Origin of the sequence: Ectobacillus polymachus (assembly GCF_048159605.1) — a bacterium.
GTDB lineage: Bacteria > Bacillota > Bacilli > Bacillales > Bacillaceae_G > Ectobacillus > Ectobacillus polymachus.
The window spans coordinates 1382089-1439759 of record NZ_JBLREB010000001.1; the positions used below are offsets into that span (position 1 = coordinate 1382089).

A 57671-nucleotide genomic window follows, 5' to 3' on the forward strand; every position below is an offset into this window, starting at 1 on the left:
ATAGAGCCTTTTTTTAATCCATTAGATTTCGCAGTACCTACACCAATAATATTAAGTGTTTCATTTACCATTTCGCCAATGATAACTTTAACATGGGATGTACCGATGTCAAGACTAACATACATTTCATTGCTGTTCATACCCTGGCACCTCCTTCTTCATTTCTATCACTAATAGAGTTCTACCTGAACAACAATCGTTGCTTGTATATATAAGAAAAATATTCAACGTTATCATACGTATCCCTTTTTTTGCAAGGATATTTTTCTTATTTTTGTTCGAAAGTATCCGTTTTGCCAAAAATAACTGCCTTATGACCGTAATATTTTGGAACAATTTAACTCTACAAGTGAAAATCATTACTAAATATTAGTCTACACCAAGATGTACTCCTAGAAAAGCGAAACTTACAGTAAAGATTATATTAAAAAAAGAAACCGAAACGATAAGGTGAAACATCCCTTTCATGTTGGAAGCAATCTTATCATACTAGTTTTTAGATGGACGCATATCTCCTTCGCAATCGTTTAGGGCACACATAAGGGTACAAAGCGAAGCGTAAGAAAAGCGGTACATTTCCTAGTTAATATGTTCAATGTATGCTCCTACTTCTAAGTGAATCAGTACTTTATCACCTGGTTTTAACTGTTTAATAATGAGCGGATATGTACTCATTTTTTGCGCAAAATCTTGAATCGTTACACTTACTACATAGCCTTGTCCCATAAATAATGTAATATGATCCTTAATTACGTCGTCTGGTGTAAAATGAATTTCAGAGATAGATCGAACTATACTTGAATCTAATTTGGCGAGCTCGTTCGATAATTGTTGTACAGTATTATCGTCTTTAAAATCTATAAATATAGGTGCCGCCACAGGAAGAGTATTTCCTTTCAATGCTCCTATGGATTTACCGTTTTCTAATATAGGATACAGCGTATTATCTTTTTTTAAATAACCTGTCGTTTTATATTCTTCAATCGATATATGTATCTTGTTTGGAAATACTTTTTTCACAACTGCTTTTTTTATTTCGTTTTGCTTCATTAATTTCTCTGCTGCTTGATTTGCGTTGATACGAAAGTAGCTCATATCATAAGTAACACCTGATAAGGCCATGACTTCATCTTTATTTAAGTAATGATTTCCATCTACAGAAATATCGGCAATTTTACTAATAGGTGAGCGAAAGTATATACCAAATAGAACGAGCAAAAATAAAATAGAAAGATAGAGTATAAGTCGTCGGTTCGTTTTTTTTCTCTTTTGCTTTTTGAGCTTTGGAACACGGTCCTCTAGCTGTATAACCTTTTTATCCATAATCGTCCTCCACGCGCGCGCATTGATAACATAAAGAACGGCATGATTTAGCATGCCGCTCTAATCTCTCTTCATTATAGCATAAATTGGAAATTCAAAAACTATCATCTACCAATGATTTCGACTTCCGTATGCATCTCTACACCAAATTTCTCTCGAATCGTCTTTTTTACAAATTCTATTAACTGTAAAACATCTGTAGCCGTTGCATTTCCTGTATTTACAATAAAGTTACCATGCATTGGAGAAATTTGTGCGCCCCCAATTTGGAATCCCTTTAAACCAGCATTTTCTATCAAGTTTCCTGCATAGTTTGGTAGAGGATTTCGGAAAATACTACCTGCACAAGGAAAGTTCCATGGCTGCGTTTCTTTTCGATAGTCTTTATTTTTTTGCATAGTAGCAACTACATGCTCACGATTTCCATTAGATAGATCCAATTCCGCTTCCAATACAAATCCAGGTCTTACTTTTTGCAGAATAGAAGTTCGATATGAAAACATAAGCTCTTCATTTGTCAGCCATTCCACTGTACCATCTGAAAATATTACATGGGCCCTTGATACAATTTGTGACATATCAGATTTATGAGCACCAGCATTCATATATATGGCACCTCCGACACTTCCCGGAATACCGGATGCAAACTCAAGACCTGATAGCCCTTGTCTGCTCATAAAAGTAGCAAGCTTCACTAATGGATATCCTGCGCCAACACGAACTTTCATATCCTGCAGTTCAAAGTGATCGAGTCCTTCCCCAAACTTTAAAACTACTCCTTCTATACCTTTATCAGACACGAGCAAATTGGATCCGCGACCAATTACCGTACACTTTGCTCCATGTTGTTTTACCAACTTTATCGTTTCTTCAACGCTTTCTATCTTATTAGGTATTATCATTATGTCAGCGGGTCCACCAATTTTCATAGTTGTGTGTCTTGCAAGTGGCTCATTTACAAGTACAGCTCCGACATCTGATTGATTAAGTTCTTTCACTAATTGTTGCATGTTTATCTCCCCCATAAAAATCCTCCATACTATTATCGTATGCAAGATATTCACCTAACGTTATTTGCATATGCATGTCGTTTCTATTTTTTATATTATGCTCTTTATATGTAACAGGAGTACTAAAATAGAACATATCTATTCTTTCCTTTAAATTCATCATTGAAAAGGAATGGCTCGGAATTAAGATACTCGGTTTCGCCGGCTCTGTCAACTATCAAATCATGCAAAATTATTTCCTTATCCATAGAAAAACCCTGTCTTTATCAACAGGGATTTTAAAAACGTGCATGGCGACTAATATTTAACAAGACACCAACTGCCATTAGCATTAATGTTAAACTAGATCCTCCGTAGCTTATAAACGGCAATGTAATGCCTGTAACAGGAATAAGCCCGGTTACCACTCCAATATTAATCATAACTTGAATTGCAATCATAGATACGATTCCTACAGCTAAAAAGGTTCCATATAAATCAGGTGCTCCTAATGCTACTCGTACACCTCTCCATAATAACAGGCAAAATAGCAATAATATAAATGATCCTCCGATAAAACCGAGTTCTTCAGATATAATTGCGAAAATAAAATCTGTTTGCGGCTCAGGTAAATAGTAAAATTTTTGTCTGCTCTGTCCAAGGCCAAGACCGAACAATCCACCAGGTCCAATCGCAAAAAGCGACTGAATAATTTGAAACCCGCTTCCGAGTGGATCTGACCATGGATCTAAATAAGAGGTAATTCGTCTCATTCGGTATGGTGCTGACAAAACAAGTCCAGCAAAACCAGCTACTCCTAATAGTCCTAACATAACGAAGTGCATAATTCGCGCACCTGCGATAAAGATCATGATAATACAAGTACCTACCATAACCGTACCCGTACCCAAATCCGGTTGCAGCATGATCATTCCAAAAGCTAGAAACACAAGTCCTAGAGAGGGAACTAACCCCCGGGTGAAGGACGTAATCGTTTTCTGACGCTCAGAAAGGAATTTGGATAAAAATATAATCATAGCAAATTTCATAAATTCAGAAGGCTGAATCGAAAATGCTCCAATCCCAATCCAGCTTCGCGCTCCTCCACGTTCCATTCCAATACCTGGAATAAGCACAACGATAAGTAGAATGAAACACAGAAGTAAAATCACTTTCGAATATTTTCGCCATATCCAATAGTCAATATTCATAATACTAAACATTGCAATAATTCCTATACCTGCAAACAATAGCTGTCTCTTTGCAAAAAAGAAAGGATCGTCAAACTTGTAGGATGCCCATATGCTGCTAGCACTGTAAACCATAATCATACCAACTATTAGAAGCAACAACGTAACTGCAACAAGAATAAAATCAGGAGCCTTTTTTGCCTGCAATACGAACCACCTCTTTGATGTAAGTATCTTCTACAGTAGAATTACTTACCAATAATGCGAGGCTTTTGTGCTGTAACTGCTATATATGTGTGCAATTCAATCATCTCGCTTTATACTAGCTTATGCACAGCTTGTATGAATATGTCTCCTCTTTGTTCAAAAGTTTTAAATTGGTCCCAGCTAGCGCATGCTGGAGAAAGAAGAATCACGTCTCCTTCTTCTGAAAGAGCATAAGCTTCTTGTACTGCCACTTCTAGATTTTCAACACGTTTTATGATCTTCATTTTTGCTTCCTGTGCCGTTTTAATGAGTTTTGGTGCTGTTTGACCAAATGTGAGTAACGCCTTTACATTTCGAAAATAAGGTAATAAAGCATCAAAATCATTACCACGGTCAAGTCCACCAGCAAGTAAAATAACAGGTTTTTCAAAGGCCGAAATCGCCTTTTGTGTCGCTAAAATATTGGTAGCTTTTGAATCGTTATAAAATTTACGATTATGTATTGTCGTTATATATTGAAGCCGATGCTTCACTCCTGTAAATGTTTGCAGTACATGGACAATCGCTTCATTCTTAACGCCGACAAGCTTTGCAACACTCATGGCAGCTAAAATATTTTCTACATTGTGCTTACCAGGAAGAGCAATATCTGATAGCGAAATCACTCTTTCATTGCGGAAATATAGTGCATGATCCTTTACATAAGCACCGTTTTCAATAACTTTCGTTGTGGAAAAATACACCTTTTGCCCCTTGCTTCTTTCCGACAATTTCAGTACATCTTCGTCATCCGCATTAACGACGCAATAATCATCCGCCGTTTGATTTTTAAAAATATTTGATTTTGCATGGCCATATGCTTCCTTCGTACCATGATAATCTAAATGAGCATCAAATAAGTTTAAAAGTACAGCAATTTTCGGTTGAAACGTTTGAATTCCCATTAATTGAAAGGAAGATAATTCCGTTACAATGATGTTATCTTCTTTTGCGGTAGAAGCAACTTCACATGCTACTGTACCAATGTTTCCAGCAATTAACGGATGCTTGTCCCCTTCATTCAGCATTTCATATACTAATGTTGTTGTTGTTGTTTTTCCATTTGAACCTGTAATTCCGATAAATGGTGCATCTGAAATGAGATAAGCAAGCTCTACCTCTGTAATAATTGGGATTCCTTTTTCTGTTGCAGCTTGAATAAGGGGATTATGATACGGAATCCCTGGATTTTTCACAATTAATTCTACATTTGTAAGCAATTCAAGTGGATGACTTCCACATACAACATGAAATCCTTCACGTTGTAGGTTTTGGGCCATTACGTTTTCTTCTAATGGCTTTTTATCATTCACAATTACATTTGCGCCTATATTCTTCAACAATTTCGCAGCGGCGTAACCACTTTTTGCCATTCCCAAAACTAATACATGTTTATTTTTATAATCCTCTACGGTTTTCAATTACATCCACACCTCGATATAGATTCCTAACATAGCAAACAATAATCCTACTGTCCAAAACGTAACGACAACTCGCCACTCTGACCATCCGCTAAGTTCATAGTGATGATGAAGAGGACTCATTTTAAATACACGTTTTCCAGTCGTTTTAAATGATATAACTTGAATAATAACTGATAATGTTTCAATAGCAAATATACCACCAATAATTGCAAGAAGCAGTTCTTGCTTAATTAAGATTGCAGCAGCAGCAATGGCTCCTCCTAATGCTAATGAACCTGTATCACCCATGAATACTTTAGCAGGGTGTGCATTAAATACAAGAAATCCTAGAACAGCCCCAACTACCGCCATACAAAACAAAGAAACTTCATATTGCCCTTGATGAAAGGCTAGTATGGCATAGGCACCAAAAGCTACAGCAGCTGTTCCTGCTAATAATCCATCAAGTCCATCTGTTAAATTGACTGCATTTGATCCACCGACTAATAAAAATAGGATAAGAAGAAAATAGCCAAAACCTAGTTCAATACTCACATCAGTGCCTGGTATATGTAAATCTGTCGGATAGCCACATGCTTTATAGACTACAAAAAACACAATTGCAATTAGAACTTGACCAAGTAGCTTTTGCTTCGAGGTTAATCCTAAATTACGTTTCATTACGACTTTAATAAAATCATCTAGAAACCCAAGCAATCCGTAACCAAATGTAACAAAAAGAAGCAAGTATGTGGTTGTATTTAGTTTTCCAAATTTCGCTACCATAAGAACCGTAGTCAGCATAATCGAGATGAAAATAACGATTCCGCCCATCGTTGGTGTTCCCGATTTTTTCTGATGGGACTTAGGTCCTTCTTCACGAATGCTTTGTCCAAACTTTAATCTTCGTAAAAAAGGGATAAAGATTGGAGAAATAGCAACTGCAATAAGAAAGGCAACTGCAATTGTTACGAATAATCCTTGCTGTATCACGAAAAGTTCCTCCTTTCTCTAGTTGTTCAAGCGATTGGAAATAGCAGATTTTGCAACGATTCGATCATCAAAATCAAATATTTCTTTCCCAATGATTTGATACGTTTCATGACCTTTTCCTGCGATTAAAATCACATCATCCTTTGAAGCAGAAGCAATGGCATGCTCGATAGCTTGATGACGATCTACGATTACCTCATAGTTTCTTGCATGAAGTCCGTCTGTCATATCTCGTAAAATATCTTCTGGTTTTTCACTTCTCGGGTTATCAGAAGTCAAGATGGCAAAGTCTGCATATTGTGATGCAATTTGCGCCATAATCGGTCGTTTTGTTCGATCGCGATCTCCTCCGCATCCTACAATACAATAGATTTTAGATTTTGCAAACTGTCCAATTGTTTCAAGAGCATTTTGCAAGCTATCAGGTGTATGAGAATAGTCCACAATCACTGCAAAATCTTGCCCATTATCAACTATTTCAAATCGTCCAGGTACACCCTCTATTGTTTGAATGACTTCCACAATTGTATCGATGGATACCCCAGATACAAGTGCAGCCGAAGTTGCAGCTAACACATTATACACATTAAACTTCCCAACTAGCTTCATGGAAACTGTTTTCGTATCTTGAGGAGTTATAAGTGTAAAGCTCGTTCCACTATTACTCATTGTGATATCTTTAGCCATAATATCACTGTTTTCCTCAATTCCATATGTAATAATAGTTGCTTGTGTCATCATTTTATACTCTTGCGATACCGAATCATCATTATTTAAAATGGCAAATTTAGGGGAGGTATGATGAAATGAATTACCTAGCTGGGAAAACAACAAACCTTTTGCGTGTTTGTATTCTTCTATCGTTCCATGATAATCCAAATGATCTTGCGTTAAATTTGTAAATACTGCAACATCATAATCGCAGCCGTGTACACGTCCTAAATGAAGAGCATGAGAGGAAACTTCCATTACAGCACTATCCACATCACAATTCACCATTTCATGAAATGCACGCTGCAATGTCAAAGAATCTGGTGTTGTATTTTTCACTTCAAACGTTTTATCAATAATTCTCATATTTATCGTTCCGATTAATCCTGTTTTATGACCATGATGACGCATCATTTCATTAATAATATGTGATGTGGTCGTCTTCCCGTTTGTACCGGTTACACCAATTAGATGCAGCTTCTGAGTAGGTTGGCCGTAGAATGTATCAGCCAGTATAGCTAACGCTCTTGAAGAGTCTTTCACAAGAATAACGGGTATATCAACCTCTACAGGTCTTTCTGCCACAATAGCAGCCGCACCAAGTGCGGCTGCTTGCTTAGCAAAGTTATGACTATCTACTGTATATCCTTTTATACAAATGAATAAGCTTCCTTGTTTCACTTGACGTGAGTCATTTTCAATCGATGTTATGTCTGGATTTTCATCCGGAATAGTTGGAAAATCATGTAAACATGATACAAGTGTGTGCAACTTCATCTTACTATATCCTCTCTACCAATAAAATTTAGCAATACTTTAAACAGAATTGTACTGTTTATTTGATTTGATTTTTTAACCATTTATATTTTCATCCATACAAATAAAAATTGTACATGATATAACGGAAAACGTCTAGTTTCCCATATAAATCCGAATTTTCGAACCTTGCTTTAGTTTAACGCCAGACTTAGGTGATTGATCAATAACCTTATCACCACTTCCGCTTACATCTAGCTGTAGATCAACGAGCTGTTCTTGAAGCTGCTTTTTATCCAAACCAATTAGATCAGGTACTTCAACAGAAGGAATATCCAACCAATTTAATTGCTTATCTATACCGCCTGAACGAGGCTGTACCCCAAGTACAGGGAGCATATCACGAAGCATATTTCCTACTATAGGTGCTGCAACAACTCCACCAAATTGGACAGTCCCCTTTGGATTGTCAACGGCTGTATAAACAATGATTTGCGGATCATCCGCCGGTGCAAATCCGATAAAGGAGACAATGTAGTTGCCATCCATGTAACGCCCATCCTTTACCTTTTGTGCAGTTCCTGTTTTTCCTCCAACGCGATACCCATCAATGTATGCTCCTTTACCTGAGCCCTTCGCAACTACATTTTCAAGTGCATAGCGAACCTGCTTCGAAGTTTCCTCGGAAATAACATGAGATTTTGCTACCGGTGTTTTTTTACTAACAGATTGGTTTGTTTTTGGATCAATAAATTCTTTTGCTATATATGGTTGATATAATATTCCACCGTTTATTGCTGCTGCTACTGCCGCAACCTGTTGGATAGGTGTGACAGAGACCCCTTGACCGAAGGAAGTGGTAGCTTGCTCAACAGGACCGACTTTGTTTACATTAAATAAAATCCCTTTCCCCTCACCTTGTAAATCAATTCCTGTTTTTTGACCGAATCCAAAATTTTGAATGTACTGAAAGAGCTTATCTTTACCTAATCGTTGGCCCAGTTCAACAAAACCAGGGTTACATGAGTTCTGAACTACTTCAAGAAAGGTTTCCTGGCCATGACCGCCTCGTTTCCAGCAATGAAGGGTTGCTCCCCCCACCTCTACTGAACCACTATCAAAGAACGTATCTTTTTCCAAATTCACAAGATTTTCATTTAATGCAGCTGCTAATGTAATAATTTTAAAAGTAGATCCTGGTTCATAGGTGCTCCATACCGGTAAGTTTCGATTGTATACTTCAGGTGGAACTTGCTGATAATTGGCAGGATCAAAATTCGGTCGGCTTGACATAGCTAATATTTCACCCGTATTTGGATTCATCGCAATTGATATAATGGCATCTGGATTATACGTTGCTTGTGCAATATCAAGTTCACGATCCATAATCGTTTGAATACGAGAATCAATCGTTAAAGCTAAATTCAATCCACTCTCTGGCGCCTGATAATCATCCCCTATATTTGGCATTTTTTGTCCTTTCGCATCTGCGTAAAATCGAACGTAGCCATCATCACCCTTAAGCTGTTTATCATAGCTCAGCTCGAGTCCCATTAATCCTTGATTATCAATACCTACAAATCCAAGAACGTGAGCTAAATCATTTCCGAACGGATAGTATCGAATAGAATCCTCAGCTATATACACTCCCTTTAAACCAAGAGCACGTATATCCTTTGCTTTGTCATGAGATATTTTTCGTCCTTCTGGCCTGATCCACACACTGCTATTCTTTTGCGTTATTTGCTTATAAATTGCATCTTTAGATGCACCAAGTACAGAAGCAAGCTTATCTGCTGTTTCTCCCGGATTATCAACCTGGCGAGGAACTACAAGTACCGAAGGAGCACTTTTATTTGTAGCAAGCTCGACTCCATTTCTGTCAACAATCTTCCCACGCTCTGGTTCGAACGGAATATTTCGGCTCCATAAATCTTTAGCTCCATCAGTCAACATATTCCCTAAAGCAAATTGTACATATCCGAGACGTACGTCTATGATGGTAAAAATAAGCAATCCACAACATAATACAAATATAAGACGTTTTCTCACTGTTACGGCAGATACACGCATATAGAACCTCCCTTATGCTTGGGCTCGTTCCAATGTATATGCTTGTACCTTATCGTTTAGAACTCGATCTCCTTAATGGTTAGAAGGTGGATTAGGACTTGTTCCAGGCGAAATCTCCAAAGGAGGAGCAAGCTTTAATTCTAAGGAATCACCATTTTTCACAGGAGTACCTTCCTTTATGCTTTGATCTGTTACATATCCTTGACCATCCGTCTTTAAATTGAGTCCAAGAACATTTGCTAGATTCATTGCATCCCTCATCGACCAACCTACAATATTAGGCATTTTATTATCATTTCCTGCAAGAATAACACGATCTCCTTTTAACGCTGTATCACCAGCATGCAACATTTGGCTCGTTACATTTCCTTGTCCGAGAACAACAGCCTGCAGGCCTACTTTTTCCAACATAGCTTTGGCATTATCCATGTTCTGTCCAACAACATTCGGAGTAGAAACATTTTCCTGCTTAGCTAAGCTTTGCGGATCTGCAACAGCAGACTCTTTAATCTTCAAATATTGCAAACTATTTTTCATAACCGATGTAAAAATAGTAGCAAGCGGTGTCGAACCATAGTCCGTATCCTTTAATTTTGGTTGTTTGATTGCTAAATAGCAAAGCAGCTTCGGATCAGATGCAGGAGCCATACCCATAAAGGAGAAAATATAATTTTCTTTTCCAACCATATAATGTCCATCGGGTCCTGGTATTTGTGCAGTTCCTGTTTTTCCTGCTACTGGATAACCATCAATTTTATACATCGTTCCTGTTCCTTTTGGCGATGTTATGACTGTTTCTAACAATGCTCGTTCCTTTTGTGCTGTTTCCTTTGTAATTGGTTTATCCACAATTTCGGGATTGTGCTGCTCAATGATTTGATTCGTATCCGGGTCAACAATATGATCAATTACATAAGGCTTCATCATTTGTCCATCATTGGCAATTGCTGTTGCAGCTTGAACCTGCTGAATTGGTGTTACCGTTGAACCTTGACCAAAGGCTGTTGTTGCTTTCTGAATCGGTTTATCAAATAAAATCGTATTTTTTCCCTCACCAGGCAAGTCAATGCCTGTTGGCTGATCTAAATGGAATTTGTGAATATAATCTCGAAAACGATCATAACCAAGCTTCTGCTCAGCTAGAATAGAAAAGGCTACGTTTGAAGAACGCTGTACGCCTTCGTCAAAGGTAATGCTTCCCCAACCAGCACCATCATTATGGTCTTTTATAATAGAATTTCCTACCTTATATGTACCAGATTGATAATATTCTTGCCCATTATACACACCCTCATTAATAGCTGCTGCTAATGTAAACATTTTAAAAGTAGAACCCGGTTCATAAGCGTATGCAATCGGATCATTTAAAAAGTAGGAGATATCTCGATTATTCGGATCAAAGCTTGGCTTACTGGACATAGCTAATGTTTTTCCGGTTTTTGGATCAACAATTATACCTACGAGCATAGAAGGCTTATATTGGTCATAGGCTTTCTTCATTTCATCTTCTAAAAAGCTTTGGATATGTTGATCAATCGTTAAGTATACATTATCTCCGTTTTTAGGCGGGGTAATTTTTTGATTGGAAAAACCACTTGCATTTTTATCAAAGGATACCGTGCCATTTTGTGCATGCAAATAGGAATCCAAACTTTTTTCAAGGCCAAATTGCCCTTCTAACACATTTAAATCGTTAGGCTTTGCATATCCTAGTACATATGAAGCAAAGTCTCCATTTGGATAAATTCGAGCTGTCCCATCCACAAACTGAATACCAGGCAGATTCATATCCATAATTTGATCTCGTTGTTTCTGTGTTATATTGTTACCCGCAGGACCAAATTCTGTTTGAACAGCATCCTTATTAAGCTTTTGTAAAATTGAATCTTTGCTTTGGTTTAAAACTGGGGCAAGCTTTTCTGCAGTCATTTCTTTATCTTTTACACTTTTATCTCCCTTTAAGATTGCAACAAGCTTATAAGCTGGAACATCTTGTGCCAATACTTCACCGCGAGAATCATAAATAGTACCTCGCATGGCTTCAAGTACCCCGTTTTGATTATACTTTGCAGTTCCCCATTTTTTTAACGATTCCCCGTGCACCGTACCAATCACTTGTAAATATAAAAAACGACTCAGCAATATAAAAAAGAGCAGGGCAAAACCTATCATTAAGCATCCTGCTCCCTTATTCATATTAAGTTTTTTTATCTCCATTACGAATTCACGCTCTCTTACGGATGTAGGGATTTTACGTTATTTTCATTTATACTAAGCCCCATGCTTTTTGCTTTTTCAGAAATGCGCTCATAACTGCTTAATTGTTCCACATTTGCTTTTAAATCATTATTGACTTTCTTTTGCTTTTCGATATTATTACGTAAATCAACCGTCTTGGTATTTGCCTCAAACATCTTTGCTTTATTGCCTACAACAACAACTGCAGCGTATAACAAAAATAGGATAAAGGCTACATAAAGTATCTTTTCAAAAAGAGTTACTTTCGCTCGTCGTCCTGCCTGCGAGACCGGTGCCTGTGCCTCTACCTCATCTTGTGATTGCAACTGTTGTTTTCTATATTTAATCGCTACATTCGACATTTCGTTTTCCTCCTTTTTGTGTAGGCAATGTAATCTTACTGTTTTTCAGCGATACGCAATTTAGCTGATCGTGCACGATTATTCTCTTCTAATTCAGCAGGGGATGGTAAGATAGGCTTTCTTGTAATAAGCTTAAGCTTTGGTTTGTATTCATCTGGTATAACAGGCAATCCTCGTGGCAAATCTGGAATACTGCTATAAGTTTTGAATGTCGTTTTACATATTCGATCTTCTAATGAATGAAAGGTTATGACACTAATTCTTCCACCAGGCTTTAACATAGAAATTGCAGCCTCTAAAGCCTCCTCAAACACCTTTAATTCATCATTTACTGCAATACGAATTGCTTGAAATACTCGCTTAGCAGGATGACCACCTGTTCGTCTTGCAGCTGCTGGTATTCCTTCTTTTATGAGTTCTACAAGCTGATATGTAGTTTCGATTGGTCTGTCTTCTCTGTACGCCTCAATTTTTCTAGCAATTTGTTTTGAAAATTTTTCTTCTCCATATTGAAAAAAGATTTTCACCAGCTGTTCATATGACCACTTATTTACAATGTCATAGGCAGTTAACGTGGCGTTCTGGTCCATTCTCATATCAAGCGGAGCATCAAAGTGATAGCTAAATCCTCGTTCCGGAGTATCTAGCTGAGGCGAAGATACACCAAGATCAAACAGGACACCATCTACTTCCGTAATACCAATCTTAAGAAGCTCTTCCTTTATGTAACGGAAATTGCTACGTATAGGGATAAATTGATCTCCATAGGTGTGGAATTTTTCTTTGGCATGCGCAATGGCGATATCGTCTTGGTCAAAGGCAATAAGGTGTCCATCCTTAGACAATTGTGACAAAAGATATGCGCTATGCCCACCCCCACCCATTGTACAGTCTACATATGTACCATTAGGTTTAATATTCAGGCCATTTACAGTTTCTTCTAACAGCACCGTTTTATGATTAAACATCGTTGCACCCACTTCATAACATAATTCAAATGTCAATTTTCTTCTTATTTTTTCATTATATACTATATTTTATCATGATTTGTATAAGGAAAGTAGAAACTTGTCAAAATATGATATCGTAATAAAATACTCCCTAGTTTTGTATTATCCAAAAAGATAAACATCTAAAATAGATAATCTTACTATTTTCAAAAAATTCTACATTGCCAAGAAAAATCCTGCAATAAAACTTGCAGGATTTTACATAATCACAATTTTATGCTTTCCATTCCAAACGAACGTTTCCTCTAATACTTCATGTACAAATGAAAATCCATATTTATTTAAATAGTATAATATGTTCCATGTTCGTTCTTGTAATAGTCCAAGTGGCTGCAGAGAGCTTTCAATTCTGCGGAATTTAGCAAGTTCAACTTCATGCTTACACTGAATATCCTTTTGTAACGTACGCTCTAATAGCTGTAATTGCTCATCTATTTTACGTTTATTTTTTTCGGTAAATGATGTAAGACTTGGGTTGATTCCTATTATAGCTTCCCGCAATTTACGATGAGACATTTCAATCTCTAAGCGTGCCTGTGAAAATAGCTCGTCAAGCGGTTCATCCACTTGAGCACGTAGCCAAGCATCTTTTATTTCACCTATCTTGTTTGTAAATACGTCTTCGATTTGTAACGACAGATCCTGTATATTACGTTCTATCTGGCGTTCCACATAGCTTATCATTTGACGCGGAACTACCAGTGGCATCTTCCATCCCATTTCGTGAAAAACGAGTTGAAGTTCAGCCCAATAGGCAATTTCCCCTGGTCCTCCTATAAATGCAAGCGTTGGAAACAAATATTCCTGCATTAATGGTCTTGTAACCACATTGTTACTTACTCTTTCAGGTGTTTGGTGTATAATTTGCAACAGTTCATCTAGAGTAAATCGAATTTTCCCTTCTTTGCAAACAAAGAAATCATCTTCTTTTTCAAGTAGCCATCTTTCTCCATCAACCTTTAAAAATAAATGGATTGCATTTTGCTTTGTTGTAATTAGCGGCGTATAATGATTTCTTCTTATTTTATTTTGTTGAACGGATAACGATTCGCGAATACCTTGTTCATGCTTAACAAGCTTCTCAAAGAAGGAAGCTTCTAACTCCCGTAAATGCGGATTGCCTGAATCTACTAAAATAAGTCCTTCTTCCTTAAATAGCTCGGTTATCATGTAAGCAAAAAAATCCGTATAGGTCAACGACTGCTCTAAGCAATGCATGACAAAACGCAGCATGTCCGATGTAAAATTTGTTTCTTGAAAGGAGGAAAACACACTTTTTATCCATTCGATGCACTGCGTTTGATTTAATTTTGTTTCAGATGCACTAATTTTCTGCTTTGTATCATTATGAAAAACTGATTTCTTTACTTCTCCATTTTTCATAATATGCACATGATTAATTTCATCTATATCATGATCTTCGCCCGCAATCCAAAATACTGGGACAACACGTACTCCAAGTTTTTGTTCCTGCTTCTTAGCAAGCTGAATAATAGAAATAATTTTATGAATCGTGTACAGAGGGCCTGTCAAAATACCCGCTTGTTGTCCGCCGATTACAACAACTGTTTGCGAGTCTTCTAATGCCTTAATATTGTCAATTGTTCTAGCACTTGCTCCGTATTGTTCATTATAGCTTAGCAAATGACGCACTAGCTCACTTCGCATATACGTCCGCTCTTGTAAATCTCTTATTCTCTCCTCGTATACTTGCTCTTGCAAAGAGTAATCAAAACACGATGACGCATCATTGTCTCCTTGTAAATAGTCTCCTGTTAACCCTTTCGGAAAAACGGGAATATCTCTAATTTCCATTATCTTCTTCCTTTCATATCCGTACTTTCACTAACAAAATTGTAGACAATGTCATAGGCAAAAGCAAAAATTTTATCTTTTATGCTCCAGCCCTTTCATCGAATGGTACAAAAATGAGAGGATTGGTACAGTTTGACCTTTCTCATCGGCTTTAGCAAGAATATAACCTAAAATAGCATCTACCTCGGTTTGGCGATGATGAATTACATCTGTCAGCATAGAAGACTGATTATCTGCAGTTTTCTCACAAACATGACATACCCGTATCCAATGCTCTTCCAAGTTAGATTCACCTAGTATGCAAAGAACTTCTTTACATACCGATTTCATCACTTGATTAAAATGCTCATTCTTCAGCATTTCACCATTTTTCACTCTATACAGAGCAGTAAGGGGGTTCACACATGCATTAATTACTAGTTTATTCACTACTATCTCTTTCCAATTTTTCTCAATTACAAGAGGAAAGACCTCTGTAAATAAAGAAAAAAGAGATTGAAACATATCTTCATGACCACTAATAATACCGAGTCTTGTTATACCCGCTCCTGTATGTACAACGGTAGTATCATTTTCCTTTTTCGCACCATGTTCTACAATGCCTACTGCGGTTGCTTGATCAAAATCTTGCAGCATTGATAGATGAGCCATTCCATTTTGCAAAAAGATAAGTTTACCAGATGCACGATGTAAATGCGATAGAACGGAAGGCAACTGATACTGTTTTACGGCTACTAATATATAGTCATCCTGTAAACTTGCACCATCTAAAGGCAACGCATGAGGAAAAACAGTGTATTTGGCATGATTTATTATGCATGTAATCCCTTTCTTCCGTATGTTTTGTGCCTGCTCTTCTGTACGCGTGTATATTGTAACAGCATTACTTTCTTTTTGTAAGTAGTATGTAAATAGAAGACCAATTGCTCCTGGACCGACAATTCCTACTTTCATCCTCATATCTCCTTATCATATAACTAATATAAGTGTAACAAATTTTATAATAAATTTCTGAGAGAATATACTTTTCTTCATAAAAGGAATGGTTTACGTTATAATGAAAGCGTAACCATTTTATGGTTGCATAATATTTTGATTTATAAAGGGGTGGGTAGATGTACATTCCGAAGGTAGAACGGTTGTGCATTAACTTTAAAACATTGGAGAATTTCAAACAATTTAAGGGTAGCGGCGCGCTAGAGCTTTCTATGCTAGAAGACTTGCAAGCAAATATAATCGAGAATGACAGTGAATCTCCATTTTACGGAATCTACTTTGGGGAATCTCTTGTTGCTAGAATGAGTTTATATAAGCAGCATTCATTTGTAGAAGGAACGTATTTAGAGCTATTTAAGCTAGAGGTATTACCAGAATTTAAACGAAGAGGTTTCGGCACTGCCTTAGTCGATTATGCCAAGAGTATAAAGCTTCCCATTAAAACAGTTGCAAGAGCACATTCGAAAGAATTTTGGGAAAAACAAGGATTTTACCAAGAAGAAAATAATCAAGTGGATATGTTTCTTTGGAATCCAAATACAGCTGTCGATACAAAAGAAGAATCCGCATAAGCATCTTTCCTAGCTGATTCCATCTCCTTACATAAAAAAACTCCCTCGCCCCTCAAATAGGGGTGGGAGCTAGACAATATACCGATATTTTCCCATAATGGCTGGAATCAGCTTTTTTATTTTTCAATTTTTCAAATACATTTCATAATAAAGGTAGTTTTTTATCGCGTTCGGTCGAAACGACGCTTCGTTTCTTTTCAATAAAATCAAACAGTATTTCATATTCCTGTTCATATATAGATAATTTTTCAAGTAAATATTGTTTTTCTTGCTGCAATTGCTCTGTTTGCTGTTGCAGTTCTAGCACACGCTCATAATAATTTTCTCTATTTTTTTCTTTATATTCTTGTAAAAGTCTAATCATGTGATCAATGGTAAGGTCCCTGCTATCTTCTAAATGCGAATAGTTATGGACATGAACTGCATTCGTTTTTCTTTCGTGCTTTGCCCCTTCAATTTGATTCCGATATTGTTTACGTACATAGGAGTTCCACCGAAACCCACATGCAGCAGGAGTTCGCGATAAATGTCGGCCTACTTCCTGAAAAGCCGACAATTGTGTACCGCCTTCCTTAATGTGACGTAATACAATTTCTGCCAGAAGCAAATCTTCCTCATCTGTCCATGCATCTTGTCTTGTCGTAGCCATTCCGATCCCTCCTTGTGCATTTTTTACTATTCATATGCAACTGATAGGAGTGATAGAATGAAAATACGAATTATAACTAGCGATTCAAAAAGGAATTGACTGCCTCATGATGATGGTCGCTTTCCCACAAACGAGCACAATTTTTTATTTCTTCATCCATACGTTCCTTTACATTACTATCCTTCCACTTTCGAACCGCCGCTTGCTTATAGGCAGTTAAAACGCTTTCATGCGTGACGAAATTTCTATCAATCCATTCCTCGCAAAACTCTCGTTCATCACCGCTAATTACCTCGTGCAAAAATCCGATGTTCTTTGCTTCCTCTGCAGTAAAACGACGAGCTGAGCTTACCATTTGCATCGCATTATGATAGGCTAACTTTTCAAATAGCATTGTCGCACCGCCCCAGCCAGTGGTGATAGCCAGTGTTCCTTGAACAAAGCCTACATGAGCCCTTTCTGTAGCAAAACGATAGTCGCATGCAGACGCAATTTCACACCCTCCACCAACAGCAGTACCATTTAGAAGAGCAATGGTAGGCTTAGGAAGCATCATGAGCCTATATAGAATATCACCCATCTTTTTTAACATAGAATATGCTTCATCTGCAGTTCGTAAGGAATGAAACACACTTAAATCACCGCCAGAGCAAAATGCTTTTCCATTTCCCGTTACTACTAACGCTCTCGCATTCGAATGCTCTACTTCATCTACAATCTGTAATAACTCCTCCATTGTAGTATAGTCAATAGCATTCCGACGTTCAGGACGATTCAATGTAACCCAAACTACTTCGTTTTCATCTCGTTCAACTAATATATTCTCCATTTCTCGATTCACTCCTACTTTTTTCTACATTTAGTAATTTCGAGAAAAGTATGTATTTTTCCTTTCATATAAAAAAATAAGCTTAGAAGAATATCTTCTAAGCTTATTTTTACATTATTTGCTGATTACTTCTTTACCTTTGTACGTACCGCATGCTTTACAAACATGGTGAGCTAACTTTAATTCACCACAATTTGGGCATTCTACCATACCAGGTACTGCTAATTTAAAGTGCGTGCGACGCTTTCTTTTTACTGTTTTAGATGTTCTTCTAAAAGGTACAGCCATTATTCCCACCTCCTTAAAAGAGCGAGTTCACATAACGCGAAGGCAAAAATTCATCGTTTGTCAAAAAACTTAGCAAGGTTTGCCAATCTAGGATCAACATCTTCTGTTTTTACTTTCTTGGTAATAACTTGCCAATCTTGACCTTTTGACAGCGCTTCTTCTAATGCCTTCTCACTGAAAACTTGCATAGGAATTTCTAAGATTATATTTTCCTTAATTACAGGGAGTAAGTCAAGAACTTCTCCTTGCAAATAATGAACATCAACATATGCAACGTATTCTTCCTGTGAAGCTACAAACACTTCTGTTGTTATAATATCAAAAGGGTATAAAACATCTTCTAATGTTCTCGAACAAGGCAATATCATCGTACCTTGTACGCGTAGATGAAAGGTATACTTATTTGCACTGAATTCTGCTTTTCCAGTAACATGCACAGGAAAAACATTGCGAATGTCAGTATTCCAATCTGAAACATCAAATGTAACCATTTCATCAATTTCTAACCCTTTAGAACGGTACTTATTTAACTGATGGATAGACCATTTCACAAAATCACCCCTAAGGCAACAATGAAAATTATATAGAGCGTTTCATTATTTGTCAATATTTTTTCTTTACACTATAATGTATTTCATAATAGACATTATTAACAGCTTACCATGATTTCATTACATTTGCTACTATACGCAAAAAATATGGTTCTATTCCCCATTGATAATGGAGAACAACAACAATTTTCTTATGAAAGGACAAGGTTAGCATGAAAGCTGTCGGCATTGTAGTTGAATATAATCCGTTTCATAATGGCCATGCATATCATGTACAGATGGCAAAACAACTTACAGGGGCAGATGTCATTGTTGCAGTTATGAGCGGCTCATTTTTACAGCGCGGTGAGCCTGCCATTGTATCCAAATGGAGCAGAACAAAAATGGCATTGGAAAACGGGGTCGATCTCATAATTGAGCTCCCCTATGCATTTTCTACTCAGCAAGCTTCCATATTTGCAAGTGGAGCGGTTTCTATTCTAGAACAACTTGGTGTACATTATATATGTTTCGGAAGTGAAAATGGAAATATTCACCTTTTTTTAGAAGCAGTGAAACAAAAACAAATGTATCAGACTCAAATAGGGGAAGAAGTGCGGAAACGAATCAAAATGGGGGCTAGCTATCCAAAAGCAATGGCAGAAACGTGGAACCTTATAGGCAAGTCACAGAGTGTGGATTTATCACAACCTAACAATATTCTCGGTTTTCACTACATAGAAGCAATTATGAATCAAAAAAGTAGCATCGTCCCTATAACCGTTCCAAGAATTAAAAGCAATTACCACGATGAAGAAATCTCCTCTGAAACCATTGCAAGTGCGACCAGTATTCGTAAGTACATTCTTGCAGGTGATATGGAAGCTGCTTTTTCAGTCATGCCGGAAGCTACCTGTTATCACTTACAGTGCTATTATGAGACATACCATGTATTCCATGATTGGGAACATTATTTTCCATTTTTAAAATATAGACTTCTCACTATGAATCCTGCTGATTTAGAACAAATATATGAAGTAGAAGAGGGATTAGAATATAGGTTGCTGTCTTATATACAAGCTAGTACTTCATTTTCTCAATTTATGCAACAAATAAAATCAAAGCGATATACTTGGACAAGGCTACAACGACTATGTACACATATCCTAACCGGCACAACAAAAAAATATATGAAACAAGTTATGGAATCTCCTAATACTCCGTATATGCGTATACTTGGCATGTCACAAATGGGGCAAGCCTATCTTTCTTCGGTTAAGAAGAATGTAGAAGTTCCGATACTTTCAAACGGTAAGCAGACCGTACATCCACTATTCGAATTGGATATGAGAGCAGGTGCAATTTTCGCTAGCATACTTCCTGAGCCATTTCGTTCGGACGCCATTCGTACAGAAAAACTTCAGCACCCACTGCGGTATAATGAATCGAAAGCTATTTATTTATAAAGTGAAACTTTCCTCAAGATAGGAGACTTGCTTTCATCCCTTGCTAAGTCTCCGGCCTTGTAGCGGGTCTTGCTATCCTTAAAAAGCAATCAAAAAACGAGCATACTTGGTAAACCAAACATGCTCGTTTTGAAAAAGAATACCTTTTATTTTTGAACAGGTAAAGGCGGCAGCGATTGTAAATAATGGAGCGCATCTTCTAATGTGTCCACCGGAACGATTTTCATCTTTGAATGTATATCCTGTGCTGCTGCGACCGCATCATGATAATTGGAATGAGCATTTCCACCCTCATTTGGAGCGAAAAATATTTGTGCACCAGCCTTGTCTGCCGCTACGATTTTCTGCTGAATTCCACCGATCGGTCCTATTTCTCCTTTACTATTAATCGTCCCCGTTCCAGCAACTTCATATCCCTTCGTTAAGTCTTCATTCGAAAGCTGGTTATAGATTTCAAGAGTAAACATTAATCCAGCCGACGGGCCTCCAATACGATTTGTATCTATCTTTACATTCGGATCAACTTGCAAAGCTTGATCCGTAGCTATTTCAATACCAATTCCCGCTCGATTCGAACCATCCTTAAGCGGCTGTAGAGTGAACGTTTCCGTATGCTTTACTCCGTCTCGAACAAATTCGATTTTCACTTGATCTCCGCTTTTTTTTGTTTTCATATATGCAATAAATTCTTCAGCAGTAGTAAGAACTTTTGAATCTACTGCTGTAAGCTGGTCTCCTAATTGTAATTTTTCGAAAGCCGGCATACCATCTGCAATACTAACCACGAGTACACCGCGGTTTTCTACATGAACAGACTTATTCGCTTTTTCATAGGCATTATATATAGCCGCATTTTGAGACTCGTTCATAAGAAGAGATTGTTGAAATTGATATTGCTGATTATTTTCCTCTTTCCCAACAATATCGTCCTTCTTATATATTTCATAATATTTATTTAACTTTGCCATTGCTACGTCTATGATTGTTGCTTGAGACATGGAAACCGTAACAAGCATGAAATCTCCTTTCTCCTTCTGTCCCCCATCAACTTTCACATAAGGTCCTAGCTTTTCTACTAAACCAGGCTTTGTAATATAGTAAGGAAGCGGAATATATGTAGCTGCAAGTAGCAATACTACAGCTAGAAATGCGTAGACATATCTTAGACGTTTATTCATTATTGGCTTCCCTCCAGTTTTCAATTAAAGCACGAATCGTATCAATATGTTTTTTAGCTTCCTCTTCGCCTGCTTGGATAATTTCATCAATATTTGTAAATGTTCTAGAGCTATATTTTTCTACATCGGGATACATCATGACATCCGATGCAATATGCCGATAATGAACCAGTTCATGCTGCATAATTTCAATACTCTGCATGATTACATCATAGATAGATGATACCTCCCCGTTTGTCTTAATAGGAGAAACATCTACAGCAACAACGAGATCTGCACCTAACTTTTTTGCTACAGAAACAGGTATGCGATCAATTACACCGCCATCAACTAACAAACGACCATTTATCTTTTCCGGGACAAAAATACCTGGGATAGAAATGCTTGCACGAACTGCCTCTGCGACAGGTCCCTCTGTAAATACTACTTTTTCTCCTGTTAAAATATCAGTGGCAACGACCGCTGTCGGAATATCTAATTCTTCTATTCTTTTATTATAGGTAACCATGCGAATCATGTCTTTCACACGTTTCCCGGCAATAAATCCCATCTTTGGAACAGTAAAATCCAAATAATATTTTCGCTTAAAAAGCTGAGAGATTCGGTATACTCGATCGATATCTTGGCCTGCTGCATAAAAAGTAGCGATAATAGCCCCCATACTACTTCCGGCAATCATATCAATCGGTATTCCCGCTTCCTTTAATACTTTAATAATACCAACATGCGCAAACCCCTTTGCTCCACCTGATCCAAGCGCAAGACCAATTTTAGGATTCTTCATCAACCTCACCCTTTCATTACAGCCTCCAATAGTTTTACAGAATTATTCCAATTTAGAAATCTATATGAATCACATAATAATAAAATCTTGCATAAAGGCTCCCCCTACCCTCGTATACTGAAATGAACGCTTGGACAAAAGGGGGTACTTTATGCGTTCCAAAAGTAACACAGCTTTCATTGCTGTGATCATAACTATACTTACTGGATCACTTATTATAAATCCCCAAGCCTCCTTAGAAGCATCTACTCGGGGATTAGATATGTGGTGGGAAGTTGTTTTTCCCTCCTTGTTGCCTTTCTTCATCGTTTCCGATCTTCTAATTAGCTTGGGTGTCGTTCACTTTATTGGTGTATTGCTCGAACCTCTTATGCGCCCATTATTTCGCGTTCCAGGGGTTGGCGGTTTCGTTTGGGCAATGGGTATGGCATCTGGTTTTCCATCGGGAGCAAAGCTTAGTGCAAGATTACGTCAAGAAAAACAATTAACTCAAATCGAAGCCGAACGTCTTGTTTCCTTCACCAATTCCTCAAGTCCCTTATTCATCTTTGGTGCAGTAGCAGTCGGCTTCTTTCACAATCCAGAGCTAGGTTTGATTCTTGCTACTTCCCATTATATCAGTAACTTTGCCGTCGGACTCATTATGCGTTTCCATGGCAAAAGCAATCGTATGAATGAACAAATCAGCCGCCGAGTTACATTACGGCATGCTTTTCAAGTTCTCCACCAAAAAAGAATGAAAGAAACGAGACCATTAGGTAAATTATTAGGAGACGCCATTGTATCTTCCATTCAAACACTCTTAATGATTGGCGGATTTATTATTCTGTTCTCTGTATTAAACAAAATGCTAGAAATTATTCATCTAATGAATATAGTTAGTCCTATTATCCAATATTTCCTTGGACTTCTTCAACTGCCTAGCTCATTTGGAAATGCTATTTTATCAGGAATATTTGAAATAACACTTGGAAGTCATCTAACGAGTCAAGCGGAAGCAACATTGCTTCAACAAACAATGGTAGCTAGCTTCATACTTGCTTTTAGCGGTTTTTCTGTTCAGGCACAAGTGGCTAGCATTTTAGCCGAAACGGATATCAGGTTTAAACCTTATTTTTTTGCACGTGTCATACAAAGCATACTTGCTCCTATAGCCACATTCCTATTATGGAAGCCCCTTTATGACAATAAGGAGGCTATATATTATAAAGGGGGCGGCATACCTGTTATTGCCCAACCTGCATCAGAAGGGTACCTCATTCTGCATACATACGGACCACTCGTTACGCTTGTTTTTCTCTATGTATACCTATTTTTATTATTTCGAAGAAAACAGCAATAAAGTGAAACTTCCCTCGATGGGGGTTTTCTCTCATCCCCCACCGAGGGTTAGTTGAACCAATCGGACTTTTACGGGCAGTTGACTCCCACTTAGCCTTCTCCGATTTCTCTAAGCCTTGAAGTGGGGGTCTTACTGCCCGTTAAAGCGGGATAAATCAGGGTAAATATGTAAAAAACAACCTTTACTAATCCTTAAATAGGAGGAACCCCTACTATTAGAGAGTTTCACTTTATACAAGAATGGATCGATTTCTATAATCTAAAGTACAGATTGTAGAAATCGATCCATCTTACAAGAACAATACGCATACTCTTCTCTTGCTTTGGTTAATTTAAATGAAATTTTTGCTTAAGAGCTTTCTCTACAGCTGGAGGTACTAAATCCGATACATTTCCCCCATACTTTGCAACTTCTTTCACGATACTAGAGCTAAGAAACGAGTACTGATTGTTTGTCATCATAAAAAACGTCTCAATATGGTTGTCCAACTTGCGATTCATAGATGTAATTTGCATTTCGTATTCAAAATCTGAAACCGCTCGTAGTCCCCGTAAGATAGCGTTTGCATCTACCTTTTTTGCGTAATCCACAAGCAACCCATCATGCACATCCACTAAGACATTTGGTATGCTTTTCGTCACTTCTTTAATTAACGAGGCGCGCTCCCCAGCCGTAAATAGAGAATGTTTTGCAGAATTATTCATTACAACAACATAAACTTTATTAAATACCATTGCCCCCCGTTTAATAATGTCCAGATGACCCAGTGTAATGGGATCAAAGCTTCCTGGACAGATTGCTATGCTTGCCATTCATTCTCCTCACCTTCATACTCATAAATAGAAATTGCCGTTATGCCATAATTCTCATATTTAATTCGACGTAAACGTCCAATGTCATCCGGCAATTCTGTTTCTACACCATGCTCGGCCATAATGGTTCCAGTTTGCGCTAGAAGTCCATGTTGCTCGATGATTGATATAAGTGAAACAATTTTCTGTTGCTTATAAGGTGGATCTAGCAGAATTAAGTCAAATACTATGTCGCGTTTCACAAGAGCTTTCAGTGCTCGCTCCGCATCATTTCTATAAACCTCTGCCTTCGTAGTCAAATGACAATTCTGTAAATTATGATGAATTGTTTGCACAGCCTTTATGTCACGGTCTATGAAAATAGCTCGATCCATTCCCCTACTAAGAGATTCAATACCAAGTCCACCGCTTCCACCAAATAAGTCAAGAACCATGCCTCCATCAAAATAAGGCCCGATTATATTGAAAATTGACTCCTTAACTTTATCCGTTGTAGGACGCGTTGTAGTACCTGGTACAGCTTGCAGTGGATGTCCTTTACATATTCCTGAAACCACTCTCATATATATTCACTACCTTTATCACTTTCATCATTCCTAATCCTACCATAAAATTGAAGAAAGAAAAACAGAGTCAATAAAATTTACTTGCCACTTGTATAAGTTTGCTTAGACTGGACATAAATAAAGGTAACAACATCGCTTCCGGTGTTGTTGCCAACCGCGGAGAAGACTTACGTTTCCCCATAAGTTCTTCCTCCGGTTTCTCCTCTCCCTTTGCCTTCTTGCTAGCAATGAGCTAGAATAAGAAGGGCCCTGCCTCGGCAGGGATTTTTTTTCGTACTTATACATACAAAGATAGGAGGAGAAATCATAATGATTCAACGCTTTATTGAACTAGGAGAAGGCTATTCAGATTTATACGAACTTATCTTACTTGCTAAAGCAAACCAAAATCGTCTTGTGCACATGCTACAATTTAATACAACGATCAATAAGAAAGACGTGTGCTCTCTAGCCATTGTATTACAACCTACACCGGTAGGAAGTTTTCAACCCTTGTATATATGTAGGGAAGGAATACCTATCTCGAAAGATAAAACAAATAAACGTCTCGAACTATTTTCTGACGTTGCTAAAGAATTAAATAAAGAAATCGTACAATTCACAGTAAAACCTTCACAGACTTTTGCTGAAAAGGAACTCTTTTATAATCATCTGATTGGCATACTTCGAATGAACCGCTTTATTCCCCCTATGCAATAAGATTAGTAAAAGCAAACCTTTGCATTTACTAAAATAATCCCCCACTTTTCGTTTCGAAAGGTTCCTTAAAGACTTAAAGCGGGGGTCTTATTACATGTAGCATGATAAAGTGAAACTTCCCTCGGTGGGGGTTTTCTCTCATCCCCCACCGAGGGTTAGCCCGACGAATACGGACTTTTACGGGCAGTTGTCCCCCACTTAGCCTTCTCCGATCTCTCTAAGCCTTGAAGTGGGGGTCTTACTGCCCGTTAAAGCGGGATAAAAACACAAAATGGACCATTATACATAATATAATAGTCCATACTGAATTACCTTCTATTCTATTTTATAATCATACTCTTTTGCACGATCTGGTTTTGTATTTTCAAATTCAGTCTTTACATATGGACGGTATGACTGCTCTAGTTTTTTAACAAAAGGTAATTGTTCAAGCTTTGACATGACAAAACCAATTTGATCCATGTCACAATAAAGAACAACATACTTAAACCTACGTGATATGTAATGTATATTACCATATTTACGAAGAAGCTTTGCATGTTTTAACGAATGCAAATATATAATTATACCTTGTCTTTGTCCAAACATACGATTCTCCTCTTTGTATATATAATGATCATGTCCCTCAATCGTTGAAATGGTTTACAAATTTTTTAATTGTATCTGTTTTCGAAACTATGAATAAAAGGGGGACTTATGCAGTCACCCCGTTTTCTGACAACTACAGCCAGTACCACAGCCTCCACAGCCTCCTGCAGAGTCAAAGAATGGGTTACCGGTAGGTACTTTAATAGAAGGTGAAATTTCCTTTCCAATAATCATACTTATTTCATCTAATAGCTTTTGTAAATGGTTCTCTGCCATTTTGAATGCTACTATTGTGTCATGTAAATCAACTTCTCTTTTTATTTCACGGATTTGCTTTTTTATCATTTTGTAATCCGGATGATACTTTCCAAACCGCTGTACTTCTTCGTATCTTTCTTTCATTGCAACAAATTTTTGAATAAGAGCTTGTGCCTCCTTGTCGCATTTTAAGGCAGCAAGACTTTGTCTATATGTCATCGCAAGCTCGGATTGTATAATCATACGGGACAATTGATCCGTTTCATCTAATACTCGAACGCTTTCTAGCGTAGCAATTATCATATGGAGACCTCCTTGTAAAAAACTTAAGAGAAGCAAGCATATATGTTTATATTGCTCCACCATTTATATACTTTAGCTGCTGATCCATTATCTACTTGCATCACTACTATATATATTAATTATCATAACATATTTAGAGGCGAAGTCATAATACAACTACTTCATACTTCCTCATCGGTTACACTTGAATATGCTCTGCAACATTATATCTTTCGATTTGCCATGACTTATTATGATAAGAAATAAAGTTTGCACATGCATTTTCTAAAGGCATGTTAAACGTGATTTCATTTGGAGAAATTGCATGTAACATGGCTTTAATTGCATGAGAATGTGCAACGATGATAATCCTCTTTCCATCAAAACGTTCAGCAATATGGCAAAGACCCGAGAAACATCGATTTACAATTTCTTCATCCGTTTCCATTCCATTCACATTTCCAGATGCAATAAGATGTCTAACGTTAGAAACATGCTTACCAGACACTTCACCAAAACTTCTTTCTACAAATCGTTCATCTATATGGACAGTATCAATCCCTGCTTTATCTGCAATAATTTTCGCAGTTTCATAGGCTCGTACAAGCGGGCTGCTGACGATGGCATCCCATTCTTGTTTTTGCAACAGCGATGCACTTTGCATTGCTTGCATTCTTCCTACTTCATTCAATGGAATATCTTCTCTTCCTTGAATGATGCCTTGAAAGTTCCAATCGGTTTGTCCATGTCGTACTAAACATATGTCCGTCATGTTATAAGCTCCTTTTTTTAAAATGTAGTTATATTGTATCAGAACTTTAACATGACGGATATGGATAATTACTGGTTTTGCTGTTTCATATATTGAAACATTTCAATCATAATGCTTGTCATAGCAAGCTGATTTTGAAACTTTGCAACGCGATCAGGAATCGTTTTCCGATAATATTGCATCGCCGCGAGCTCAAACGCCCCGCGCTCATCCGGATTACGCGACAGCTTTCGATACCAATAAGGCTGCTCTCGGATAAACGACTGCAAATCCTCACGAGATTGCAGATATAGAGCGAGCTCCTTTCTCATGCTACCCCTCCTAATCCTTTTGGAAGAAAAACGGATTATTTTGTTGTTCTGTTTGTTTTGTCTCCGTTGCATTCGTTCCTTTGAACTGCTGCATGACCTGCTGTACACTTCCAATTGCGTTTGTTACATTGGTGATATGATATTGAACTTGATCCATGTCGATGTTTTTTATGAGTGATATCATCTGCCCCATGATATTATTAGATTCTACTCCGTTCTCTTTTGCAGCGGCTACATTAGAATGAGGATTCTCACTATATGCATCCCATATTGCATCATTTTCACCAAGTAAATACCATTCCTCATAAAATTGCTGCCACGTTTTTTCACCACTTCGAACAGATTGAATCAGTTTCGGATGACTTCGAACAAATTCTTTAAATTTCACAATGGAAGGATGAAGTTTCTTCACCGTCATAGTCATTATGCTCACCTCACTCCCTACATTGTAAGAAAAAAAGAGGCGCATGGTTCGCCCATTTTAGGCGAATCCTGCCCCTACTTCAAAATAAAATCCTGTGTATAATATTTATCGTTAACACCAATGCCAATCGCTGTAAATTCTCCATCCAATAAATTTTTTCGATGACCCTCGCTGTTTAACCAACCTTGTACAGCTGCGACTCCATCCGGGTAATTAGAAGCAATATTTTCACCCGCTAAACGGAATGTAACATTTCCTTGATGTAACCGATCCCCAAGCGATCCATATCTCGGAGAATCGTGTGAAAAGTAGTTCTGATCATGCATATCTTTACTATGCAAATAAGCAACCTGTGAGGTTTGATCGTCCCATTTTAATAGAGGGAGATTATGACGCAAACGAATAATATTTGTTGTATCTAAAATTTGCTTCGCATTTCCTTGTTCAATCTTTTGTAATTGCTCACCTGATATTTGCGTAGGCTGAATGAGTGCTCCTGTATAAATAAGCTGATATGGTCGTTCCTTTAAAAGGGTATCATCATCTAAATAACGAATCCCAACAAGCTCCTTCGTAAAGGTATCGAAATAAAGCTGTGACCATCCGTTTTCAACTGAAATAAGCGGGTCCTGCCTAACATCTTGTTCTGATAGTTCAAATTGGTAAGAATTTTTACTTCGACCTACCGATAATTCAGACGAAAACGAAGCTTGTTTGGAAACATCTGTATATGATTCTCCAATATGGAATGGAGAAATGTCTACATTTTGTCCCCCAACATAAATGGTAACTATTTTTTCATTTTGTATACCAAACTGCACATAATGATTTAAATCTTGATTATACACCCACCACTCATAATCGTAAGCAGACGGATCAATTCGAGCAGGCTCGCCAAATTGTGCTAACAAGTTTTCGCTATTTTCACCTAGGAATTTTGCTATATTAGTAGATGACGCTTGTTCCACCTTTTGAATTGATTTTGTACTTTTTTTAGGAGTATTTTGTTGTAGTATGTACTGATTAATAATAAGCTTTCCATACAAACTGACAACTATGATAAGCACAGTTAAAAGTGCAATGTGGAGAAGTTTTTTCAATCTATATTCCTCCTGTAAGAACTTTACCTTGAAAAATCACTTTAAAAACCCATTTTCAATATACCATATTTAATAGGATTACGACGATATGCAACAGCTCCTGTCGATGAGATCATATTGCGAATGTACACACTTCATATTATTATAAAAATATGGATATTTTTACCAAAAAGGAGTGATATTGTGCAATTTGAACATACCGAAATCAATCAATACGTCATTGAATTTGACAGATTACAAGACATCATGAAAGAATACGGATTTATTTTAGCAGGTCAATGGGATTATGAGCGAGTAACCTTTGATTATAAATTCACTATAGATACTGATTATTACTTGCGAATTCAAGGCGAGGCGATTGAAGGTGAAATCGGAAGTAATGATGCGATTGTAAAACTACGGACTCCAATACTTGGTAAACACTATTATCCACATGGAGTAGAATATGATGAGACATTTCCAGACTCATTAATTGAACGTTGCAACGATCTTCTTCAAAGGGTAAGCAAATCCCTTACAGCGCTTGAAACCTAGTAAGGAAATGTTCTATCAGGGGGTACTCCCCTGATAGATACACCCCCGTTATGTTCCTCTATTTTCAGATACATAGGTAGGAAACCCTTCAGCTTCTTTCTTCTTTTCGTTTTTCACCCACCGGGAAAAAACATATCCAATTACTACTATATATACAAATTCTTGCATTATTTTCATGATAACTCCTCCCGCCTGTTGGTCCTCAAGGGGAGATATCCCATAAAAAAATGACGGCCCAGAGATTCCAAGAGATGTTAATGTTCCTAATGGAACACACAACTCCATTGCTCGCATAAAAGCCTGCGGATTTGTATACGTTGCATATAATGGCTGACTTGCAAAAATGATAAGGGCGCATGCTGGGGTAAGTAGCAAACCATTAGCAAACATATAACCTATTTTCTGCAAGTCACTTAACGATTGAAAGGAAGGAAGAGGATTCAAAACAGGCCACCACATCATAAATGAAGTGAAAAATAATACTACAAGCGAAATGCTATGCAAAAGCTGACTTTGCTTTACAACATCAAAGATGAATGGCAGATGATACATAGAAAGTAATCCATTGAATAAAAAGAGAGCAAATAATGGTTTGGTAAGTATACGTAACACATTTCCTACGACTTTATGTGACACAATTGTTTGCAATAACCAAGCAGGTAATCCCAATAAAAGAAGAGGAGGTACGACTAAAAACATGACGGCCATTTCTGTCATATGAACACTAAATAGGATATGACCGATCACATCGATTGGACTACCCGAAACCGCATACAAGAAAATAATTCCAATAGTGAAACAAAAAAGTTGTTTTTTACTGACACGCTCACTTTCTATAAATTTACCGCGGAGTGGTCCAATCAACAGATAATACATCAGAAGAATACCAAATAGAAAAAGAGCAAATAATGGGCTCCATAGCGCTTGAAATCCAAGCATTGCAATTGCATTCATACTCACTCTCTCCTTACCTTTATTAGATTTAATAAAGAACGTATTCCAAGCTACCCATTCTTATAAGGAGAAACTACCCACTACAGAGAGTTACCTATGGACCGGGCAGTTCCTGAAATAAGGCTCTTAACTACGCGTTCATACAGGGAGATGATGTTAGTTAAATCCAAACGATTGTCGCAAATGCTAATACAGTTAGTAATCCTATAAACAAGGCGGTATACAAAAATACAATTGCAGTCTGATGACCTCTTTGATTCATATGCATAAAGTAGTAAAGCTGAAACAATACTTGCACACAAGCAAGCAACAATATGAATGGAACAGAAAATATTTTAGGAAAAATAGTCGGATATGCTACTGCAAAAAAGGAGGAAAGGGTCAAAAATATCATGAGAGAGAATGTTACCATGACATGTTTCATTTCCTCTTTGCTTCTTTTTTTATAAAAAGCATCTACCTTTACGTTACTTCTATGCGATTCATTCATTCTTATCCCACCATTCCCATTAAATATACAACGGTGAAAATAAACACCCATACTACATCAATAAAGTGCCAATACAACGATGCTACATAATACTTTGGGGCAGTATAAAGTGTTACGCCGCGCCAAGCATTTCGCAATACTAACGTTGTAATCCAGAGAAGACCAAATAAAACGTGTAAACCATGGGTCCCAACTAGTGTGTAAAAGGCTGAACCAAATGCGCTACTTTTTATCGTAAAGGAAAAAGAATGTACATAATGATTAAATTCATATATTTCCAAGCTTAAGAAGCCTGCACCTAGAAGAATGGTAATCACAAACCACCACTGCATCTTTACAAATTGTGCGTTTCTCATAAAGTATATGGCATACGCACTCGTTAAACTACTCGTAAGAAGGAGCATCGTTGCCGTAAAAACGAGTGGTAACTCAAACATTTCCTTCGCCGACGGTCCGCCATTCGTAGAATTGTGCAGTGCAAAAAAAGTTGCAAAGAGACAAGCAAATAACACTGTCTCTCCTCCTAAAAACAGCCAAAACCCAATAAATTTATTTTTCCCCTCTAATGTGGCCTTCTCAGGTTCAATAGGAAACGGCTCGGTTCTCTCCTTTACATTCGTCACACGATCGCCTCCCCTTGTTTCTCCAATTCTTCCTTATGAATATGATAGCCATGATCATCTCGAATCGATCGCAGCAGCATACTTCCAAACGTTATCGCCAAACCAATGAATGCGATAACTACAAAGAGAAGTTGTTTACCACCTTGCATATAAAGGGCTCCGAATGCGGCGACAAACAATCCAAATGAAATAGTAAATGGAAGAATCGACGAATTAGGCATATGAATATCACCAATTGGTTCTGCTGGAGTAAGTTCAGTATGACCTTCCATTTTTTCAATCCACAATGCATCTAAGCCACGAACAAATGGAAGCTGTTTAAAATTATAATGCGGTGTTGGGACAGGTAAGGACCATTCTAAGGTACGTCCATCCTTCCATGCATCTTGCGTTACCTTTTTGCTAGAAGCTGTTGTTTTTACAATATTAAACAAAAGAATCAGTGTTCCAACACCCATAAATGCAGCTCCAACCGAACTAATAAAATTCCCAGTTTCTAATCCTTGACCCGGTAAATAGGTAAAATAGCGTCTTGGCATTCCGATTAGACCTAGAAAATGTTGGATAAAGAAGGTTAAATGAAATCCAATGAAAAACAGCCAAAATGTTATTTTACCTAAGCGTTCATCAAGCATTTTACCGAAAATAAGCGGCCACCAATAATGGGTTCCTGCTAAAATTCCAAACACAACGCCGCCTACTATTACATAATGGAAATGTGCAACTACGAAGTACGTATCATGAAATTGGTAATCCGCTGGAGCGGATGCCAGCATAACTCCTGTTACTCCTCCCATAACAAAGGATGGAATGAATGCAACAGCATAAAGCATCGGAACAGTAAAAGTAAGGGACCCACCCCACATCGTAAAAAGCCAGTTGAAGATTTTTATCCCTGTAGGAACTGCAATTGCCATTGTAGCAACCGAAAAGATTGCATTCGCAACAGGTCCAAGCCCCGTAGTAAACATATGATGAACCCACACCATAAAGCCTAAAAATCCAATTAATACCGTGGCAAATACCATCGTAGAGTAGCCAAATAATCTTTTCTTTGAAAAGGTAGCAAAAACCTCTGAAAAAATACCGAATGCAGGAAGAATGAGAATGTATACTTCAGGATGACCAAAAATCCAAAATAGATGTTCCCAAATAATTGTGTTGCCGCCAAGCGCAGGTACAAAAAAGGATGTGCCGAAGAGACGGTCGAGCATAAGCATAAATAATCCGACAGTTAGAGGAGGAAATGCAAATAAGATGAGAGCGGATGCCACAAATGTGGTCCAGGTAAATAACGGCATACGCATATAAGTCATTCCAGGAGCTCGCATATTTATTATCGTAACGAGAAAATTAATTCCAGCAATCAAGGTTCCAATACCGGATACTTGTAAGCCTAGTATATAAAAATCCACACCATGATTTTTGGCAGACAATACCAAGGAAGAATATGCGGTCCAGCCAGCATTTGGGGCTCCTCCTAAAAACCAGCTGGCATTTAAAAATACCCCGCCAAAAAAGAATAGCCAAAAGCCAAGCGAATTTAGAAAAGGAAATGCTACGTCACGAGCACCGATTTGAAGAGGAACTGCTGCATTCATCATTGCAAATAAGAGAGGCATTGCTGCTAAAAAAATCATTGTCGTACCATGCATGGTCAACATTTGATCATAGGCTTCACCAACAAGAAATTTGTTATTCGGAAATAACAATTGATAACGAATCAATGTGGCTTCTATTCCGCCAACAAGAAAGAATAATCCTCCAGCAAGTAAATAAAGAATAGCAATTTTCTTATGGTCTACCGTTGTCATGTAGTCCCAAAGAACGCTTTTTTCCTTCGCTATTGTACTCACCCTATTTCCCCCTTTGCTCATATCAACCGTCATTTCGTTTTTAAGCTTAATAAATAAGCTGTTAATGCATCTACTTGTTGATCATTCAAAGTCCCGTATTTACCAGTCATTGCATTTCCTGGTTTTATACTTCCGGGATCCTTCAACCAATTTTTGATGTTATCAGCGTTATTATCTAACACGCCAGCTACCATATCGCGATCTCCAAAATTCGCTAGATTGGGAGCTATGCGTGCTGCGGGAGGTCTGCTATCATTTGCATCAACAGCATGGCAAGCTGCGCAGCTTTTTTGAAAAATTTGTTGTCCCTCTTGAGCTACGGCCGTAGAAGGCTGCTTCTTTCCGTCTTGCTGCTTCATAGCGGCGAGCCAGTTTTTGAATTCGCTTTCACTTACAGCTTTCACCTTAAACTGCATCAACGCATGGGACGGGCCGCAAAATTCTGTACAAAAGCCATTGTATGTTCCAGCTTGATCTGCTTGTATCCACATTTTATTTGTATTATCGGGATTGTTATCCATTTTTCCTGCGAGAGATGGAACCCAGAAGGAGTGTTTGATGTCAGCGCCTTTTAAATTCAAGTACACTTTTTTTCCAGTAGGAATGACTAGGTCTTGCGAGGTTATGATTTTATCAGATGGATATGCGAATTCCCACCAGTAAAGCCTAGCTGTTACATCAATGACAAGAGTATCACCATTTGGCTGCTGGGCAGGTCTCACATCGGCAAGTTTGAACGTATATGTAACGGTTGGTATAGCTAAAATAATGAGGAGAAGAATTGGAATGATGGTCCAAATGATTTCAAGCTTATTATTACCTTCAACTTGCTCTGGTACTACATGTTCCATGCCTTTCTTTCGGCGAAATCGAATGAGAACATAAATGAAAATAGCAGTAACTACAATAACAACTCCTACCATAATTGCACTCGATAACAATAATAAATCATATTGCATCTTTGCTGCTTCGCCTTTTGGAATTAACGTTGATTGAAAGTCTTTACCGCATGCACTTAGCAGTAAAGCCATAACGGAAACGAACAAAATCAGTCGCCGCTTTTTCTTCATCCAAGCAACCCCACCTTTTTATTAAATTTTTACTCTTTCTTCCCCATATACATGAGTGTAATTTAGGCACCTTTCAAGAGGGATATTAATCCCTACTGAAAGGTGCCTAAACTATTAAATAAAAAGGAATTGAAGGCTTTTTAGAATAATGTAACGACTAGCATACTAATAAATAGAATCGTTAAATAGTTTAATGAATAGACAAACATTTGTATCGACCACTTGATATCATCCTTTGTACGGTAACCGTATATACCAAGTACAAGCCAGCCCACATTAAGAAGCGTAGCAATTACCATAAAGACAATACCTAATTCATGCATATAAAAAGGAATTGGTAGTAGACATGTAATCCATATAAGAATTTGGCGTTTTGTCATTTCAAATCCGTGTACAACTGGCAACATTGGAATGCCTGCCTTACGGTATTCTTCCACTCGCTTCATCGCTAATGCTAAAAAGTGAGGAATTTGCCAAATAAACATAAGTAAAAATAACATCCAAGCCATATAGCCTAAGTTCGAATCAACGGCTGCCCATCCAATTAACGGCGGCACTGCACCTGATACACTACCAATTACAGTATTAAGTGTATAGGCCCGCTTCGTCCAAAGTGAATACAGAACAACATACGTAAATGTTCCGATAACCCCAATAAATGCAGCCATAGGTGTTGCTAATAATAGTGAGGTAAATCCTAGTAATAACAAAATAGATCCGAAAGAAATTACAAAACTTCCTTTAAATTTTCCTGTTACAGTCGGACGATTTTTCGTTCGTTCCATTAATGGATCAATATCGCGATCAATATAATTATTTAATGTACATGAACCTGCAATGATTAAGGCTGATCCTAACATGGTGAAAATCATTTTCCCCCAGTTATCACTAAAGCTTAGTCCATTAAAATGGAGTGCTAGCCAAAATCCTGTAAATGTTGTTAGACTATTTGAATTTACAATACCCATTTTCATTAAAGCAAACAAATCTTGCTTTAACGTAGTTTGAGGCACAGCCTTTGTTGACTGCTCCTGCAGTTGTGTTACCTGCTCCACGTTATAAGCCCCCTTCATATGTTTCTATATTTGCAAGCGCTTTCCCTGTTTCTTTTCTTGTGAATATAATTACCGTGTGTATGTTGTTTTTACTATATACATAGTTCTTACTAGTTTATATTAAATCATATTTAATGAAAAAAATGTGAACTAAAGTTGAACTTTTTGTGTCATTTCTGAAGTAGACAAATCCCCCTTAGTATCAGTATATCTTGATTTCACTTTTAATATTAAACCATTTTGTCAAATTTATCACGTAATAACTATGAAAAGCTAGAAAAAGTGCCTTTTTCTTTCGCTTACGCCTGTTTAATCAAGGTTTTAAAGGTTTATCTCTTACACCTTTCTTCTTTGCTATTTTATTGTTTTTTATATATCATAGGCTTTGAAAGAAAAATGAAAGTAGGTGAAGTAGTGCGACGCTTCCTAAAATTTTTAGCCATTTTAACGAGTGTAGATCTTCTTCTCGTTTTAGTCGGCGGATCTTTAGTCACAGAAACCGGTTCTAGTCAAGGGTGTGGACATTCATGGCCACTGTGTAATGGCCAAATCATACCCCATCCTTTGACCATAAACACAGTCATTGAGCTAAGTCACCGACTTGTTTCAGGCTCAGCCGGCATTTTGGTGCTTTTATTATGCATTTTATCTTGGAAAATGATTGGACATGTTAAAGAAACGAAACTATTGGCAGTTCTTTCCCTCCTGTTTCTAGTTGCACAGGCGCTTATAGGAGCTGCTGCTGTGGTTTGGGGACAATCTGCTATGGTACTTGCACTCCATTTCGGGATTTCTTTAATATCATTTGCTTCTGTTGCTTTATTAACGCTACTCATTTTTGAAGTAGACAAAAAATTTGATGCCCATTCCATTGTGTTAGACAAAAAAATGAAGTTTCATATTTATGGGAGTACCATATATACCTACATTGTTGTCTATACAGGTGCATTGGTCCGTCATGAAAAGGCAACGTTAGCTTGTACTAGTTTCCCGTTTTGCGGAACTAAAAGTCCATTTACAACACATTTACAGGAATTTGTTCAAATGGGACATAGATTCGCAGCATTATTACTCTTTGTATGGATTTTTTACGCTATGATTCTCGCTATTCGTGAATATAAGCAGCAACGTATCATTTACCTTGGATGGAGTAATGCTTTCATACTCGTAAGCTTGCAAGCTATAGTTGGAATGTTAATTATTTATTCAAATGGATTACTTGCAATTAAACTGCTTCATAATTTAGTTATCGCTGGTTTGTTTTCGGTATTATGTTATTTATGCTTACTTGCAACAAGAAGCATATCTCGGTAAGAATCAAAAAATCAGCTTGGCACGTCCGCCAAGCTGATTTTTTGAATTAACAATTTAACTACTATTATTTATCTAATTCGATCAATAAGTCACCTGTTTGAATAGAATCTCCATCTTTCACATAAATTTCTTTTACCACTCCTGTGAACGGAGCTTGAACAGTTGTTTCCATTTTCATCGCTTCTGTTACCGCAAGCGTGTCGCCACGTTTAATATGCTCTCCTTTTTTCACAACTACTTTAATAACGGTTCCTGGCATTGTTGCACTAATATGATTGGGATTTTCACGATTTCCCTTTACTCGCATAGCAGCTGTGATTTTCACACTTTCATCCTTAATAATAACTTCACGAGGTTGTCCGTTTAATTCAAAATAAAGGTTTCGCGTGCCATCAGGCTGCGGCTCGCCAATTGATACAAGTTTTACAATTAATGTTTTTCCCCGTTCAATTTCAACTTCTATTTCTTCACCTAGTCGCATACCATGTATGAATGTTGGTGTGTCTAATACGGAAACACTGCCGAACTTATCATGTATTCTTTCATACTCTAAAAAGACCTTTGGATATAATGCATATGATATCATGTCAAAAATCGTAACTGGGCGATTGAGCTTCTGATACAACGTTTCACTAATTTCGCGAAAATCAACAGGCGGCAATAGCTCTCCTGGGCGTACTGTAATCGGCTTCTTGCCTTTAAGAATAATACGTTGAAGTTCTTTTGGAAAACCTCCATAAGGTTGTCCAAGATACCCTTCAAAGAACTCTACAACAGAGTCTGGGAAATCTATTGTTTCTCCACGTTCATAGATATCATCCTCTGTTAAATCGTTTTGTACCATAAATAAAGCCATATCCCCTACTACTTTTGAAGAAGGTGTAACCTTTACAATATCACCAAATAAATCATTTACACGTCGATACATAACTTTTACTTCATCAAAACGATCCCCTAATCCAACCGCTTTTGCTTGTTGCTGAAGATTACTGTATTGTCCTCCTGGCATTTCATGCATATACACTTCTGAATGAGGAGCGTTCATTCCACTTTCAAAGTTAAAATAATATTTTCGAATATCTTCCCAATAGTGAGATAGCTGCTCTAATGCATGAATATCTACATTGGCACGACGGTCATTTCCTTCAAGTGCATAATAGAGTGTGCTAGCACTTGGTTGAGAAGTATGTCCTGCCATAGAACTAACAGCAACATCGACAATATCAACGCCGGCTTCAATCGCTCTTGTTAGTGTATAAATCCCATTACCACTTGTGTCATGAGTATGTAAATGAATCGGAATAGACACAGCATCTTTTAGGGTAGAAACAAGGTCATACGCGGCACTTGGCTTTAACAGCCCGGCCATATCTTTAATTGCTAGAATATGCGCCCCAGCCTCTTCTAGCTCCCTTGCAAGGTTACGGTAATATGCTAAATCGTATTTATTTCTCGAAGGATCATGAATATCACCTGTATAACAAATGGTTGCTTCTGCTAGCTTACCACTTTCTCGTACTGCATCAATCGCAACACGCATACCTTCTACCCAGTTTAAACTATCGAAAATACGAAAAACATCAATTCCAGCTTGGGCAGAGCTTAGCACAAATTTTTTAATTACATTATCTGGATAGTTTTTGTATCCGACAGCATTAGATGCGCGTAAAAGCATTTGGAACAAAATATTTGGCATACTCTCGCGTAATTGCAGTAGCCGTTCCCATGGATCCTCTTTCAAGAACCGGTATGAAACATCAAATGTAGCACCGCCCCACATTTCAACTGAAAATAGATTAGGAAGAAGATGCGAAGTTGGCTTTGCTATATGCTTTAAATCTTGCGTACGAACCCGAGTTGCAAGGAGAGATTGATGAGCATCACGGAATGTCGTATCTGTTAATAATACTTGTTTCTGTTCTTTGACCCAATTTACTAAGCCATCTGCGCCTCGTTCAGTCAGGATCTGTTTCGTTCCAGATGGAGCCAGGAAACTTTCATCTATTTTTGGTATTCTAGGCTCAGCATAAATTGGTTTCTCGATTTTTCCAATACCAGGAAATCCATTCACCGTAATGGAGCCTATATAAGAAAGCATTTTTGTACCACGGTCTTTTCGTTTTGGAAATACAAACAGTTCCGGAGTAGAATCAATAAACGATGTATCATATTCTCCTGATAAAAAGTTTGAATGTTTCACAACATTTTCCAAAAACGGTATATTCGTTTTGATACCACGAATTCGAAATTCTTTTAAATTTCGAACCATCTTAGCTGCCGCTTGCTCAAACGTTAACGCCCAAGTAGTAACTTTTACAAGCAAGGAATCATAATACGGTGTTATAACGGCACCTTGAAAGCTATTTCCAGTGTCTAAACGAACACCGAATCCTCCTCCTGAACGATATGCCATAATTTTACCTGTATCTGGCATGAAATTATTAAGAGGATCTTCTGTAGTAACACGAGATTGAATTGCGAAGCCATGTGTTACAATATCCTCTTGCTTCGGAATACCTAGTCTGTCGTCAAACATAGAATATCCGTCTGCAATTAATATTTGTGACTGAACAATATCGACACCTGTAATCATTTCTGTAATTGTATGCTCTACCTGCACACGAGGATTTACTTCTATAAAATAAAACTGATCACCCTTTACTAGAAATTCAACTGTTCCTGCATTTAAATAGTTAACACTCTTGGCCAAATGTACGGCTGCATCACAAATTCGTTTGCGAAGATGTTCACTAAGAGACAAGCTAGGAGCTACCTCTACTACCTTTTGATGACGACGTTGTACAGAACAATCGCGTTCATACAAATGAATAATATTACCCTGCTCATCCGCAAGAATTTGTACTTCAATATGTTTCGGATGTTCAACAAATTTTTCAACATATACTTCATCATTGCCAAATGCTGCCTGTGCTTCCGATTTAGCACGTTCATAGGCTTCTTTAACATTCGCTTCACTTCGAACAATACGCATTCCACGACCACCGCCACCTAACGCAGCCTTAATGATAATCGGATATCCATGTTGCGTACCAAACGATTCAACTTGTTCAAAGCATTCCACCGGACCATCGCTACCTGGTATTACCGGAATACCAGCGCGCAGCGCCTCTGTTCTAGCTTTTACCTTATCGCCAAACATATTTAAATGTTCGCTCTTAGGTCCAATAAAAATGATACCTTCTTCTTCACAACGCTTCGCAAAATTAATATTTTCCGATAAAAAGCCGTAACCGGGATGAATTGCATCAACATTGTTATTCTTAGCAATTTCAATAATTCCTTCAATATCTAGATAGGCTTCAATTGGTTTTTTACCTTTTCCAACTAGATACGCTTCATCCGCCTTGTAGCGATGATAAGAACCTGAATCTTCTTTTGAATAAATCGCAACCGTGCTTAGTCCTAATTCTGTACACGCACGAAAGACTCGAATTGCAATTTCGCCACGATTTGCTACTAAAACTTTTTGAATGCGTTGCAGCTTTTTCATCATAATCCTCCTTTATTTCCTTTCCACTGACATATTATTAGTAAAACTACCTCGTAATTCTCCAAATGAATAATAAATAAGTATAATTCCTCATTTTTCTGAAAACGATAGGGTTTTTGTAATAATACCTCATTTTTCTATAAATGATAAGCATTCTGTATCATCTGTTACACAAATGTAGTATAGCACACACTCAAAAATAAGAACAATAGTTTTGTATAACACATTTCAATAAATATTACATACTATTTATATAAAAAGCCATATAATATCCTTTTAATATGTCCTACGATAAATGAATGAAACTACTACTTATAACTACATAACTTTGAAAGGAAAAAATTTTGTCCATGCAAAAACACCTCCGATTTCAGTACTTATTTTCAGTGTACCAAGTTCGAGGGTGTTTTATGTTGTCTTACTATTTTAGGTAAATCTGGATATGCAAATGAATTTTTTTACTTTTTTAATTAACTGCGCTAAGTTTGGGCTTTTGGGTAATTGACTGCTGTTCTTTAACCCTTGCAGAGATATTTAGCAAGAGCCCTACAGCTGCCATATTTACTAAGAGAGAGCTACCACCGTAGCTTATAAATGGCACAGGTACACCTGTAAGTGGCATTAACCCGGTAATACCACCAACATTAACCATTACTTGAAAGCCAATCATACTCCCAACACCAATCGCAACTAAACTTGAAAACGGATCCTGGCTCTTTCTTGCCAATTGAAAGGAACGGAATACAAGTGTCGCTAACGCAAGTAAAATTACAGCAATACCGAAAAATCCTAGTTCCTCAGAAATAACTGCCATAATAAAATCAGTATGAGGTTCCGGTAAATAACCTGTTTTTTGAATACTATTGCCTAATCCTACTCCAAAAAATCCACCTGAATTAATTGCAACTAACGATTGTATTAATTGAAATCCTTCTTTTTGTGGATTAGCAAACGGATTTAAAAAGGTCTGAATTCGAGCCATTTGTACTTTAGACAGTTTGTGCATAACGACATAATACAACAATGGCACCCACACGACTGCCGTGATTACAAGTCGTTTAAACACCATAGAAAGTCGAATTCCCGAGCATAGCGTTATTGAAACAATAATACACATTAGAAGGATTACCATTCCTAAATCTGGCTGTTTATCGATAAGATATAAATTAATAGCTAGAAACAAACCAATACCTCCAACTCCACGGATAATGGAATGGCTTGTTTCATGTTTTTTAGCAAAAAACCGAGCTAGTGCGAAAATAACAGCTAATTTTGTAAATTCAGCAGGCTGAATTCCAAAAATCCAAGATTGTGCATTATTAACTACGGTACCCTTCCATAGTACTAATACTAGGAGTATTGTCGTTGTAATCATTAAGAATAAAGAGATTGCCCTTTTTTTCCAGATAGAAATAGGCAATACGTACATGACAATGAGTGCCACAAATCCTAATGCCATTGATCGTAACTGAAGATAAAAGAAATGATTGGCCGCAAAATCCTGTTTCGTATATTGCTTTAGCACGAGTATGGAGCTTGCACTATATACCATAATCGCTCCAATAGCACAAAGAATAATAAGTGGAAGCATTAATGAGTAATCCAATGACTTCCATGCTTTTTTCATATGTATTCCTCTTCCTCATAAATGTAGTCGTTGTTGTATTCCATATTCTTCATTATACTTCCTGCTTATAGGGTAAGAAAATAAGTGAATGTGCATAAAAAGGCTCAAACTCTGAAAAGTTTGAGCCCTCTATATGAACCCGTTATTGTTTTTTCGTGTATGCATCATGCAAGGCAGATAATTCACGTTCCAGTTCGTCGAGAATCTCCTTGCCCACAGCTTCTTCAATAAGCCCGAGTCGAACAGCAAAGTCTACCTCACGAGACAAACCAAACATTTGCGTGTCTAGCACTTCTTCATACAACGGACATTGCGGCATGGTTAAATGATCCATTTGCACTTTAATCAATTTTAAAATCTTACCTGCATCAGCTTTTAGAAGGGCAAGAGCCTTTTCCTGATGATTCATAACTGTCTCAGACGTCAAATCGATTCCCTCCGTTTCCGTCCAACTTTCCTATCCTATCTTTTAATATTAAAGACAGTCTTTGTAAATTGCAATAAAAATATTTCCATCCAATCAGTTAAGATGACAACGCTCACCTTCTTCATTATACTGAAAGATGGGAGTATAAAACAAATGGAGGGGACAAAAATGACCGATATATTATTTATAAACGGCAAAGTAGATCATTCCATCACTTTAGATCCAAGTGTTTGGATTTTTGACGATCGTAAAGTCGACTTACTTACATATTTTCAAGAAGAAAAGAATACAGACGCTAATGAATTAGAAAACTATAAGAAAGCTGCCTCTGCTCATTGGGATCGAGAAATTACGGAAGGTGCTATTTATCCTCCAGTAAACAAAAGTATTACGCAATTTGAAAAGCAAAAAATAATTAACGGAACATTTGGTATACCACTGCGCCCCTTTTTAATAAATGCAGGTATTCACACTGATGCTTCAAATGTTATCTTGAAAACAAAACATACAACTGTGACTCTTACGATGGAAGAAGCTATGGATGCAATTCTTGGCTTCTCTAAAGAGGGAAAACCATTAGAGGAAAACGGCCCAGCCCATTTCTATTATGGTAATGGCAACAATGTAGATCATCCTATTACCGACATACGTGAATTTACAGTGATATAAGAAAAGAAACGCGAGCCCCCTTTTGGGTGCTCGCGTTTTTTATGACTTTACTATATTAGAGCAAATCTGCTGCTAGCTGAGCTAGCTTGGATCGTTCACCCTTTACAAATTTAACGTGACCACTAATTTTCTGTTCTTTAAATTTTTCAACTACATATGTGAGGCCATTATTATATTCATCCAAATACGGATGATCAATTTGCTGCGGATCTCCCATTAGAACAATTTTACTTTTCTCTCCAACACGCGTCAAAATTGTTTTTACTTCATGCTTTGTTAAATTCTGCGCTTCATCAATAATGATAAACTGTTCAGGTATGCTTCTCCCACGAATATACGTTAATGCCTCTACTTCAATAGATCCCATTCCAGCTAAAATAGCATCTAGCTCCCCTGGTTTTTTCGTATTAAATAAATATTCTAGATTATCAAAAATAGGCTGCATCCATGGACGTAGCTTTTCTTCTTTTTCACCCGGTAAATAACCGATATCTTTCCCAACCGGTACGATAGGGCGGGCTACGAGTAGTTTTTTATATAATCCTAAATCTTCTGTTTGCATTAAACCCGCTGCTAAGGCAAGTAATGTTTTCCCTGTTCCTGCCTTTCCAATCAAGGTTACGAGTGGAATATCCTCCCGTAGTAACATCTCCATCCCCATCGTCTGTTGCACATTTCGCGAACGAACACCCCAAATTTGTTCGTTTTGAAAAACAAGCTTCTTTATTTTTTGACCGGATGCATCTACTACACCAATCGCAGATCCAGATCCACCAAGAGCATCCTTCATTAATATAAATTGATTAGGATGCAACATTTGTTCCTTTATATCAGAAATAGGAAGCTGACCGGTTTCATAAAATTTATTCATCACTTCTTTTGGTATGTACTGTTCTACAAATCCTGTATATATATTGTCAACTTCTATCACACGATCACTCAAATAGTCTTCAGCCTGCAAGCCGATTGCATCTGCCTTAACTCGCACGAGCACATCTTTACTTACAAGAATAACCGGTTTCCCATGTTGTTTCGCCTGTTCTTCTAACGATAAATTTTTAGCAACAGCCAAAATTCTATTATCATTCGTTTTTTCTACAAAAATTTCTTGTAATTGTACGAAAGAACGATGATTCAACTCAATACGGAATGTTCCTCCATTTTCAAGATGAATTCGTTCATGAAGCTTTCCTGTTTCACGAAATTTATCTATAAGCTTAGATACAAAGCGGGCATTTCGACCAACCTCATCCATGTAACGTTTCTTTGAATCCACTTCCTCTAACACAACGGCAGGTATAACTACCTCATTATCTTTAAATGAATAAATCGATAATGGATCCTGCAATAATACATTCGTATCGAGAACATAGATTTTACTCAATCTGTTACCCCCTGACTCCACCTTAGTGAACAAGGGTTTCATCCTCTAGGGACGAACCTTTGTTATAGATAATATGTGAGGCATACGTGAGATAGAATGACTTTATAAGGAAATTTCCCTTGCAAATAAAGAATAAACTGCTTCAAAACTAAGAAAAGCGTACCCTTTACGAAAGACTAAACTTCTTATCCTTTTGAAACAGCTATTTTCATACCATTATCCTAATTTTGCTTCATAATATGTAGATTATCGTTCTTTCATTGCTGTTAATACTTGACCATCAAGCTTAGCAGCCGCACGTAAATCATACGTTTTCTCATATTTTGGTTCAACCGCAAGCTTAGCGCCATAAAACATAACATCTCGTACCTCTTCGATGGACACTTCTATAAGTGATAGCTTTAGCGGTACTTCTTCCATTTGATCTGCTATGATAGTAGCCTCACCATTTATTGAAAATACTGATTCGTCAGCCATTACGTTTAGAACAACTGATGAATGATGACGAATGTTTTCTACAATTCGAGATCGTTTGTCGACAGCAAAGCGAATTGTAGACGGATTCATACTGTACACCCAAGAAATTGCACTAACGTTTGGACAACCTTTCTCAAAATCAATCGTTGCAATCGTAACAATTCTCTCTTCTCTTAGAGCTTGAAGTAAATTATCACTTAATGTTGGTTCAACTACATTTGCCATACATGACACCTCCCAATACTATTTTACAACATGCCTATGCTGAATTTCTAATGATACAATTATTTATTTTTTGTATGTAAATCATGATATACTTTATTCATAGTTTATTACGTATTTCCTTTACTTTACTATTTTACTGACTTTTTATATTTTATTTTTGAGGTGACAAGATGAGAGTTAAATGTGTTTTATGTGACGGAATTCATAAGTTAGATGATGATACGTTAGAAGCAAAACGGTTGCGTAACCGTCCTATTCATACATACATGTGTCCAAGTTGTTATAGCCGTATTTCAGAACGAACAAATTCTCGTATTGCTAGCGGAAAATTCCGATTATATCGAGACAAATCAGTAGAAGAAGAATGGTGACGTGACCTAATTTTTCACAATAACAATTCTATATACAGATAAGAAAAGCCCTTATCATCTAGGTAAGGGCTCAATAGTTAGGAAATTTTTCAGGCTCACGATTCATTTGATCTAAATAACAATCAATCAATTCAATTGGAAATCGAGTTGATTTCGTTTCGCCATCCCTATTATACGTAACAAGATACATATCCTCACGTTTTTCAATCTTAACATCTATTATCCCATGTTCCTCACGAAGAATATGATCGAACAACTCAAAGGTTTCAATAGCAGCTTTATCATCGGGACGCGCCTCTGCCACTACCTTAATCGTTAACCAATTGTAAATAGAATCTTGAACAGAACTCATCAGTATCTCCTTTATATCGTTTTTTGTTTTTTGGCTTGATGGAGACGGATCTTATACGTGCCAAGAACAACAATTGCTGCCACTAATCCTTCTGCTATCGGTAAAAATACTGCAAAGAACGTTAATATGGAACAACCTAACACAAGTATGAAATAAACAACTATATTTTGCAACACATTCAATTTACGGGCAAAGCCTAGGCGATACACAATGATACAAAGCATACAAATTGTACCGTACAAAAGCCACATGCCAACCCCAGGATGATCATTCACATGATATAATCTTGCAAATAACGTCATGTTATCCAACACTTGCATATCCATGTTCTATGACCCCCGCCCTTCTTCTTTTCATTTTAAGAAGTAATGCAGTTGATATACTATTTTATTTATAAGAGTACCGTGATTATGTATAGCTGTCTAGTGTAAACGCTTAAATAGTTAAAAATTCTAATCGCTTGTTTCATGCCAAGATATAAAAAGGCCTTCACTAGTAGTGAAGGCCCTTGCCAGGTCCTATTATTTCTTTTTCTTTGCTGATTTTTCACGTTCATTTTTATCAAGAATTTTTTTACGAAGACGAATAGATTCTGGTGTTACTTCTAGATATTCATCATCATTCAAGTATTCTAGAGACTCTTCAAGAGACATAATACGTGGCTTTTTAATTACGTTTGTTTGGTCCTTCGTTGCAGAACGAACGTTAGTCTGTTGTTTCATTTTCACAATATTAACAGCTAAATCATTTTCACGTGTATGTTCTCCTACGATCATACCTTCGTAAATTTCAGTACCAGGTTCAACGAAAATGGTACCACGGTCTTCAACTTGCATTGTACCATACGTTGTTGATTTTCCTGATTCCATGGAAACAAGAACACCTTGACGACGTCCGCCGACTTGACCCTTTTGCATAGGTTGATAACTATCAAATGTGTGGTTAATAATTCCATATCCACGTGTTAATGTTAAAAATTCTGTCGTATACCCAATTAAGCCACGAGCCGGAACCATGAAAGTAAGACGAACTTGACCATTCCCATTATTAACCATGTCAAGCATTTCACCTTTACGTGTGCCCATTGATTCAATGATTGATCCAGTATTTTCTTCTGGAACATCAATTTGAACACGTTCAACTGGCTCACAGCGTACTCCATCAATTTCTTTAATGATAACTGTTGGTTTGGAAACTTGCAGTTCAAAGCCTTCACGACGCATATTTTCAATTAGAATAGATAAATGTAATTCTCCGCGGCCAGATACAATCCATGCATCAGGTGAATCTGTATTTTCAACACGTAAGCTTACATCTGTTTGCAATTGGGAACGAAGACGTTCTTCAATTTTACGAGAAGTAATAAATTTACCTTCACGACCTGCGAATGGGCTGTTGTTTACAAGGAATGTCATTTGTAATGTTGGTTCATCAATATGCAAAATAGGAAGAGCATCTTGGTTGTCAAAAGGACACACTGTTTCTCCAACGTTAATATCTTCCATACCAGATACAGCGATAAGATCGCCAGCCTTAGCTTCTTGAATTTCCTCACGTTTCAATCCGAAGAAACCGAAAATTTTCGTTACACGGAATTGTTTCACGCTTCCGTCTAACTTCATAAGAGCAACTTGTTGTCCTACATTCATTGTTCCACGGAATACACGTCCAATACCAATACGTCCTACATAGTCATTGTAGTCTAAAAGAGCAACTTGGAATTGAAGCGGCTCATCGCTATTATCAATTGGGGCAGGAATGTGATCAATGATTGTATTAAATAAGGATTTCATATCTTCTTCTTGCTTAGAAGGATCCGGATCTAAGCTAGCTGTTCCGTTAATAGCGGAAGCAAATACAACTGGAAATTCAAGTTGTTCTTCATTTGCACCAAGCTCAATAAATAGATCAATTACTTCATCAACTACTTCTGTTGGTCTTGCAAAGTCACGGTCAATTTTGTTAACAACAACGATTGGTGTTAAATTTTGTTCTAATGCTTTTTTTAATACGAAACGTGTTTGGGGCATACATCCTTCATATGCGTCAACAACAAGAAGAACACCATCAACCATTTTCATGATTCGTTCTACTTCGCCGCCAAAATCAGCATGTCCTGGTGTATCTAATATATTAATGAGCTTATCGTCATAGTGAATCGCAGTATTTTTCGCTAAAATCGTAATTCCGCGCTCTCTTTCAATATCATTTGAATCCATTGCACGTTCTTCTACTTGTTCATTACTGCGGAACGTTCCTGCTTGACGAAGTAATTTATCGACAAGTGTCGTTTTTCCATGGTCTACGTGGGCAATAATTGCTATATTGCGTAAATCTTCTCTTTTTTTCAACATGTCCAACTCCTAAAGTCTTTTTAGTCCTATTCTATTATAAGAGGGAAAGCTTCTAGTTGCAATTGAAATACGATGTACGGACAAATATAGTTGTTTTTTAAACAAATTACAGTACAATTATAGACGGAGGGATGACGAATGAAACAATTACAAGTTCGAATGCTATTATTCGCACTCATTGGAGTTGCGTTCATAATGGGTATAGGGGCAATGATCGCTGAAAAAAGTATCATCGGAACTATTATTTGCATTATCGGTACTATTGGTACAATGGGATTTGGGTTTGCAACAAAGGCTAAACTTCGGAAACAACAACAATAAAAAAGACATCTGTGCAAGTTCACGCACAGATGTCTTTTGCTTTGATTCGAAAGCAAATAAAGTGAAGCTTTCCAAAAAGTCGGGGGAGAAACCCCGACTTTTTGTTAGCAAAGACAATTCCTCTTAACAAAGAAATGGTAGTAATTCCTCATAAACACCCGGTCTTGCTACAATGACACTACCCTTTTCAATAAGACTAACAGGTGCTTGCTGGAAGGTAGTTATGTATCCCCCGACTTCAGAAATCAAAATGGCACCGCCACCATAATCCCACGGTGAAAGACGAGGCGTGATATAAGCGTCTAATTTCCCTGTAGCAACGTAGACAATTTCTAGCGCCGCACATCCATAGGATCGTGTACCTCTGGCCCGTCTTGTAAGAGCCGCTATTTTCTTATAATCCAGAAAATTATTTTCCAAAAGCCAAGTCGCATTTACTCCAATCATTCCCTTTTCAATCGTTCCTGCTTGCAATTTAGGAATAGGCACTCCATTGCAATACGCCCCTTTCCCTTCCATCGCATAATAGAGCTCATCATGGATAGGATCATATATATAGCCAATTTTCCCTACGCCATCATGATAGATACCTATAGAAATAGCAAAGTTACGTTTTTGATGAACAAAATTCATCGTACCATCGATAGGATCAATAAGCCAGATCGTACCCTCAGCTGAGGCAATCTCGTCTCCGTAGCCTTCTTCTCCTACTATTTTATGTAATGGATATGTGTCATGAATTCGAGAAATAAAAAATTGTTCAATGTGTCGATCCATGTTTGTCACAAGATCCGAAGCGCTCGTTTTCGTTTCAATCGTAAGAGTTGTTTCTAAGGAGTCACGAAGAATCTGTCCCGCCTCTCGAATCCAACGTTCTGTATTTGCAGCGATACCATTCCACATGTCATGCATCTTCTAACACTCCCTATACTAGTCAATCGAGTAGGAAGAGGTGGTTAACCTCTGACCTCTCACCACCGTACGTACCGTTGGTATACGGCGGTTCAATTAGGTGTACCGTAATTGTTCGCATCATATGACTCATGCTGGGTACACCAGAAAAAACGAACCTTTAGTGAAAGGTTCGTACTTATTCATTGTACCATACACATTCTATTATTACGCTTCTAGACGCATCATTTCAAGTCTTAGCATCTCAAGCTTCTGTTTGCATTCAACTTTTTTATTCTCATCGTTCTCAACAATTGCATCATAAAGGGTAGCCAACTCATAATCTAATTCTAAGCGCAAAACCGGAATTCGTTTTTCTGCATCTGTTCGTTTTAAAGCATTAATCACCTGTCTCATCCATGTTTGCCTCCTTACGAGTTTCTTTCAGCTTAAAATTCACTCAATTTTCAGTTATTTTGTTTTATACTATATTATGTGGGATAAATCATCTATGCAACAATTTTGTTTAAGAACTGTACTTTTTTTCAAGCGGCTCTTTTTCACAATTGTACATGGTATGCTAGAATGAAAGACAAAATACTGTATGGAGGAACTCTATGAAACAAATTGCTTTTGATACGCAAGATTTTTCTGCTTTTTCTGTACAAGGCTTAGATGAAAGAATGGAAGAGATAAAGAAATATGTTCGTCCAAAGCTTGAGCAACTTGGTGAAACCTTTCAGTCATTCTTTACGAAAGAACTGAATGAACCTTTTTTCTACCATGTTGCAAAACATGCAAGACGTACTGTCAATCCTCCTAGTGATACATGGGTTGCTTTTGCACCAAGTAAGCGTGGCTACAAAATGCTTCCTCATTTTCAAATCGGATTGTGGGGTACACACATGTTTGTTTATTTTGGTTTGATCTATGAATGTCCGCAAAAGGCGGAGTATGCAAGAGCACTTCTTTCTCATCTAGAAGAGATTAAAAGAATGCCTAAACATTTCGTTTGGTCTACAGATCATACAAAACCAAATGCTATACCTGGAAGTACTCTTAACGATGAACAACTTACAACTATATTTAGAAAACTAGAAACCGTGAAAAAAGCTGAATTATTAACCGGCATCCACATTTCGAAAGAAGAAGCGATTAAAATGAGCGACTATGAATTTATGGAAATAATTCAAAATTCGTTCTCCACACTCCTTCCTCTCTATACTCTTACTTCTACTAGATAGAAGAAAACGGACAATTTATTTTTTGTCCGTTTTTGATTGTTGTACCATTATAGCATACATTTCTGAATTTTCAAAATACTTTTGCGTTCATTTTAATTTTTTCATTTTCTTGCATATTTTTCGTCTTTTGCACCACACGATATAAAGAGTACCCACTAAGTTCCTCAAACTCATTTCCAAGCTTTTTTTCCTGCGCAATACTTGGAACTATTTCTTTAAAACGGCGGTATGCATTCATAAATTCTGCTCTTGTAATACCTTTTTCATAGGCTTGTTCCACTGCTTCATATAAATGAATAACGTCTACAATTTCGTTAGTAGACCATTCATAGTCTAATGGATATTGATAGTCCATCCTTTCACCTCATCTACTCCATCTTGTTCGTACGTCTTCTGCCTCTCGTATCATCCGCGTTATTAATTCTTGAACAGTCGGGATATCCTTTATTCTCCCCATTGCTTGTCCTGCCCATGCAAACCCCTCATTCTTATTTCCTTCATATATATATCTTTTATTTGCCATTCCGCTTATGTAATCTTTCAAGCCTTCATAGCCCTGTCCTTCATTCTCTATTTGTAAGATTGTATCTGTCCATACATTGCGAATTGCACGAGCAGGTGCACCTATTGAACGCTTAATGATGACAGTATCTGCTTCATTTCCTTCGAGGAGTGCTTGTTTATAACTTGGATGAGCATGCACGCATTCCTCCGTTGCAATAAATCTTGTTCCCATCTCGATTCCTTCTGCTCCTAGACTGAGTGCTGCCATTAATCCTTTTCCATCTGCTATTCCTCCAGATGCAATGACAGGTATAGAAACTGCGTCTACCACTTGCGGAACAAGAACCATTGTCCCTATATCATCTCTTCCAAGATGTCCGCCACCTTCTTGTCCAACAACCATAACCGCATCTGCTCCAAGCTGCTCTGCCTTTTCAGCCTGTCTTTTTGCTGCGACAAGGACAAGTTTTTTTATGTTCGTACCTTCTAGACGATTCAGGATTGGTGCAGGGTTCCCGCCTGTCATCGTAACGACCGGAACATCTTCTTCTATTGCGACATCAAGCATGTGTTCAAATGGTCTCCCATGTTGTCCAATTGCATAGTTTACACCAAATGGTTTATCCGTTAACTTACGTACCTTTCGAATTTCTTCTCGCAGTGCTTCCTTCGAGGAAAGACTCATAGCAGTAATTTGTCCTAACCCGCCTGCATTACTTACAGCAGCAGCAAGTTCAGAGTACGCCAAGTAAGCAAGTCCACCTTGAATAATAGGATACTTAATATTTAACAATTGTGTAACTCGTGTTTCCCAATTCATCACAGCACCTCCATTTTTCATAATACATTAGTTCTTCAGAGATTTCTGTATGTCCTGCCAAAAAAAAAACTCTCTATTATTCATTCTATATACAATAACCATTCGAAAATGGTATAATTCTTCTTGTTTTGTTAAAAAAATTTTTTAATGATAATCAGCGCTCATCTTCATATGCAGATGTAAATGCTGATCCAAATACGAAACTTTAATAGTAAAGGGGTGTATAGGTTGTCCCAAAAAGACACACCATTGTTTTCTGCATTAGTGAAACACAGTAATCAAAATCCTATCCAATTTCATATTCCCGGGCATAAAACAGGAAAAGGAATGGATCCACAATTTCGTGAATTTATTGGACATAACGCACTATCAATTGATTTAATTAATATTGCCCCACTTGACGATCTGCATCATCCAAAAGGAATGATTAAGGAAGCTCAAGATTTAGCAGCGGAAGCATTCGGAGCCGATCATACATTTTTCTCTGTTCAAGGAACAAGTGGAGCCATTATGACTATGGTTATGAGCGTATGCGGACCTGGAGATAAAATTCTTGTGCCGCGCAACGTTCATAAATCTGTAATGTCAGGTGTTATCCTTTCTGGAGCAAAGCCAATATTTATTCATCCAGAAATTGATCCCGTTCTCGGCATTTCTCATGGAATGACAATCACATCAGTAAAGCATGCATTAGAAGCTCATCCAGATGCAAAAGGATTACTTGTTATAAACCCAACTTATTTTGGATTTGCAGCAGATTTAAAGAAAATTGTTGAGATTTCCCATTCCTATAACGTTCCTGTGCTAGTTGATGAAGCACATGGTGTTCATATTCATTTTCATGATAAGTTACCTCTCTCAGCTATGCAAGCAGGAGCAGATATGGCTGCAACAAGTGTTCATAAGCTGGGTGGGTCATTAACACAAAGCTCTATTTTAAATGTACGCAAAGGTCTTATAAATATAAAACATGTACAATCCATACTAAGTATGCTAACAACAACATCCACTTCTTACATTCTGTTAGCTTCTCTTGATATAGCAAGAAAACGTCTCGCAACAGAAGGTAAAAAATTACTTGACAAAACCATTTTACTAGCAGAACAGATGCGAAAAGAAATTAATGCGATACAATATTTGTATAGTCCAGGTAAAGAATTACTAGGAACAGACGCAACCTTTGACTTTGATCCTACTAAATTAATAATATCTGTCAAAGAATTAGGAATTACAGGACACGATGCAGAGCGGTGGCTTCGTGAACACTATAATATCGAAGTGGAATTATCTGACCTCTATAACATTCTTTGTCTCATTACATTTGGAGATTCAGAAGAAGAGGCTGACATTCTTATTAAAGCACTACGAGACCTATCTTCTACTTTTGGGCATAATGCAGCATCTAGCATTGAAATACGCGTAGAAGTTCCTGAAATTCCTTTATTGGCACTGTCACCTCGTGACGCCTTTTATTCCGAAACAGAAATAGTGCCATTTGAAGAGGCTGCCGGTCGGATAATCTCTGAATTTGTAATGGTCTATCCTCCTGGAATTCCGATTTTTACTCCAGGTGAAATTATTACTCAAGAAAACTTAGATTATATTAAAAAGAACTTAGCAGCCGGACTACCTGTCCAAGGTCCAGAAGATGCCGAGTTAAAAACTTTACGTGTGATTAAAGAATATAAGCCTATTTCCTAATTATCATGAATTTCATTACAATCCATATGGAGGTAGAGAAACAGATGTACGCTGTTTCTCTACCTCTTTTGTTTCATCACGATACTTGCACTCCTTTCATAGAATAGCAAGAAACAAGATAGGAGTGAAAAAGATCATGATTGTGATAGGACGCCAGGTCGTCCACCCATTTTTAGATAATGATCACGAGCCCTTTTTTGAAACAAAACAAGAAATTTTAAAATCATTGACGAGTAATGAAGAAGTATATACTTACGAAACGCTTGATCAACTTTCCTTTGATGTGCATCTTAGACTCCATTTAATACTTTCTTCTATTGACTTATCCAGTAGTGGGTTGAGTTTTCGTAGATTCGAACAATCATTTTGTAATGATTTCTTTTGGAAGCGAACAAAACTGGGGGGCTTTCAACTAAAACCAGGTACACTTGCTTCAGTCGCCATCCGTGATATTTTCACAAATGGAAAGAAGTACGGTACAGAATGTGCTACCGCAATTATTATCCTTTTGTATAAATCGCTCTTAGAATGCTTTGATGACAAAACCTTCGATCGTTTATTTTCAAATCTAATTTTATATACATGGGATTATGATAAAGATTTAAAAATCATAACAAAAACAGATGGAACTATGGTACAAGGGGATATTATGTATTTTAAAAATCCGCAGGTTAATGGAGCTACAATAGAATGGCAAGGAGAAAACGCAGTTTACCTTGGCGATGATTTTTACTACGGACATGGTGTAGGTATAAGTACAAAAGATCAAATTATCCAAACTCTAAACTTACGTCGAAAACCAGAGGCTTTCCTTTCTGCATACATGACAAATTATATTACAAGAGTTGACACCGCTGATATGAATAAGTATGCCTCGAAATCAAAAATTGGGGATGATATAAAATTCACTCCAATTCGTGAGAGCATCATTATCGCTACTGCAGGCCACACTACCACAGTTCATTAATAATAGGACTTTCTTTCTCCTTACTATTAAATATGACTTACCGCATGATAAAGCAAGATCTTCATACTTGTTGCAAACAAAAAAGGTACAGGGTATAAATAAAACCTCAACCCTGCACCTTTTTTGTTTATTTTTCTTGGTTATGAGATTCACAATTCGAGCAACAATGACCGTACAATATAGTTACCTTTTCATCTTCAAAATGCTCAATTGTACTTTCGCATACTTGACACACGATTGTCCCCATTTTTTTCCTCCTCACAATTTACAAAATATAGTATTGTAAGCGCTTATCTTTCTGAGTACATTTTAATATGCTATACTAATCGAGTCAATAGTTATTTATTATGACATACTTTTTTATCTCAGACATATGTACTTCTTTAAAATAATTTCTATTTGTCTTACTATATATCGAGCAAAACGATATAATTTAACCTAAGTATTTGTCAAGAAAATTAGAACAATGATACAATATGTATGTACCAATATGAAATAGGAGGATTTTACATGCAACATGCATTTATTAAACTTGTTCCCAAGTCTGAAAAGCAAGAAATATCGATCCAAGATGTGAAAGATTTATTTACATATTATAAGCAAATTACTGCTAAAACAGGTACTCAACTTGCATGGAATTATACTGAAACCGCTTTCCCATATGAAATCATTGATACATCCGAAACAACCATCCATTTAAAGTCAAATCATGATCGATATCAGTCTATCTATGTAGGAGTAGACGTAAAGGATGATCAACATTTTATTCAAATTACTCTTCCTGATAGCGCTTCCTACGGAGATAAAGGAAAAGCGAACGAATTTTGCCGCTTTCTTGCGAAAAAATTACAAGGGGAATTACATTTATTTAATGGCCGAATTATGTACTTTTATAAGCGTTAAATAAGAGAAAGAAGCATATATATAGTTAGAAACACCACTACGTTTCTTACGGTTACACGAATGGCTTTCCATCTTTCCCGTAATACGTAATCACCTACAATATATGCTACATAAAAGAATACGAAGAATAAAAATATTTTAGACCGTAACTTATCACGATGTGAGAGAAATAGAATCACAGAATAACTAAACCATATTAACGTATGGTATATCTCGACAAGAGTCATTTTTTTCACATAATCTTCTCCTAACGTATGCTGGTCCTACCATACTATATGGTTATAAAACATGATTTAGAAGAAAAAAAGAAGCATCCTGTTGGATGCTTCTTTTTTTCCTAGCTTAATAAGATTCTACAATTTTCTTATTTCACGATGTGAATTGGTGTTCCTAATGCAACTTCTGCTGCTTCCATTGTAATTTCACCTAATGTTGGATGAGCATGAATGGTTTGTGCAATATCTTCAGCAGTCATGCCAGCTTCAATTGCTAAGCCAAGCTCAGAGATAATGTCAGATGCTCCTGCACCTGCAACTTGTGCACCTACAATTAATCCATCTTCTTTACGTGTAATAAGTTCAACGAAGCCTTCTGTGCTATTTAGTGATAAAGCACGACCATTAGCCCCAAATGGGAATTTAGCCGTAACAACTTCTAGTCCTTCTGCTTCAGCTTGTTTTTTCGTATATCCAACAGTAGCTAATTCTGGATCAGTAAAGCATACAGCTGGAATACCAATATAATCAATTTCCGATGGGTGACCACTAATTGCCTCAGCAGCTACCTTACCTTCATAAGATGCTTTATGAGCTAAAGGAGGACCAGGTACAACGTCACCAATTGCATAAATATTTGGTATATTTGTACGGCATTGTTTATCAATTTCAATTACGCCACGCTCAGAAACTTTAATACCAACCTGCTCTAAACCGATGTCACGCGTATTAGGGCGACGACCTACAGTAACGAGAACATAATCAGCTTCGATAGAATTCATTTCACCTTTTGTTTCAAAATGAACCGTAACCCCGTCTTCACGTTCCTCTACTGATTTACCAAATGCCTTCGTGAAAATCTTTACATTACCCTTTTTCTTTAGGCCTCTTTTCACAATTGCACTCATAGATTTTTCAAAGCCGGATAAAATTTCATCGCCTGCTTCTAAAATTGTAACTTCTGTTCCAAAATTAGCATATGCAGTTCCTAATTCCATTCCGATATATCCGCCGCCTATTACAACTAATTTTTTCGGAATTTCAGGTAAGCTTAGCGCACCGGTTGAATCAATTACACGCTTTGAAAATTCAAACCCCGGAATTTGGATTGGAGTTGATCCTGTAGCTATAATTGCATTTTTAAAGTTATAAGTTTGTGCAGATGTTTCTGTAATGGCACGCAAAGAATTACTATCAACAAAAAATGCTGAGCCGCGAATAATTTCTATTTTATTTCCTTTAAGAAGCGTTTCAACG

Annotated in this window: 61 protein-coding genes and 1 pseudogene (2 of these 62 only partly in view); 13 read left to right on the forward strand and 49 right to left on the reverse strand. The window is 37.3% G+C overall.

Annotation, left to right across the window (positions count from 1 at the left end; translation table 11 throughout):
- The 14 genes and pseudogenes from ftsA to ACM5BR_RS07080 form a co-directional block, all read right to left on the reverse strand.
- On the reverse strand, window positions 1-140 hold the 5' portion of the coding sequence (gene ftsA / locus ACM5BR_RS07015; protein WP_416826937.1) for a cell division protein FtsA. 1138 nt of this gene lie to the left of the window's left edge; the window shows 140 of its 1278 coding nt (coding positions 1-140); the start codon lies at window positions 138-140; its stop codon lies beyond the left edge, outside the window.
- Between the two features lie 115 nt (window positions 141-255).
- Window positions 256-444 (reverse strand): annotated as a pseudogene (locus ACM5BR_RS07020) (DUF1290 domain-containing protein); the annotation flags it as partial.
- Window positions 445-579: 135 nt separating this feature from the next.
- Window positions 580-1326, reverse strand: a complete 747-nt coding sequence (locus ACM5BR_RS07025; protein ID WP_416827863.1) for a cell division protein FtsQ/DivIB — start codon at window positions 1324-1326, stop codon at window positions 580-582.
- 101 nt (window positions 1327-1427) lie between these two features.
- On the reverse strand, window positions 1428-2333 hold the full coding sequence (gene murB, locus ACM5BR_RS07030) for a UDP-N-acetylmuramate dehydrogenase (RefSeq protein WP_416826938.1): 906 nt from the start codon (window positions 2331-2333) through the stop codon (window positions 1428-1430).
- Window positions 2334-2611: 278 nt separating this feature from the next.
- Window positions 2612-3709: a stage V sporulation protein E gene (gene spoVE, locus ACM5BR_RS07035; protein ID WP_416826939.1), complete on the reverse strand. Its 1098-nt coding sequence runs from the start codon at window positions 3707-3709 to the stop codon at window positions 2612-2614.
- Window positions 3710-3819: 110 nt separating this feature from the next.
- Entirely contained in the window at window positions 3820-5169 is a 1350-nt protein-coding gene (gene murD, locus ACM5BR_RS07040) for a UDP-N-acetylmuramoyl-L-alanine--D-glutamate ligase (RefSeq protein ID WP_416826940.1), read from the reverse strand.
- Complete coding sequence (mraY, locus tag ACM5BR_RS07045) at window positions 5170-6144, reverse strand: phospho-N-acetylmuramoyl-pentapeptide-transferase (RefSeq protein WP_416826941.1); 975 nt, start codon at window positions 6142-6144, stop codon at window positions 5170-5172.
- Window positions 6145-6162: 18 nt separating this feature from the next.
- A complete protein-coding gene (locus ACM5BR_RS07050; RefSeq protein ID WP_416826942.1) occupies window positions 6163-7632 on the reverse strand; it encodes a UDP-N-acetylmuramoyl-L-alanyl-D-glutamate--2,6-diaminopimelate ligase in 1470 nt (489 codons plus the stop codon).
- 135 nt (window positions 7633-7767) lie between these two features.
- On the reverse strand, window positions 7768-9684 hold the full coding sequence (locus tag ACM5BR_RS07055) for a stage V sporulation protein D (RefSeq protein WP_416826943.1): 1917 nt from the start codon (window positions 9682-9684) through the stop codon (window positions 7768-7770).
- 72 nt (window positions 9685-9756) lie between these two features.
- Window positions 9757-11880: a penicillin-binding transpeptidase domain-containing protein gene (locus tag ACM5BR_RS07060; protein WP_416826944.1), complete on the reverse strand. Its 2124-nt coding sequence runs from the start codon at window positions 11878-11880 to the stop codon at window positions 9757-9759.
- A 38-nt stretch (window positions 11881-11918) separates the two neighbouring features.
- The gene (gene ftsL, locus ACM5BR_RS07065) at window positions 11919-12284 is read right to left on the reverse strand and encodes a cell division protein FtsL (protein ID WP_416826945.1); all 366 of its coding nucleotides are present in this window, start codon (window positions 12282-12284) and stop codon (window positions 11919-11921) included.
- Window positions 12285-12319: 35 nt separating this feature from the next.
- Window positions 12320-13252 (reverse strand): 16S rRNA (cytosine(1402)-N(4))-methyltransferase RsmH, encoded by a 933-nt coding sequence (rsmH, locus tag ACM5BR_RS07070; protein WP_416826946.1) that lies wholly within the window; start codon window positions 13250-13252, stop codon window positions 12320-12322.
- Between the two features lie 240 nt (window positions 13253-13492).
- Complete coding sequence (bshC, locus tag ACM5BR_RS07075) at window positions 13493-15109, reverse strand: bacillithiol biosynthesis cysteine-adding enzyme BshC (RefSeq protein WP_416826947.1); 1617 nt, start codon at window positions 15107-15109, stop codon at window positions 13493-13495.
- Window positions 15110-15181: 72 nt separating this feature from the next.
- Entirely contained in the window at window positions 15182-16069 is an 888-nt protein-coding gene (locus ACM5BR_RS07080) for a 2-dehydropantoate 2-reductase (protein ID WP_416826948.1), read from the reverse strand.
- Between the two features lie 155 nt (window positions 16070-16224).
- On the opposite strand from ACM5BR_RS07080, the gene ACM5BR_RS07085 reads away from it, so the two are divergent.
- Complete coding sequence (locus tag ACM5BR_RS07085; RefSeq protein WP_416826949.1) at window positions 16225-16677, forward strand: N-acetyltransferase; 453 nt, start codon at window positions 16225-16227, stop codon at window positions 16675-16677.
- 142 nt (window positions 16678-16819) lie between these two features.
- On the opposite strand, the gene ACM5BR_RS07090 is transcribed toward ACM5BR_RS07085, so the two are convergent.
- The 4 genes from ACM5BR_RS07090 to ACM5BR_RS07105 form a co-directional block, all read right to left on the reverse strand.
- Window positions 16820-17326 carry an RsfA family transcriptional regulator gene (locus ACM5BR_RS07090; protein ID WP_416826950.1) on the reverse strand — a complete coding sequence of 169 codons (507 nt, stop codon included), beginning with the start codon at window positions 17324-17326 and terminating at the stop codon, window positions 16820-16822.
- 76 nt (window positions 17327-17402) lie between these two features.
- Entirely contained in the window at window positions 17403-18155 is a 753-nt protein-coding gene (locus ACM5BR_RS07095) for an enoyl-CoA hydratase/isomerase family protein (RefSeq protein WP_416826951.1), read from the reverse strand.
- A 114-nt stretch (window positions 18156-18269) separates the two neighbouring features.
- Entirely contained in the window at window positions 18270-18443 is a 174-nt protein-coding gene (gene rpmF, locus ACM5BR_RS07100; protein ID WP_416826952.1) for a 50S ribosomal protein L32, read from the reverse strand.
- A gap of 50 nt (window positions 18444-18493) precedes the next feature.
- Entirely contained in the window at window positions 18494-18994 is a 501-nt protein-coding gene (locus ACM5BR_RS07105) for a YceD family protein (protein ID WP_416826953.1), read from the reverse strand.
- Window positions 18995-19206: 212 nt separating this feature from the next.
- Here ACM5BR_RS07105 and ACM5BR_RS07110 point away from each other — a divergent pair, with 212 nt between their 5' ends.
- Window positions 19207-20439 (forward strand): nucleotidyltransferase, encoded by a 1233-nt coding sequence (locus ACM5BR_RS07110; RefSeq protein ID WP_416826954.1) that lies wholly within the window; start codon window positions 19207-19209, stop codon window positions 20437-20439.
- A gap of 146 nt (window positions 20440-20585) precedes the next feature.
- Here the strand turns inward: ACM5BR_RS07110 and ACM5BR_RS07115 are convergent, their stop codons facing one another.
- Both ACM5BR_RS07115 and ACM5BR_RS07120 read right to left on the reverse strand, forming a co-directional pair.
- Window positions 20586-21617 (reverse strand): SepM family pheromone-processing serine protease, encoded by a 1032-nt coding sequence (locus ACM5BR_RS07115; RefSeq protein ID WP_416826955.1) that lies wholly within the window; start codon window positions 21615-21617, stop codon window positions 20586-20588.
- Window positions 21610-22401 (reverse strand): patatin-like phospholipase family protein, encoded by a 792-nt coding sequence (locus tag ACM5BR_RS07120; RefSeq protein ID WP_416826956.1) that lies wholly within the window; start codon window positions 22399-22401, stop codon window positions 21610-21612. The genes ACM5BR_RS07115 and ACM5BR_RS07120 overlap by 8 nt, the downstream gene beginning before the upstream one ends.
- Before the next feature lie 151 nt (window positions 22402-22552).
- Here ACM5BR_RS07120 and ylbJ point away from each other — a divergent pair, with 151 nt between their 5' ends.
- The gene (gene ylbJ, locus ACM5BR_RS07125; protein ID WP_416826957.1) at window positions 22553-23743 is read left to right on the forward strand and encodes a sporulation integral membrane protein YlbJ; all 1191 of its coding nucleotides are present in this window, start codon (window positions 22553-22555) and stop codon (window positions 23741-23743) included.
- Window positions 23744-24069: 326 nt separating this feature from the next.
- On the opposite strand, the gene coaD is transcribed toward ylbJ, so the two are convergent.
- Both coaD and rsmD read right to left on the reverse strand, forming a co-directional pair.
- A complete protein-coding gene (gene coaD, locus ACM5BR_RS07130) occupies window positions 24070-24555 on the reverse strand; it encodes a pantetheine-phosphate adenylyltransferase (protein WP_416826958.1) in 486 nt (161 codons plus the stop codon).
- Window positions 24543-25118, reverse strand: a complete 576-nt coding sequence (gene rsmD, locus ACM5BR_RS07135; RefSeq protein WP_416826959.1) for a 16S rRNA (guanine(966)-N(2))-methyltransferase RsmD — start codon at window positions 25116-25118, stop codon at window positions 24543-24545. The genes coaD and rsmD overlap by 13 nt, the downstream gene beginning before the upstream one ends.
- 312 nt (window positions 25119-25430) lie before the next feature.
- Between rsmD and ACM5BR_RS07140 the strand changes: the two genes are divergently transcribed.
- Entirely contained in the window at window positions 25431-25820 is a 390-nt protein-coding gene (locus ACM5BR_RS07140) for a DUF7147 family protein (protein ID WP_416826960.1), read from the forward strand.
- A 315-nt stretch (window positions 25821-26135) separates the two neighbouring features.
- On the opposite strand, the gene ACM5BR_RS07145 is transcribed toward ACM5BR_RS07140, so the two are convergent.
- The 6 genes from ACM5BR_RS07145 to ACM5BR_RS07170 form a co-directional block, all read right to left on the reverse strand.
- A complete protein-coding gene (locus ACM5BR_RS07145) occupies window positions 26136-26408 on the reverse strand; it encodes a YlbG family protein (RefSeq protein WP_416826961.1) in 273 nt (90 codons plus the stop codon).
- A gap of 114 nt (window positions 26409-26522) precedes the next feature.
- A complete protein-coding gene (locus ACM5BR_RS07150; protein WP_416826962.1) occupies window positions 26523-26969 on the reverse strand; it encodes a YlbF/YmcA family competence regulator in 447 nt (148 codons plus the stop codon).
- Window positions 26970-27147: 178 nt separating this feature from the next.
- Window positions 27148-27720 (reverse strand): histidine phosphatase family protein, encoded by a 573-nt coding sequence (locus ACM5BR_RS07155; RefSeq protein WP_416826963.1) that lies wholly within the window; start codon window positions 27718-27720, stop codon window positions 27148-27150.
- Window positions 27721-27788: 68 nt separating this feature from the next.
- Entirely contained in the window at window positions 27789-28031 is a 243-nt protein-coding gene (locus tag ACM5BR_RS07160) for a YlbE-like family protein (protein WP_416826964.1), read from the reverse strand.
- Window positions 28032-28041: 10 nt separating this feature from the next.
- Entirely contained in the window at window positions 28042-28455 is a 414-nt protein-coding gene (ylbD, locus tag ACM5BR_RS07165) for a YlbD family protein (protein WP_416826965.1), read from the reverse strand.
- Between the two features lie 74 nt (window positions 28456-28529).
- The gene (locus tag ACM5BR_RS07170; RefSeq protein ID WP_416826966.1) at window positions 28530-29555 is read right to left on the reverse strand and encodes a CAP domain-containing protein; all 1026 of its coding nucleotides are present in this window, start codon (window positions 29553-29555) and stop codon (window positions 28530-28532) included.
- A 183-nt stretch (window positions 29556-29738) separates the two neighbouring features.
- On the opposite strand from ACM5BR_RS07170, the gene ACM5BR_RS07175 reads away from it, so the two are divergent.
- Entirely contained in the window at window positions 29739-30089 is a 351-nt protein-coding gene (locus ACM5BR_RS07175; protein WP_416826967.1) for a YugN family protein, read from the forward strand.
- Between the two features lie 48 nt (window positions 30090-30137).
- On the opposite strand, the gene ctaG is transcribed toward ACM5BR_RS07175, so the two are convergent.
- The 6 genes from ctaG to cyoE all read right to left on the reverse strand — a co-directional run bounded on the left by ctaG (window position 30138) and on the right by cyoE (window position 36137).
- Entirely contained in the window at window positions 30138-31043 is a 906-nt protein-coding gene (gene ctaG, locus ACM5BR_RS07180) for a cytochrome c oxidase assembly factor CtaG (protein ID WP_416826968.1), read from the reverse strand.
- Window positions 31044-31203: 160 nt separating this feature from the next.
- The gene (ctaF, locus tag ACM5BR_RS07185) at window positions 31204-31533 is read right to left on the reverse strand and encodes a cytochrome c oxidase subunit IVB (RefSeq protein ID WP_416826969.1); all 330 of its coding nucleotides are present in this window, start codon (window positions 31531-31533) and stop codon (window positions 31204-31206) included.
- Window positions 31534-31535: 2 nt separating this feature from the next.
- On the reverse strand, window positions 31536-32156 hold the full coding sequence (locus ACM5BR_RS07190; protein WP_416826970.1) for a cytochrome (ubi)quinol oxidase subunit III: 621 nt from the start codon (window positions 32154-32156) through the stop codon (window positions 31536-31538).
- A complete protein-coding gene (gene ctaD, locus ACM5BR_RS07195; RefSeq protein WP_416827864.1) occupies window positions 32153-33970 on the reverse strand; it encodes a cytochrome c oxidase subunit I in 1818 nt (605 codons plus the stop codon). The genes ACM5BR_RS07190 and ctaD overlap by 4 nt, the downstream gene beginning before the upstream one ends.
- Before the next feature lie 71 nt (window positions 33971-34041).
- Window positions 34042-35082: a cytochrome c oxidase subunit II gene (coxB, locus tag ACM5BR_RS07200; RefSeq protein ID WP_416826971.1), complete on the reverse strand. Its 1041-nt coding sequence runs from the start codon at window positions 35080-35082 to the stop codon at window positions 34042-34044.
- A 140-nt stretch (window positions 35083-35222) separates the two neighbouring features.
- The gene (gene cyoE, locus ACM5BR_RS07205) at window positions 35223-36137 is read right to left on the reverse strand and encodes a heme o synthase (RefSeq protein ID WP_416826972.1); all 915 of its coding nucleotides are present in this window, start codon (window positions 36135-36137) and stop codon (window positions 35223-35225) included.
- Between the two features lie 414 nt (window positions 36138-36551).
- On the opposite strand from cyoE, the gene ACM5BR_RS07210 reads away from it, so the two are divergent.
- Window positions 36552-37451, forward strand: coding sequence for a COX15/CtaA family protein (locus ACM5BR_RS07210; protein WP_416826973.1), 900 nt, complete (start codon window positions 36552-36554; stop codon window positions 37449-37451).
- A 64-nt stretch (window positions 37452-37515) separates the two neighbouring features.
- Here ACM5BR_RS07210 and pyc read toward each other — a convergent pair whose 3' ends face one another.
- The 3 genes from pyc to ACM5BR_RS07225 all read right to left on the reverse strand — a co-directional run bounded on the left by pyc (window position 37516) and on the right by ACM5BR_RS07225 (window position 43016).
- Complete coding sequence (gene pyc / locus ACM5BR_RS07215; protein ID WP_416826974.1) at window positions 37516-40962, reverse strand: pyruvate carboxylase; 3447 nt, start codon at window positions 40960-40962, stop codon at window positions 37516-37518.
- Between the two features lie 466 nt (window positions 40963-41428).
- Window positions 41429-42589, reverse strand: a complete 1161-nt coding sequence (locus tag ACM5BR_RS07220) for an FtsW/RodA/SpoVE family cell cycle protein (RefSeq protein WP_416826975.1) — start codon at window positions 42587-42589, stop codon at window positions 41429-41431.
- Window positions 42590-42731: 142 nt separating this feature from the next.
- Entirely contained in the window at window positions 42732-43016 is a 285-nt protein-coding gene (locus ACM5BR_RS07225; RefSeq protein ID WP_416826976.1) for an Fpa/YlaN family protein, read from the reverse strand.
- A 168-nt stretch (window positions 43017-43184) separates the two neighbouring features.
- On the opposite strand from ACM5BR_RS07225, the gene ACM5BR_RS07230 reads away from it, so the two are divergent.
- Entirely contained in the window at window positions 43185-43685 is a 501-nt protein-coding gene (locus ACM5BR_RS07230; protein WP_416826977.1) for a peptidyl-prolyl cis-trans isomerase, read from the forward strand.
- Window positions 43686-43740: 55 nt separating this feature from the next.
- Here ACM5BR_RS07230 and ACM5BR_RS07235 read toward each other — a convergent pair whose 3' ends face one another.
- Together ACM5BR_RS07235 and ACM5BR_RS07240 are read right to left on the reverse strand one after the other, a co-directional pair.
- A complete protein-coding gene (locus ACM5BR_RS07235) occupies window positions 43741-45069 on the reverse strand; it encodes a PhoH family protein (RefSeq protein ID WP_416826979.1) in 1329 nt (442 codons plus the stop codon).
- 246 nt (window positions 45070-45315) lie between these two features.
- Entirely contained in the window at window positions 45316-45771 is a 456-nt protein-coding gene (locus ACM5BR_RS07240; RefSeq protein WP_416826981.1) for a pyridoxamine 5'-phosphate oxidase family protein, read from the reverse strand.
- Window positions 45772-45941: 170 nt separating this feature from the next.
- Here ACM5BR_RS07240 and ACM5BR_RS07245 point away from each other — a divergent pair, with 170 nt between their 5' ends.
- The gene (locus ACM5BR_RS07245) at window positions 45942-46142 is read left to right on the forward strand and encodes a YlaI family protein (RefSeq protein ID WP_416826982.1); all 201 of its coding nucleotides are present in this window, start codon (window positions 45942-45944) and stop codon (window positions 46140-46142) included.
- Window positions 46143-46212: 70 nt separating this feature from the next.
- Here the strand turns inward: ACM5BR_RS07245 and ACM5BR_RS07250 are convergent, their stop codons facing one another.
- From ACM5BR_RS07250 to typA, 3 genes are all read right to left on the reverse strand, one after another.
- Window positions 46213-46494, reverse strand: coding sequence for a hypothetical protein (locus ACM5BR_RS07250; RefSeq protein WP_416826983.1), 282 nt, complete (start codon window positions 46492-46494; stop codon window positions 46213-46215).
- A gap of 11 nt (window positions 46495-46505) precedes the next feature.
- On the reverse strand, window positions 46506-46820 hold the full coding sequence (locus tag ACM5BR_RS07255) for a YlaH-like family protein (protein WP_416826984.1): 315 nt from the start codon (window positions 46818-46820) through the stop codon (window positions 46506-46508).
- Window positions 46821-47015: 195 nt separating this feature from the next.
- Entirely contained in the window at window positions 47016-48848 is a 1833-nt protein-coding gene (typA, locus tag ACM5BR_RS07260) for a translational GTPase TypA (RefSeq protein ID WP_416826986.1), read from the reverse strand.
- A 138-nt stretch (window positions 48849-48986) separates the two neighbouring features.
- Here typA and ACM5BR_RS07265 point away from each other — a divergent pair, with 138 nt between their 5' ends.
- A complete protein-coding gene (locus ACM5BR_RS07265) occupies window positions 48987-49169 on the forward strand; it encodes a DUF5325 family protein (RefSeq protein ID WP_416826987.1) in 183 nt (60 codons plus the stop codon).
- 123 nt (window positions 49170-49292) lie between these two features.
- Here ACM5BR_RS07265 and ACM5BR_RS07270 read toward each other — a convergent pair whose 3' ends face one another.
- Window positions 49293-50081, reverse strand: coding sequence for an inositol monophosphatase family protein (locus tag ACM5BR_RS07270; RefSeq protein WP_416826988.1), 789 nt, complete (start codon window positions 50079-50081; stop codon window positions 49293-49295).
- A 207-nt stretch (window positions 50082-50288) separates the two neighbouring features.
- Entirely contained in the window at window positions 50289-50477 is a 189-nt protein-coding gene (locus tag ACM5BR_RS07275; protein ID WP_416826989.1) for a hypothetical protein, read from the reverse strand.
- 200 nt (window positions 50478-50677) lie between these two features.
- Between ACM5BR_RS07275 and ACM5BR_RS07280 the strand changes: the two genes are divergently transcribed.
- On the forward strand, window positions 50678-51304 hold the full coding sequence (locus tag ACM5BR_RS07280; protein WP_416826990.1) for a YktB family protein: 627 nt from the start codon (window positions 50678-50680) through the stop codon (window positions 51302-51304).
- Window positions 51305-51374: 70 nt separating this feature from the next.
- Here ACM5BR_RS07280 and ACM5BR_RS07285 read toward each other — a convergent pair whose 3' ends face one another.
- Window positions 51375-51659: a UPF0223 family protein gene (locus ACM5BR_RS07285; RefSeq protein WP_416826991.1), complete on the reverse strand. Its 285-nt coding sequence runs from the start codon at window positions 51657-51659 to the stop codon at window positions 51375-51377.
- Between the two features lie 9 nt (window positions 51660-51668).
- On the reverse strand, window positions 51669-52628 hold the full coding sequence (locus ACM5BR_RS07290) for an NAD(P)H-dependent flavin oxidoreductase (protein ID WP_416826992.1): 960 nt from the start codon (window positions 52626-52628) through the stop codon (window positions 51669-51671).
- A gap of 228 nt (window positions 52629-52856) precedes the next feature.
- Here ACM5BR_RS07290 and ACM5BR_RS07295 point away from each other — a divergent pair, with 228 nt between their 5' ends.
- Window positions 52857-54329: an aminotransferase class I/II-fold pyridoxal phosphate-dependent enzyme gene (locus ACM5BR_RS07295; RefSeq protein WP_416826993.1), complete on the forward strand. Its 1473-nt coding sequence runs from the start codon at window positions 52857-52859 to the stop codon at window positions 54327-54329.
- 136 nt (window positions 54330-54465) lie between these two features.
- Window positions 54466-55296, forward strand: coding sequence for a protein-glutamine gamma-glutamyltransferase (locus tag ACM5BR_RS07300; protein ID WP_416826994.1), 831 nt, complete (start codon window positions 54466-54468; stop codon window positions 55294-55296).
- Between the two features lie 127 nt (window positions 55297-55423).
- On the opposite strand, the gene ACM5BR_RS07305 is transcribed toward ACM5BR_RS07300, so the two are convergent.
- Complete coding sequence (locus tag ACM5BR_RS07305) at window positions 55424-55543, reverse strand: GapA-binding peptide SR1P (protein ID WP_416826995.1); 120 nt, start codon at window positions 55541-55543, stop codon at window positions 55424-55426.
- 263 nt (window positions 55544-55806) lie between these two features.
- On the opposite strand from ACM5BR_RS07305, the gene ACM5BR_RS07310 reads away from it, so the two are divergent.
- The gene (locus ACM5BR_RS07310) at window positions 55807-56199 is read left to right on the forward strand and encodes a DUF1885 family protein (RefSeq protein WP_416826996.1); all 393 of its coding nucleotides are present in this window, start codon (window positions 55807-55809) and stop codon (window positions 56197-56199) included.
- Here ACM5BR_RS07310 and ACM5BR_RS07315 read toward each other — a convergent pair.
- The gene (locus ACM5BR_RS07315; RefSeq protein ID WP_416826997.1) at window positions 56196-56435 is read right to left on the reverse strand and encodes a hypothetical protein; all 240 of its coding nucleotides are present in this window, start codon (window positions 56433-56435) and stop codon (window positions 56196-56198) included. The genes ACM5BR_RS07310 and ACM5BR_RS07315 overlap by 4 nt on opposite strands.
- A 128-nt stretch (window positions 56436-56563) precedes the next feature.
- Window positions 56564-57671, reverse strand: the 3' portion of a protein-coding gene (gene lpdA, locus ACM5BR_RS07320) for a dihydrolipoyl dehydrogenase (protein ID WP_416826998.1). 305 nt of this gene lie beyond the right edge of the window; the window shows 1108 of its 1413 coding nt (coding positions 306-1413); its start codon lies beyond the right edge, outside the window; it ends in the stop codon at window positions 56564-56566.

What these genes read in the sequence shown, in the direction of transcription:
- rsmH (WP_416826946.1), bottom strand. Translation starts at nt 13,252, where the DNA reads ATGTTTAATCATAAAACGGTGCTGTTAGAAGAAACTGTAAATGGCCTG.
- ACM5BR_RS07265 (WP_416826987.1), top strand. Translation starts at nt 48,987, where the DNA reads ATGAAACAATTACAAGTTCGAATGCTATTATTCGCACTCATTGGAGTT.
- ACM5BR_RS07270 (WP_416826988.1), bottom strand. Translation starts at nt 50,081, where the DNA reads ATGCATGACATGTGGAATGGTATCGCTGCAAATACAGAACGTTGGATT.
- ftsL (WP_416826945.1), bottom strand. Translation starts at nt 12,284, where the DNA reads ATGTCGAATGTAGCGATTAAATATAGAAAACAACAGTTGCAATCACAA.
- ylbD (WP_416826965.1), bottom strand. Translation starts at nt 28,455, where the DNA reads ATGACTATGACGGTGAAGAAACTTCATCCTTCCATTGTGAAATTTAAA.
- ACM5BR_RS07245 (WP_416826982.1), top strand. Translation starts at nt 45,942, where the DNA reads ATGAGAGTTAAATGTGTTTTATGTGACGGAATTCATAAGTTAGATGAT.
- ctaG (WP_416826968.1), bottom strand. Translation starts at nt 31,043, where the DNA reads ATGAATGCAATTGCAATGCTTGGATTTCAAGCGCTATGGAGCCCATTA.
- ACM5BR_RS07250 (WP_416826983.1), bottom strand. Translation starts at nt 46,494, where the DNA reads ATGAGTTCTGTTCAAGATTCTATTTACAATTGGTTAACGATTAAGGTA.
- ACM5BR_RS07095 (WP_416826951.1), bottom strand. Translation starts at nt 18,155, where the DNA reads ATGGAGAATATATTAGTTGAACGAGATGAAAACGAAGTAGTTTGGGTT.
- ACM5BR_RS07230 (WP_416826977.1), top strand. Translation starts at nt 43,185, where the DNA reads ATGACCGATATATTATTTATAAACGGCAAAGTAGATCATTCCATCACT.
- coxB (WP_416826971.1), bottom strand. Translation starts at nt 35,082, where the DNA reads ATGAAGAAAAAGCGGCGACTGATTTTGTTCGTTTCCGTTATGGCTTTA.
- typA (WP_416826986.1), bottom strand. Translation starts at nt 48,848, where the DNA reads ATGTTGAAAAAAAGAGAAGATTTACGCAATATAGCAATTATTGCCCAC.
- murB (WP_416826938.1), bottom strand. Translation starts at nt 2,333, where the DNA reads ATGCAACAATTAGTGAAAGAACTTAATCAATCAGATGTCGGAGCTGTA.
- ACM5BR_RS07115 (WP_416826955.1), bottom strand. Translation starts at nt 21,617, where the DNA reads ATGAATAAACGTCTAAGATATGTCTACGCATTTCTAGCTGTAGTATTG.
- rsmD (WP_416826959.1), bottom strand. Translation starts at nt 25,118, where the DNA reads ATGAGAGTGGTTTCAGGAATATGTAAAGGACATCCACTGCAAGCTGTA.
- ACM5BR_RS07155 (WP_416826963.1), bottom strand. Translation starts at nt 27,720, where the DNA reads ATGACGGACATATGTTTAGTACGACATGGACAAACCGATTGGAACTTT.
- ACM5BR_RS07255 (WP_416826984.1), bottom strand. Translation starts at nt 46,820, where the DNA reads ATGGATATGCAAGTGTTGGATAACATGACGTTATTTGCAAGATTATAT.
- ACM5BR_RS07150 (WP_416826962.1), bottom strand. Translation starts at nt 26,969, where the DNA reads ATGATAATTGCTACGCTAGAAAGCGTTCGAGTATTAGATGAAACGGAT.
- ACM5BR_RS07080 (WP_416826948.1), bottom strand. Translation starts at nt 16,069, where the DNA reads ATGAGGATGAAAGTAGGAATTGTCGGTCCAGGAGCAATTGGTCTTCTA.
- pyc (WP_416826974.1), bottom strand. Translation starts at nt 40,962, where the DNA reads ATGAAAAAGCTGCAACGCATTCAAAAAGTTTTAGTAGCAAATCGTGGC.
- ACM5BR_RS07050 (WP_416826942.1), bottom strand. Translation starts at nt 7,632, where the DNA reads ATGAAGTTGCACACACTTGTATCATGTTTACATGATTTTCCAACTATT.
- ACM5BR_RS07220 (WP_416826975.1), bottom strand. Translation starts at nt 42,589, where the DNA reads ATGAAAAAAGCATGGAAGTCATTGGATTACTCATTAATGCTTCCACTT.
- ACM5BR_RS07145 (WP_416826961.1), bottom strand. Translation starts at nt 26,408, where the DNA reads ATGTTTGGACAAAGACAAGGTATAATTATATATTTGCATTCGTTAAAA.
- ACM5BR_RS07055 (WP_416826943.1), bottom strand. Translation starts at nt 9,684, where the DNA reads ATGCGTGTATCTGCCGTAACAGTGAGAAAACGTCTTATATTTGTATTA.
- ACM5BR_RS07160 (WP_416826964.1), bottom strand. Translation starts at nt 28,031, where the DNA reads ATGAGAAAGGAGCTCGCTCTATATCTGCAATCTCGTGAGGATTTGCAG.
- ctaD (WP_416827864.1), bottom strand. Translation starts at nt 33,970, where the DNA reads ATGACAACGGTAGACCATAAGAAAATTGCTATTCTTTATTTACTTGCT.
- ACM5BR_RS07290 (WP_416826992.1), bottom strand. Translation starts at nt 52,628, where the DNA reads ATGAATTGGGAAACACGAGTTACACAATTGTTAAATATTAAGTATCCT.
- ACM5BR_RS07060 (WP_416826944.1), bottom strand. Translation starts at nt 11,880, where the DNA reads ATGAATAAGGGAGCAGGATGCTTAATGATAGGTTTTGCCCTGCTCTTT.
- rpmF (WP_416826952.1), bottom strand. Translation starts at nt 18,443, where the DNA reads ATGGCTGTACCTTTTAGAAGAACATCTAAAACAGTAAAAAGAAAGCGT.
- ACM5BR_RS07280 (WP_416826990.1), top strand. Translation starts at nt 50,678, where the DNA reads ATGAAACAAATTGCTTTTGATACGCAAGATTTTTCTGCTTTTTCTGTA.
- ACM5BR_RS07110 (WP_416826954.1), top strand. Translation starts at nt 19,207, where the DNA reads ATGAAAGCTGTCGGCATTGTAGTTGAATATAATCCGTTTCATAATGGC.
- ACM5BR_RS07310 (WP_416826996.1), top strand. Translation starts at nt 55,807, where the DNA reads ATGCAACATGCATTTATTAAACTTGTTCCCAAGTCTGAAAAGCAAGAA.
- ACM5BR_RS07090 (WP_416826950.1), bottom strand. Translation starts at nt 17,326, where the DNA reads ATGGCTACGACAAGACAAGATGCATGGACAGATGAGGAAGATTTGCTT.
- ACM5BR_RS07120 (WP_416826956.1), bottom strand. Translation starts at nt 22,401, where the DNA reads ATGAAGAATCCTAAAATTGGTCTTGCGCTTGGATCAGGTGGAGCAAAG.
- ACM5BR_RS07285 (WP_416826991.1), bottom strand. Translation starts at nt 51,659, where the DNA reads ATGGACTATCAATATCCATTAGACTATGAATGGTCTACTAACGAAATT.
- ACM5BR_RS07300 (WP_416826994.1), top strand. Translation starts at nt 54,466, where the DNA reads ATGATTGTGATAGGACGCCAGGTCGTCCACCCATTTTTAGATAATGAT.
- ACM5BR_RS07275 (WP_416826989.1), bottom strand. Translation starts at nt 50,477, where the DNA reads ATGAGACAGGTGATTAATGCTTTAAAACGAACAGATGCAGAAAAACGA.
- ylbJ (WP_416826957.1), top strand. Translation starts at nt 22,553, where the DNA reads ATGCGTTCCAAAAGTAACACAGCTTTCATTGCTGTGATCATAACTATA.
- coaD (WP_416826958.1), bottom strand. Translation starts at nt 24,555, where the DNA reads ATGGCAAGCATAGCAATCTGTCCAGGAAGCTTTGATCCCATTACACTG.
- ACM5BR_RS07305 (WP_416826995.1), bottom strand. Translation starts at nt 55,543, where the DNA reads ATGGGGACAATCGTGTGTCAAGTATGCGAAAGTACAATTGAGCATTTT.
- ACM5BR_RS07140 (WP_416826960.1), top strand. Translation starts at nt 25,431, where the DNA reads ATGATTCAACGCTTTATTGAACTAGGAGAAGGCTATTCAGATTTATAC.
- bshC (WP_416826947.1), bottom strand. Translation starts at nt 15,109, where the DNA reads ATGGAAATTAGAGATATTCCCGTTTTTCCGAAAGGGTTAACAGGAGAC.
- ACM5BR_RS07240 (WP_416826981.1), bottom strand. Translation starts at nt 45,771, where the DNA reads ATGGCAAATGTAGTTGAACCAACATTAAGTGATAATTTACTTCAAGCT.
- ctaF (WP_416826969.1), bottom strand. Translation starts at nt 31,533, where the DNA reads ATGAATGAATCGCATAGAAGTAACGTAAAGGTAGATGCTTTTTATAAA.
- ACM5BR_RS07085 (WP_416826949.1), top strand. Translation starts at nt 16,225, where the DNA reads ATGTACATTCCGAAGGTAGAACGGTTGTGCATTAACTTTAAAACATTG.